Origin of the sequence: Shewanella sp. SM20 (genome assembly GCF_025654545.1) — a bacterium.
Lineage (GTDB): Bacteria > Pseudomonadota > Gammaproteobacteria > Enterobacterales > Shewanellaceae > Shewanella > Shewanella oncorhynchi.
Map to the genome: position 1 here is coordinate 1 of NZ_JAKKRK010000027.1, position 57,671 is coordinate 57,671.

Annotated in this window: 55 protein-coding genes and 1 pseudogene (1 of these 56 running past the window's edge); 39 read left to right on the forward strand and 17 right to left on the reverse strand. The window is 47.5% G+C overall.

Annotated features, from left to right (window positions below):
- The 3 genes and pseudogenes from L5M18_RS12540 to rph all read right to left on the reverse strand — a co-directional run.
- A pseudogene (locus tag L5M18_RS12540) lies at positions 1–156 on the reverse strand (IS982 family transposase); the annotation flags it as partial.
- 176 nt (positions 157–332) lie between these two features.
- Positions 333–974: an orotate phosphoribosyltransferase gene (gene pyrE / locus L5M18_RS12545; protein WP_006079863.1), complete on the reverse strand. Its 642-nt coding sequence runs from the start codon at positions 972–974 to the stop codon at positions 333–335.
- Positions 975–1,150: 176 nt separating this feature from the next.
- Positions 1,151–1,864: a ribonuclease PH gene (gene rph, locus L5M18_RS12550; RefSeq protein ID WP_006079862.1), complete on the reverse strand. Its 714-nt coding sequence runs from the start codon at positions 1,862–1,864 to the stop codon at positions 1,151–1,153.
- A gap of 211 nt (positions 1,865–2,075) precedes the next feature.
- Here rph and L5M18_RS12555 point away from each other — a divergent pair, with 211 nt between their 5' ends.
- Positions 2,076–2,939 carry a YicC/YloC family endoribonuclease gene (locus L5M18_RS12555; RefSeq protein WP_006086670.1) on the forward strand — a complete coding sequence of 288 codons (864 nt, stop codon included), beginning with the start codon at positions 2,076–2,078 and terminating at the stop codon, positions 2,937–2,939.
- 146 nt (positions 2,940–3,085) lie between these two features.
- Positions 3,086–3,226, forward strand: coding sequence for a hypothetical protein (locus tag L5M18_RS12560; RefSeq protein ID WP_258547664.1), 141 nt, complete (start codon positions 3,086–3,088; stop codon positions 3,224–3,226).
- 456 nt (positions 3,227–3,682) lie between these two features.
- Here L5M18_RS12560 and L5M18_RS12565 read toward each other — a convergent pair whose 3' ends face one another.
- From L5M18_RS12565 to yjjG, 3 genes are all read right to left on the reverse strand, one after another.
- Entirely contained in the window at positions 3,683–4,990 is a 1,308-nt protein-coding gene (locus L5M18_RS12565) for a type II toxin-antitoxin system HipA family toxin (RefSeq protein WP_263197147.1), read from the reverse strand.
- Positions 4,990–5,271: a helix-turn-helix domain-containing protein gene (locus tag L5M18_RS12570; RefSeq protein ID WP_006079858.1), complete on the reverse strand. Its 282-nt coding sequence runs from the start codon at positions 5,269–5,271 to the stop codon at positions 4,990–4,992. The genes L5M18_RS12565 and L5M18_RS12570 overlap by 1 nt, the downstream gene beginning before the upstream one ends.
- Positions 5,272–5,775: 504 nt before the next feature.
- The gene (yjjG, locus tag L5M18_RS12575; protein ID WP_131523988.1) at positions 5,776–6,456 is read right to left on the reverse strand and encodes a pyrimidine 5'-nucleotidase; all 681 of its coding nucleotides are present in this window, start codon (positions 6,454–6,456) and stop codon (positions 5,776–5,778) included.
- A 295-nt stretch (positions 6,457–6,751) separates the two neighbouring features.
- On the opposite strand from yjjG, the gene L5M18_RS12580 reads away from it, so the two are divergent.
- Positions 6,752–7,648 carry a LysR family transcriptional regulator gene (locus L5M18_RS12580; protein WP_263197149.1) on the forward strand — a complete coding sequence of 299 codons (897 nt, stop codon included), beginning with the start codon at positions 6,752–6,754 and terminating at the stop codon, positions 7,646–7,648.
- A 3-nt stretch (positions 7,649–7,651) separates the two neighbouring features.
- On the opposite strand, the gene L5M18_RS12585 is transcribed toward L5M18_RS12580, so the two are convergent.
- Together L5M18_RS12585 and L5M18_RS12590 are read right to left on the reverse strand one after the other, a co-directional pair.
- On the reverse strand, positions 7,652–10,819 hold the full coding sequence (locus L5M18_RS12585) for a DUF3427 domain-containing protein (RefSeq protein ID WP_263197151.1): 3,168 nt from the start codon (positions 10,817–10,819) through the stop codon (positions 7,652–7,654).
- Positions 10,820–11,042: 223 nt separating this feature from the next.
- Positions 11,043–12,158, reverse strand: coding sequence for a Fic family protein (locus L5M18_RS12590; RefSeq protein ID WP_263197153.1), 1,116 nt, complete (start codon positions 12,156–12,158; stop codon positions 11,043–11,045).
- A gap of 393 nt (positions 12,159–12,551) precedes the next feature.
- On the opposite strand from L5M18_RS12590, the gene L5M18_RS12595 reads away from it, so the two are divergent.
- Positions 12,552–13,385 carry a sulfotransferase gene (locus L5M18_RS12595; protein WP_263197155.1) on the forward strand — a complete coding sequence of 278 codons (834 nt, stop codon included), beginning with the start codon at positions 12,552–12,554 and terminating at the stop codon, positions 13,383–13,385.
- 48 nt (positions 13,386–13,433) lie between these two features.
- Here the strand turns inward: L5M18_RS12595 and L5M18_RS12600 are convergent, their stop codons facing one another.
- From L5M18_RS12600 to L5M18_RS12610, 3 genes are all read right to left on the reverse strand, one after another.
- A complete protein-coding gene (locus L5M18_RS12600) occupies positions 13,434–14,498 on the reverse strand; it encodes a phosphotransferase enzyme family protein (RefSeq protein WP_168826533.1) in 1,065 nt (354 codons plus the stop codon).
- On the reverse strand, positions 14,491–15,363 hold the full coding sequence (locus L5M18_RS12605; protein ID WP_263197156.1) for an NTP transferase domain-containing protein: 873 nt from the start codon (positions 15,361–15,363) through the stop codon (positions 14,491–14,493). The genes L5M18_RS12600 and L5M18_RS12605 overlap by 8 nt, the downstream gene beginning before the upstream one ends.
- Before the next feature lie 165 nt (positions 15,364–15,528).
- A complete protein-coding gene (locus L5M18_RS12610) occupies positions 15,529–17,241 on the reverse strand; it encodes a hypothetical protein (RefSeq protein WP_263197158.1) in 1,713 nt (570 codons plus the stop codon).
- A 252-nt stretch (positions 17,242–17,493) separates the two neighbouring features.
- On the opposite strand from L5M18_RS12610, the gene gmk reads away from it, so the two are divergent.
- The 32 genes from gmk to L5M18_RS12770 all read left to right on the forward strand — a co-directional run bounded on the left by gmk (position 17,494) and on the right by L5M18_RS12770 (position 51,712).
- Positions 17,494–18,117 (forward strand): guanylate kinase, encoded by a 624-nt coding sequence (gene gmk, locus L5M18_RS12615; RefSeq protein WP_105251162.1) that lies wholly within the window; start codon positions 17,494–17,496, stop codon positions 18,115–18,117.
- Between the two features lie 58 nt (positions 18,118–18,175).
- Positions 18,176–18,454 carry a DNA-directed RNA polymerase subunit omega gene (gene rpoZ, locus L5M18_RS12620; protein ID WP_007651394.1) on the forward strand — a complete coding sequence of 93 codons (279 nt, stop codon included), beginning with the start codon at positions 18,176–18,178 and terminating at the stop codon, positions 18,452–18,454.
- 42 nt (positions 18,455–18,496) lie between these two features.
- Positions 18,497–20,602 carry a bifunctional GTP diphosphokinase/guanosine-3',5'-bis pyrophosphate 3'-pyrophosphohydrolase gene (gene spoT, locus L5M18_RS12625; RefSeq protein WP_105251161.1) on the forward strand — a complete coding sequence of 702 codons (2,106 nt, stop codon included), beginning with the start codon at positions 18,497–18,499 and terminating at the stop codon, positions 20,600–20,602.
- 25 nt (positions 20,603–20,627) lie between these two features.
- Positions 20,628–21,011 (forward strand): RidA family protein, encoded by a 384-nt coding sequence (locus L5M18_RS12630; RefSeq protein WP_006079838.1) that lies wholly within the window; start codon positions 20,628–20,630, stop codon positions 21,009–21,011.
- A 507-nt stretch (positions 21,012–21,518) separates the two neighbouring features.
- Positions 21,519–23,183 carry an AMP-binding protein gene (locus tag L5M18_RS12635; protein WP_212600293.1) on the forward strand — a complete coding sequence of 555 codons (1,665 nt, stop codon included), beginning with the start codon at positions 21,519–21,521 and terminating at the stop codon, positions 23,181–23,183.
- 181 nt (positions 23,184–23,364) lie between these two features.
- Positions 23,365–24,309, forward strand: a complete 945-nt coding sequence (locus L5M18_RS12640) for a calcium/sodium antiporter (protein WP_105251158.1) — start codon at positions 23,365–23,367, stop codon at positions 24,307–24,309.
- A 248-nt stretch (positions 24,310–24,557) separates the two neighbouring features.
- Complete coding sequence (locus tag L5M18_RS12645; protein ID WP_263197159.1) at positions 24,558–25,262, forward strand: tetratricopeptide repeat protein; 705 nt, start codon at positions 24,558–24,560, stop codon at positions 25,260–25,262.
- A 118-nt stretch (positions 25,263–25,380) separates the two neighbouring features.
- A complete protein-coding gene (locus L5M18_RS12650) occupies positions 25,381–26,460 on the forward strand; it encodes a sensor histidine kinase (RefSeq protein WP_263197161.1) in 1,080 nt (359 codons plus the stop codon).
- Positions 26,460–27,056, forward strand: a complete 597-nt coding sequence (locus L5M18_RS12655) for a DNA-binding response regulator (protein WP_113941110.1) — start codon at positions 26,460–26,462, stop codon at positions 27,054–27,056. The genes L5M18_RS12650 and L5M18_RS12655 overlap by 1 nt, the downstream gene beginning before the upstream one ends.
- Positions 27,057–27,247: 191 nt before the next feature.
- Positions 27,248–29,323 (forward strand): ATP-dependent DNA helicase RecG, encoded by a 2,076-nt coding sequence (gene recG / locus L5M18_RS12660; RefSeq protein WP_263197163.1) that lies wholly within the window; start codon positions 27,248–27,250, stop codon positions 29,321–29,323.
- 203 nt (positions 29,324–29,526) lie between these two features.
- Positions 29,527–30,423, forward strand: a complete 897-nt coding sequence (locus tag L5M18_RS12665; RefSeq protein ID WP_263197164.1) for a DUF3014 domain-containing protein — start codon at positions 29,527–29,529, stop codon at positions 30,421–30,423.
- A 337-nt stretch (positions 30,424–30,760) separates the two neighbouring features.
- Positions 30,761–31,498, forward strand: coding sequence for a beta-ketoacyl synthase chain length factor (locus L5M18_RS12670; protein WP_263197166.1), 738 nt, complete (start codon positions 30,761–30,763; stop codon positions 31,496–31,498).
- A complete protein-coding gene (locus tag L5M18_RS12675) occupies positions 31,491–32,366 on the forward strand; it encodes a lysophospholipid acyltransferase family protein (RefSeq protein ID WP_263197167.1) in 876 nt (291 codons plus the stop codon). Before L5M18_RS12670 ends, L5M18_RS12675 begins: the two co-directional genes overlap by 8 nt.
- Entirely contained in the window at positions 32,350–32,604 is a 255-nt protein-coding gene (locus L5M18_RS12680; RefSeq protein ID WP_011787697.1) for a phosphopantetheine-binding protein, read from the forward strand. Before L5M18_RS12675 ends, L5M18_RS12680 begins: the two co-directional genes overlap by 17 nt.
- Before the next feature lie 9 nt (positions 32,605–32,613).
- The gene (locus tag L5M18_RS12685) at positions 32,614–32,862 is read left to right on the forward strand and encodes an acyl carrier protein (protein ID WP_011787696.1); all 249 of its coding nucleotides are present in this window, start codon (positions 32,614–32,616) and stop codon (positions 32,860–32,862) included.
- Positions 32,862–33,410, forward strand: coding sequence for a hypothetical protein (locus tag L5M18_RS12690; RefSeq protein ID WP_219251361.1), 549 nt, complete (start codon positions 32,862–32,864; stop codon positions 33,408–33,410). Before L5M18_RS12685 ends, L5M18_RS12690 begins: the two co-directional genes overlap by 1 nt.
- Entirely contained in the window at positions 33,407–34,771 is a 1,365-nt protein-coding gene (locus L5M18_RS12695; protein ID WP_263197169.1) for an AMP-binding protein, read from the forward strand. Before L5M18_RS12690 ends, L5M18_RS12695 begins: the two co-directional genes overlap by 4 nt.
- Positions 34,764–35,171 (forward strand): thioester dehydrase, encoded by a 408-nt coding sequence (locus tag L5M18_RS12700; protein WP_263197171.1) that lies wholly within the window; start codon positions 34,764–34,766, stop codon positions 35,169–35,171. Before L5M18_RS12695 ends, L5M18_RS12700 begins: the two co-directional genes overlap by 8 nt.
- The gene (locus L5M18_RS12705) at positions 35,165–37,042 is read left to right on the forward strand and encodes a glycosyltransferase family 2 protein (RefSeq protein WP_263197172.1); all 1,878 of its coding nucleotides are present in this window, start codon (positions 35,165–35,167) and stop codon (positions 37,040–37,042) included. The genes L5M18_RS12700 and L5M18_RS12705 overlap by 7 nt, the downstream gene beginning before the upstream one ends.
- Positions 37,039–38,613, forward strand: coding sequence for a histidine ammonia-lyase (gene hutH, locus L5M18_RS12710; protein ID WP_263197173.1), 1,575 nt, complete (start codon positions 37,039–37,041; stop codon positions 38,611–38,613). The genes L5M18_RS12705 and hutH overlap by 4 nt, the downstream gene beginning before the upstream one ends.
- Positions 38,610–39,041 (forward strand): acyl-CoA thioesterase, encoded by a 432-nt coding sequence (locus tag L5M18_RS12715; protein ID WP_263197175.1) that lies wholly within the window; start codon positions 38,610–38,612, stop codon positions 39,039–39,041. Before hutH ends, L5M18_RS12715 begins: the two co-directional genes overlap by 4 nt.
- On the forward strand, positions 39,041–39,826 hold the full coding sequence (locus L5M18_RS12720; protein ID WP_263197177.1) for a LolA family protein: 786 nt from the start codon (positions 39,041–39,043) through the stop codon (positions 39,824–39,826). Before L5M18_RS12715 ends, L5M18_RS12720 begins: the two co-directional genes overlap by 1 nt.
- A gap of 2 nt (positions 39,827–39,828) precedes the next feature.
- Positions 39,829–42,267 (forward strand): MMPL family transporter, encoded by a 2,439-nt coding sequence (locus L5M18_RS12725; protein WP_263197179.1) that lies wholly within the window; start codon positions 39,829–39,831, stop codon positions 42,265–42,267.
- Positions 42,268–42,290: 23 nt separating this feature from the next.
- On the forward strand, positions 42,291–43,580 hold the full coding sequence (locus tag L5M18_RS12730; RefSeq protein WP_263197181.1) for an NAD(P)/FAD-dependent oxidoreductase: 1,290 nt from the start codon (positions 42,291–42,293) through the stop codon (positions 43,578–43,580).
- 4 nt (positions 43,581–43,584) lie between these two features.
- Positions 43,585–44,349, forward strand: a complete 765-nt coding sequence (locus L5M18_RS12735) for a DUF3261 domain-containing protein (protein ID WP_263197183.1) — start codon at positions 43,585–43,587, stop codon at positions 44,347–44,349.
- 46 nt (positions 44,350–44,395) lie between these two features.
- Entirely contained in the window at positions 44,396–45,595 is a 1,200-nt protein-coding gene (locus tag L5M18_RS12740) for a beta-ketoacyl-[acyl-carrier-protein] synthase family protein (protein ID WP_263197184.1), read from the forward strand.
- Positions 45,596–45,599: 4 nt separating this feature from the next.
- On the forward strand, positions 45,600–46,133 hold the full coding sequence (locus L5M18_RS12745) for a hotdog family protein (RefSeq protein ID WP_263197186.1): 534 nt from the start codon (positions 45,600–45,602) through the stop codon (positions 46,131–46,133).
- A gap of 112 nt (positions 46,134–46,245) precedes the next feature.
- Positions 46,246–46,971, forward strand: coding sequence for a 3-ketoacyl-ACP reductase FabG2 (locus L5M18_RS12750; protein ID WP_263197187.1), 726 nt, complete (start codon positions 46,246–46,248; stop codon positions 46,969–46,971).
- Positions 46,972–48,231, forward strand: a complete 1,260-nt coding sequence (locus tag L5M18_RS12755; protein ID WP_263197188.1) for a beta-ketoacyl-ACP synthase — start codon at positions 46,972–46,974, stop codon at positions 48,229–48,231.
- 31 nt (positions 48,232–48,262) lie between these two features.
- Positions 48,263–49,006 carry a hypothetical protein gene (locus L5M18_RS12760; protein ID WP_263197189.1) on the forward strand — a complete coding sequence of 248 codons (744 nt, stop codon included), beginning with the start codon at positions 48,263–48,265 and terminating at the stop codon, positions 49,004–49,006.
- Between the two features lie 613 nt (positions 49,007–49,619).
- Positions 49,620–50,783 (forward strand): HNH endonuclease, encoded by a 1,164-nt coding sequence (locus tag L5M18_RS12765; RefSeq protein ID WP_011787678.1) that lies wholly within the window; start codon positions 49,620–49,622, stop codon positions 50,781–50,783.
- Positions 50,784–51,235: 452 nt separating this feature from the next.
- Positions 51,236–51,712, forward strand: a complete 477-nt coding sequence (locus tag L5M18_RS12770; RefSeq protein ID WP_173497429.1) for a GNAT family N-acetyltransferase — start codon at positions 51,236–51,238, stop codon at positions 51,710–51,712.
- Positions 51,713–51,763: 51 nt separating this feature from the next.
- Here L5M18_RS12770 and L5M18_RS12775 read toward each other — a convergent pair whose 3' ends face one another.
- A complete protein-coding gene (locus L5M18_RS12775; protein WP_263179394.1) occupies positions 51,764–52,951 on the reverse strand; it encodes a benzoate/H(+) symporter BenE family transporter in 1,188 nt (395 codons plus the stop codon).
- Between the two features lie 163 nt (positions 52,952–53,114).
- Here L5M18_RS12775 and L5M18_RS12780 point away from each other — a divergent pair, with 163 nt between their 5' ends.
- From L5M18_RS12780 to L5M18_RS12790, 3 genes are all read left to right on the forward strand, one after another.
- On the forward strand, positions 53,115–53,690 hold the full coding sequence (locus L5M18_RS12780) for a helix-turn-helix domain-containing protein (protein ID WP_263197190.1): 576 nt from the start codon (positions 53,115–53,117) through the stop codon (positions 53,688–53,690).
- A 146-nt stretch (positions 53,691–53,836) separates the two neighbouring features.
- Entirely contained in the window at positions 53,837–54,160 is a 324-nt protein-coding gene (locus L5M18_RS12785; RefSeq protein ID WP_263197191.1) for a rhodanese-like domain-containing protein, read from the forward strand.
- A gap of 75 nt (positions 54,161–54,235) precedes the next feature.
- Positions 54,236–54,421 carry a hypothetical protein gene (locus L5M18_RS12790; protein ID WP_263197192.1) on the forward strand — a complete coding sequence of 62 codons (186 nt, stop codon included), beginning with the start codon at positions 54,236–54,238 and terminating at the stop codon, positions 54,419–54,421.
- A 167-nt stretch (positions 54,422–54,588) separates the two neighbouring features.
- On the opposite strand, the gene azoR is transcribed toward L5M18_RS12790, so the two are convergent.
- From azoR to L5M18_RS12815, 5 genes are all read right to left on the reverse strand, one after another.
- Positions 54,589–55,185, reverse strand: a complete 597-nt coding sequence (gene azoR, locus L5M18_RS12795; RefSeq protein ID WP_263197193.1) for an FMN-dependent NADH-azoreductase — start codon at positions 55,183–55,185, stop codon at positions 54,589–54,591.
- A 181-nt stretch (positions 55,186–55,366) separates the two neighbouring features.
- Positions 55,367–55,804: a thioesterase domain-containing protein gene (locus L5M18_RS12800; protein ID WP_263197194.1), complete on the reverse strand. Its 438-nt coding sequence runs from the start codon at positions 55,802–55,804 to the stop codon at positions 55,367–55,369.
- Between the two features lie 95 nt (positions 55,805–55,899).
- Positions 55,900–56,337 (reverse strand): D-aminoacyl-tRNA deacylase, encoded by a 438-nt coding sequence (dtd, locus tag L5M18_RS12805; protein WP_263197195.1) that lies wholly within the window; start codon positions 56,335–56,337, stop codon positions 55,900–55,902.
- 16 nt (positions 56,338–56,353) lie between these two features.
- On the reverse strand, positions 56,354–56,959 hold the full coding sequence (locus L5M18_RS12810; protein WP_263197196.1) for a hypothetical protein: 606 nt from the start codon (positions 56,957–56,959) through the stop codon (positions 56,354–56,356).
- Positions 56,956–57,671, reverse strand: partial view of an alpha/beta fold hydrolase gene (locus tag L5M18_RS12815; RefSeq protein WP_263197197.1) — the 3' portion only. It continues 238 nt past the right edge of the window; 716 of the gene's 954 nt are visible here — the last part of the coding sequence; its start codon lies off the right edge, out of view; it ends in the stop codon at positions 56,956–56,958. The genes L5M18_RS12810 and L5M18_RS12815 overlap by 4 nt, the downstream gene beginning before the upstream one ends.

Sequence of the window (57,671 nt, forward strand, 5' to 3'; positions counted from 1 at the left end):
AAAAAGTATGATGATGGTCATCACTTCGCTCATCGTCATACGGCCAGGGCGTTGACGCTTGCGTGTACCATCGGTTAACAGCGTTTTTTCCCATTCTGGAATGAAAACAGCGCAAAAATCATCGACATCGCAAAACACTTCCACTAATTTATGCATAGGCCCTCCGGTGTGATGGGGTTTCTCTTGGTCGAAAGATCCGATCACTTGGAGGGCTATTAGTTCAACATTTCTTATCCCGAGTTCAGGTTAGCTAAGATCAATGCTGGCTGATTAACTGATTTCACCAAGCCTGCGATAGCCGCTTGCTCAATACAAGCTGCCAAACACTAGACTTAAATCCCGTATTGCTCGCGGTACTGGCTCACGGCGGCAAGTTGCACTTCCATCCCTGGTTTTTCAGACAAATAACTGATTAGGTCGGCGAGTTTAATAATTGCTACTATTCCGCAGCCAAAATCACGCTCAACTTCTTGGATGGCCGATAACTCACCCTTGCCTTTCTCTTGCCTGTCTAAAGCAATCAACACACCCGCTAATTGTGCCTTATGGGCTTCGATGATTTCCATCGACTCACGAATCGCAGTACCCGCAGTGATCACGTCATCGACGAGCATCACGCGGCCTTTCAGCTCGCTACCGACTAAGCTGCCACCTTCACCGTGATCTTTTTTCTCTTTGCGATTAAAGCAGTAAGGAATGTCAATATCGTGATGCTCACACAGGGCAACGGCCGTAGTCGTAGCAATCGGAATACCTTTGTAAGCAGGGCCAAACAGCAAGTCGTAATCAATGCCAGAGTCCACTAACGCAGCGGCATAAAAACGGCCCAGACGCGCTAAATCACGGCCAGTATTGAACAAACCCGCATTGAAGAAATAAGGACTGATACGGCCCGATTTAAGGGTAAATTCGCCAAATCGCAACACCTGACGTTCTAGGGCAAATTCAATAAACTCACGTTGATAAGCTTTCACAATATCTCCTTACGACTTTGTATTTTATTGGTTTTTATTAGGTAATGTTTTATTGGGTAACATTTAATTCGGTACAGGGCTTGTCTAACACTAGCATCTTGCTGCAAATAAAAAGTTGCAGTTAATAAAAAGCCCCGCACTCTATAACATGACGGGGCTTTTTCATCACCACAATATTAGTTCAGTGCGGCTTTCTGCACATCGACGATTTCACGAATGCTGTTCTTCGCCAATGCCAACAGTTCGAGTAATTCTTCGTGGCTGAATGGCTCGCCTTCGGCGGTGCCTTGAATTTCGATGATCTTACCCGTTTCTGTCATCACGACGTTCATGTCAGTTTCAGCGGCGCTGTCTTCGATATATTCTAGATCGCTTATCGCTTCACCCTTGTAAATACCTACGCTGACAGCAGCGATAAGGAATTTCAGCGGGTTAGATTTAATGATGCCTTTACCACGCGCCCAGTTCAACGCATCCACTAAGGCCACACAGGCGCCAGTGATAGAGGCAGTGCGTGTGCCACCGTCAGCTTGGATCACATCACAGTCGATCACGATAGTGTTTTCGCCTAGGGCTTTCATATCCACACAGGCGCGTAGGGCACGACCGATAAGACGTTGAATTTCTTGCGTACGGCCAGATTGCTTACCGCGAGCGGCTTCACGATCCATACGGCTATGGGTCGAACGTGGCAACATGCCGTATTCCGCCGTCACCCAGCCTTGACCCTGACCTTTAAGGAAACGTGGCACACCTTCAGTAAAACTGGCGGTACAAAGCACTTTGGTTTCGCCAAATTCCACTAACACAGAACCTTCGGCATGGGCCGTAAACTGGCGAGTGATAGTGATGGGACGAGTTTGTGCTGGCGTTCTGTTACTTGGACGCATGCGAGATTCCTGTATTCTGAGTCATTGACCGATTTTGGCTGCATATTATAAGGGCTTGAGCCTTAGGATGCCATGCTTAGGGTGATTCTCTGGCAAACTCATCACACTCAAACACCTAATCCCGGTCGCTATTGGCGGTATGCCTTTAATCCTAAAGCCATTGACTCTATAATCGCCTCTCATTATGACGATTACACCATTAGGACAACCCATGATCCAAAGCATGACAGCCTACGCTCGCATCGAGCACAAAGCACAATGGGGCACTGCCTCCTGGGAAATTCGCTCAGTCAATCAACGTTATCTCGAAACTTACCTACGTTTACCCGAGCAATTCCGCAGCTTCGAACCCGTACTGCGCGACCGCCTTCGTAAACGTTTAAGCCGCGGCAAAGTGGAAGTCAATTTGCGTTACGAATTGGCAGATAACAGCAATAACGAGCTACAGTTGAATCAAGCGCTAGCAAAACAGCTATTAGGCGCCGCCACTTGGCTCAAGCAAGAAGCGGGACAAGGCGATGTCAATCTGACCGACATCCTGCGCTGGCCGGGCGTGCTAGCGAGCGGTGAACAAGATATGGATGCCATCGGCGCCGATCTGATGACAGCCTTCGACTCAGCCATAGATCAATTCATCGAAGCCCGTGGCCGTGAAGGCGAAGCCATCAAAGACATGCTGTTAAGCCGCTTAGACGGAGTCAGCGAGCAAATCGCGGTCGTACGCGAGCACATGCCAACGGTGATGCTGTATCAACGCGAAAAGCTCACCAACCGCCTTGCAGAAATCAAAGGTGAACTCGACCCAGCCCGCATCGAGCAAGAAATGGTGCTTCTGGCTCAGAAACAAGATGTCGCCGAAGAAATGGACAGACTCGAAGCCCATGTGGCCGAAGCTCGCCGCATCCTCAAAAAAGGCGGCAGCGAAGGTCGCCGTTTAGATTTTATGATGCAAGAATTCAACCGCGAATCGAACACACTCGCCTCTAAATCCATCAGCACTGAAATCACCTCAGCCGCAGTTGAACTTAAAGTGCTCATCGAGCAAATGCGCGAGCAGATCCAAAACGTTGAGTAATGATAGTTAACGCGTTTTAGATACCAAAAAGCCCTTAATTTAAGGGCTTTTTGTATTTTATGGCACTGAGAAAAAACCTGTTAAAAGTGCTTTTGAAATGCTCAAAATCGGACGCTATGCAGTGCATTAATACACAAGGATTTGTAATGGAACTAAATACCATACCTACGATTGAATCGCTTTTAGAGCAAAATGCCATCCACTTTATCGGCAATCCTGAATGGACTTACCGTTTTATTGGTTTAGTCATCCCTAACAATGTCGAGTCACTTTTTTGCTATGGTTGACCGCATGTCCCGAGATTCAAACCTTTTGGCTTATTGGACTCTGTAGATCTATGTGCGAATACGCCACTCATCGAGTTGGTGACTGAAAAAACGATTTTTAACACCTGAAGAGCTCAAACAGTATCAATCAGTGAAGAAAATCCATACATTGCAAAAAATGAAGAATATTGGCCACATGTTTAATAGCGATACATGCCATACCTGTGCATCCAACTTATATGGTGTCGTGTATTAATTTAACACCTAGTCCAAGCCACTGTGTTTGCCTCAACAAGATGAAAATGGGTACAGAAAATTAGCATAATTAAGTTGTGGCTGATGTCGATTCAATCGACATGTATTGCAAACATGTTTACAAAGCAGCAATTAATCGACACATACAACTGATTTAAAACTAGAGTAAAAATTGAAACAGCTTGACTCAATACGATTAATGTCACCTAACCATTACCGTTTCTAAGCTATGCGCTTAATTCTGTCAGTTAAACCGTTCAATATTGAATCCTGTATGTGTGGTGGAAAATCATCTGGCAGCTGCGCTTTAACCTTAACAACCACAGCCTCTACCTTGTCAGCAATGTCGCGCATCATCTCCATCATAATCCCAGTATCAAAGCCCACAGCTTTAGCAGTTTGGATAAAGTGCCGTGGAAAAATTTGATTGATTTGATACTTCTTACCCTTAGCCGCCTTGAGGCCCATAGCGAGCTTGGCATCACGAATATTTAAGCCTTTACCACCAATAACAGGGTACATGGATAAAATATCGTAAAAAGGCGTTAGTCGATATCCGCCATCGACCTCAATGAAGAGTGAGAAGTTTTTAGCATGACCATCGGTTGCGGCTAAAAGCCAAAACAAAACCTGAGACTTGATGAAGTTATATCTGTCGCGCTCCGAGTTCATCGAACCCAATAGATAAGGCATAATTTGTTCAATACCCGGGCCACCATGGCTCTCATATTTCTTCGCTGGTGGAATATTTAATGTCTGACAAAAGTCCTCTTGGGGCAGCCGCATAATCCATGTGCCATCTGAAGAGAGCCTGCGATCGAATCGCTCCACAGCAAGCGCTTTAATATCACCCACTTTGATTATTGAGCACCGGGGTGCATCTAAGCCAAACTCTCTGACTATCATCATGCACAGGTATTCATTCTCGACGCTGTCAGACATATCTATACTGTGAGAGTGGCTGTTTATTTCACCTATAGGTAGCTTAATGATATGGGTAGTGGGTGTCGATTTGATAGGTAATCGCCACTCTCCATTGAGTTTAAGTAATGCCGTCTTTTCTTGGGCACCGGCAATAGAAATCCTAAAGTCATCGTCATCGGCTAGCATGCCTAAGGGGATATTGGACTGATAACCCTTGAGTACATTTTCCAACTGCTTATCGGATAGCGGTTTAGACTCAATCTTTTTGGTATCAAAGGGGGGCTGACCATGGGGGACAAGCTGTAATGCACCCACACTGTCTTGACCAATTTTAGCGAGTAAGTCAAACGCTTGTGTCGAATCAGCATTATGACGAGCAACGACCCTGTTTCTCACTTCGAGATTATCAGGTAGCAAATTATCGAAGAAGTTATAAACTTCATCACCTTTATAGGCTTGCTTGCGTAGCGGCATAGACAAAGAAATTGGGCGACTACCGGGTATCGCTAGCCACTGCTGGGCATACGCAAACTGATGAGAGCCTGTGGATGATTTGGTCAATTCACCCACAAGGTAGCCATTCATATAAACATCAAGCACTGCCATTACCACTCCTCCTTCCATTCTTGCTCAGGCACGGTGGCGTTATCATGGCGGCGCTCATCCACCAGCTGTGGATTCCGAACCTTTATATCTAGCTCTAGGTTTAATGCAGAAAGGATCTTAAACAGCGTTTCTAATTTGGTCGAATCCGGGTTCAACTCAAAGCTTGAAACGGTATCCTGGCGAATACCTACCTTGCTAGCCACCTTGCTTTGCGAGAGCTGTGCGTTCAGTCGCGCATCTTTTAGATACGTACTCAACTGTTTTGCGTTGGTCACCTTCATGATAGCTTTACCTTTAAACTGTTCTTAACTCTTACTGTACACGCTAAAGCAGGTAAATCAAGGTTTACACGCTTAAGCCGTTAAAAAACACATTCACACGCTATAGGCGTTAAATATAGTTCAACCCGCTATGGCGGGTAGCCTGACCATAAAAGACAAAAGAAATGGGGGAGTCATTGCCAAGGAGTGCTGAATTTAATTGAAATGCAGAACCGACACAACTAACCACTTCACACTTAACAAAGTGGGACTAAAGTGGTGACTAATATCACTTAAAAATAAAGAAATTAAATTCAACACATTGATTTATATAGCAACAATAAGAAACCAACATTCAGTTCCAAAACGTTGAGTAATGATAGTTAACGCGTTTTAGATACCAAAAAGCCCTTAATGTAAGGGCTGTTTGTATTTTATGGCACTGAGGAAATATCAGTTAAAGCACTCACTCTTAGCCAAAAATATCGAGTGCGAAGTGCTGAGCTAGGCTCAGTGAACAATTATTTACGGTAACAGGATTTTTTGCAGCTCTTGGTGCGAGCTCACTTGATAGTGTGGGGCGATACCGGCGGGTACATCGTGGCCGTGGACGTTATACCAACAAGTATGAATACCTGCGTTGATACCGCCTTGGATATCTGAATGCGGGTTATCACCGACCATGAGCACAGCATCGCGCTCAGGATGACCCATGAGTTCGAAGGCATGTTCGAAGATGCCCACATCAGGTTTGGCTATGCCGACTTTTTCTGAAATCACTAAAATATCAAAATGATGCTGTAAGCCTGTACGCTCTAATCGCACGGTTTGTAGCTCAGTGAAACCGTTAGTGATGATGCCTAATTTTGCCTTACCTTGGAGCGCGGCTAATAACTCGCGGGCACCGGGTAGCGGCGAACAAATTTCGGCCATTGCCGATAAAAAGGCACTATTAAGCGTCATCGCCGTGACAGATAATTTGGCTGCCCAAGGCTCGAAACGTATGGTCTGCAACTCAGCAGCAGTTATCTTGCCATCTTGATAATCGACCCAAAGTGGTTTGTTAACTAACTGATACTCATCAAAATCGGCTTGGGTAAAATCGACCCCAAACTCACTAAACATCAATTTAAGCCCTTTTAAGGCATCGAAATAAAATAGGGTTTCATCGGCATCGAACAAAATCCATTGGTAAGGCAAGGACATAGGAACTCTCTTTCTGACAAAATAGCTAAGACCCATCCTATGCCGTTCAGTGGCATAGAGAATGGTACATCGGCGATTGCGGCAACACTGTGGCTAACTACCTAGCAGTAATCAAGATAAGCGATAAACATGAGCGATGAGAGTGAAAATAACTAGGCTTCACAGTCGACACCCGCAATCAGCAAGTGCATTAGTCTACCTTGCATCAAGGGCGATGATAACCACGATAATAAAAACTGACTGTTGAGGTATCATCAACAATAATGGCAGGGGAACGCGATAATCTAAGGACACCATGGAGCACTTTTCAGCACTACCTATCTTTGTCACTGTAGTGGAATGCGGTAGCTTTTCGCTGGCCAGTCAAAAGCTTGGACTAAGTAAATCGGCTGTGAGTAAACGCATTACCCTATTAGAACAAAGTCTGGGTATTCAACTTTTGCACCGTACCACTCGCAGCTTAAGTCTTACCGAAGCGGGCGCCCGCTATTTTGACTATGTTCGTCCTGCCGTTAAACTCGCAGAGGAAGGGTTAGACGCCATTTCTGAGCTACAACAAGCGCCTCAGGGCAATTTACGCATCGCCGTCCCTATGGTATTTGGTCGCTTGCATATCGCCCCTTTGATCCCCGAGTTTCTGCGCCTTTACCCGAAAATACAGCTGCAAATGCAGATGGATGATAAGACAACCGATTTAATTGCTGGCGGATTTGATCTGGCGATTCGTATCGGTGATCTACCAGATTCAAGCCTTATTGCCCGTAAAATCACCCCTTGTTTAAGTGTCATATGCGCCTCACCCGAGTATCTTGCTCGCCACGCTGCGCCACAAACGCCGCAGCAACTCAGCCAACATAACTGTTTGTTCTACTCATATTTTCGTGATGGTGTTGAATGGACCTTCTTAAGCCCGCAGGGCACTACGCGCATCCAGCCAAACGGTAACTACCAAGTCAACAATAGTGATGCTATCCACCAAGCCACACTCGATGGTCTAGGCATAGCCAACCTGCCCCGCTTCATGGTCGACGCCGACTTACAAGCAGGCCGCCTACAAGCTTTGCTCACAGACCATCCCCTCCCCGAACATGGCATCTACGCGGTTTATCCGCAGCGGAAATATTTGCCGACTAAGGTGAGTGTATTGATCGAGTTTTTGATGGAGAAGTTGGCAGAAAGACTGGGGAAGTAGTACTTAGCCCACAGCCAGTTTAGCCGCGTCATGCCACATTACATCAGGGATTGGTTGTTCTAATCGCCATGTGACATTCATGGGTTGTGAACCGTTATGGCTGACATAATGCACTTTTCCAAAATTCACGAATCCCATAGTGCGGCCATTTTCATTTTTTGATTGCTCTCGAACAAACAACAGCACAGTTTTCCCCAGCTTTTGTTGCTCAATATAACTAAGACCCCTACCTCGTTCTGGCCGTGCGCTATTTTGCGATTGCCAGTGGAATAGATGCTCGCTAATGGCATAGTCGTGATACATGGTTGTCGGTGAAAACTGCTTCTCTGATTTATTTAACGTCACAAATAAACACTCGAGGTTTTGCTCATTAATCGCAAGCACACCTTCCCTTGAGGGCGATTTAGCCACAAATGTACTTGCACCAATTGCCGCTAAAATTTGCTCACGAGTATAACGAGAATGCACTTTCAATGCGCTGGGCTGCGCTAATTCCAAATCCATTTCTTGATGGTGTATCCGGTTAATCAGTATCGCCAATACTGCCAATAACTCTTCCTGCAACGGCTTATTACGTAGCATCAGCAAGCTAGCCGCTAAACTGTTAACGTTTAGAGCTGTACCTGACTTATCCCAAAAGTTGTAATGACACATCAAAGCAAACTGATTTTGAATAGGATCCAACCCATTAAAGACAAAATCATTTTGGCATAACTGTTTGATAAAGATTAAATAGGATAATGAAGTACAGCCGAGCAAGTGAAAGTTAATCGCGCGATAATAGGCTTTGGCTAAATCGGACTGCGCAGTAGGTTCAGCAATTTGATTACCCTGAACAGCCTCGACTAATAAGGTCCATCCACATTGGCCATTAATCCTGATGCGATAAATGTCTTCCAAGGTTACTTGCGGATTAAGACGTAAGAAGTTGCCTAGCGTGAGCGGCAAGTCAGTTTGATATTTAAAGTTTGCCATTAGACTGGTTAATCGATTGGCATTGAGCGTTGCGCGGCTAATATTGCGCAAAATCATCGACTGCGCTTTTTCCTCAAGCTCAATTCGACACCCTAGCGGTAGATGCGGAAAGTCATTCAGAATTTCATCTTTTATCGACTGATTGGTTTTACCGACTAACGCTCTAAATTTCTGTGAAAAATCATATTCATCGCGTGAATTTCCGACAAAATCTAATATTGTGCAGCACTGCTTATCATCGGTGAGACGCAAGCCACGGCCAAGTTGCTGCAGGAATATGGTCAAGCTTTCCGTTGGCCGTAAAAACAACAAGGTGTCCACTTCTGGAATGTCGACACCTTCGTTAAAAATATCCACCACACACAAAATGGATAATTTGCCACTGACCAAGCTCTGCCGCTTTTGTTGTCGTTCAGAGCTATTATCACTGGTCAGCACATCAGCGCTGATCCCCGCCAAATTGAACTTCTTCGCCATATACTCGGCGTGTTCCTTGGTTATACAAAAGGCTAACGCCTTAATATTGTCAATATCAGTTACGGTTTCAGCTAGGCTGCGAATAATGCGCGTCACGCGTTGTTCATTGTGAGTGTATAAATTGCTCAGCTCAGCGACGTCATAACGACCACGGCTCCAATTTAACTTGCGAAGATCTGTCGCATCATCGATCGCAAAATATTGAAATGGACATAAATGCCGTTGATTAATGGCTTCTGGTAAACGTATTTCAGCGGCAATGACACCGCAGAAGTCAGCCAAAATATCGACACCATCATGCCGTTCAGGGGTTGCCGTGAGCCCAAGTAAAATCGTCGGCTCAAAATGAGCTAATAGCCCACGGTAACTATTCGCAGCAACGTGATGGACTTCATCAATAACAATATAATCATAAAAATCAGCAGCTAATGGCAGGGTATCAAGTTGCAGATTCAAGCTTTGGATAGATGCGAATAAATGTTTGTAACTATTAGGTTTATGCTCTGCCACCCATAGCTCGCCAAATTGATTATTCTTTAACACACCGCGATAAGCACTGAGAGCTTGCTGTAAAATTTCTTGCCTGTGGGCAACAAATAGAAAATTGGCTTCTGGATGCAGCTTATAAAACCGCGCGAAATCGAATGCGGAAATAATAGTCTTACCCGTGCCTGTTGCCGCGACGATGAGATTTTTAAAACGGCCATGAACGCTTCGCTCTACTGCAAGCTGTTCGAGGATTTCTCGCTGATGCGCAAACGGCTTAATGTCAAAATGAAATGAGCTCGATTCAGTGCCACTGCTTTTCGCTTCTTTCAACGCATTGTTTAACTTTTCTTTACTACTCGCATCACCGCTAAAAAGCTCAAATTCGTTCGATTGCCAGTAAGTTTCAAATGTACTGAGTGATTTCTCAATGATGTGGGGAATTTCTTGGGTTGTGATCTTAAGGTTCCACTCAAGCCCGCTGGTCAATGCTGAATGCGATAAATTTGAAGAACCGATATAACCGGTATGAAAACCCGTATTTCGTAGAAATAAATAGGACTTTGCATGCAGCCTTTCACCCTTAGTGTTGTAACTTAATTTAACTTGGGTATTGGGTAAACTGGCTAGAAACTCGACGGCTTTAGCATCAGTCGCGCCCATATACGATGTAGTGATGATGCGTAACTCTTTACCACTGCGTGTAAACTCCTCAAGTTCATGCTTGAAGATGCGAATCCCCGCCCACTTGATAAATGACACCAGCCAATAGATTTTATCCGATGAGCGGATCTCACGCTTAAGCTCACTCTCAAGCGATAATCCCGCATTACTACCACAAAAAAGCTCACTCTGAGTGAGCCCCGTTAATGGAAATATGGCGGCCGTATATTTAGGTAAATCAGTTGCAATAGGATTTTGCTTGTTAAAGAGAGCAGTAAGTATCCTACCTTGGCTATCGATGAGATTTTCATCAATAAAATCATCATCGTTAATGTGCTCTTTGAGCCACATCACTAACCGATTAGCCAAACTGATTTGATTGATAACTTGGTTTTCATCTGCGGGAACTGAATTAATCACATATTCAATTACTTTAGTAAGAAAACGTGAAAGCCAAACACTTGCCTCAGCAACTTCTAGCTTCCTTTCTCCAATAAAAAATATGTCCTTATCTAAGCGCTGCTCAACGAGTTGAGTAATAAGCTTTTCGTAAATCCCGACCTGTTCCATAGCCAGATATGCCCCAAGACTAACAATCAAAGTTGTAGCGAATATATCACATAACAATTTGATTCAAATTGCGATTTGTGTGATGGCTTTATCCTTTGCGATAGTACGTTAATACAGCCTAGGCTTTAAACTAATCGATTACTTACGATAAAGGCCGTCATTACACACGGGAAAGATGTTCGGCAAGTGATCATTGAGCACCACCACAAAGGTAAACTTGCCTCTATTTTCCGCTCGGCAATAAGTATCTGGTACTTCGGCCGCCGGCGTCGGCTTTAACTAAAAACCGCTGTTCAACCATTTGCGCAAGATGACGAGTAGCAGTGGCGCGGCTCACCTTAGCGACCTTTTGATACTGGCTACTATTTATCCCTAACTCAAAATCGCCATCTAACATCCGATTGAGTACTTTGGCTTGCTCTTGACTCAATAAAGATTGGTCGACACTTTGCCAATACTGCGTTTTCGACAGCGTTCTGCCCACATCTGCCATCGCATTGAGTAAGCAATCATTGAGGGTTTCAAAAAACCAGACTAACCAAGGAGTAATATCGACATCGCCCCTTTGGGTAGACTCTAAAATGTCATAGTAAGCTTGGCGACGGGCAAGAATACTGACCGACATAGCGTAAAAACGAATCGAGCGTTTCTCCGCTTGCGCCAAAGCTAAATCAGTCAATAAACGCGTGATGCGCCCATTACCATCATCAAGCGGATGCAGAGTCACAAACCAAAGGTGAGTTATCGCCGCACGGATAAGCGGATCTAAAACCTGCGCTTGCCGTGAAGCATTAAACCATTCGATGAACTGCGAGAGTTCAGCATCCAATGCCGCTCTAGAGGGTGCCTCAAAATGTACCGTTGGTTTATCAATGCGGCCTGAGACAACTTGCATAGGCGTATCGCCACGTAGTGTTCCACCAATAACGGGGTTAAACAGTATATAACCCTGCGGAAATAACTGTTTATGCCAACCTAATATCCGCTCAAGGGTTAACTCTGTATCTAAATTTTTTAAGGCATCGAGCATAATGTCAGCCAAACCATCGGTTTGCGCTGTTGTCGGATACGGTTTATCTTCAGTCACGCCGAGTTTTTTAGCTAAGGATGAGCGCACCGAAGCCGCATTGAGCTTTTCACCTTCAATGGCACTGGAATGGATAATATTAGCGAGTAAAGTGTCGAGTGCAGCGTCTGAAGTTAATAAGCTATCGTCGTGACTTAGCAGTTGCTTGCCAAGCAACTGGCCCTGATTGAAATAGACCTGACGCAGCAAGGCATCAATGCTGCTGGTGTTCCAATGAAACTTAGGCCAATCGGCTTGCTGCCAAATCCACATATCTACCCCATGAGTCGAATAACAAGCCTATTCTACTCACATAATGAGGCGATTAACAAATATATTCGCCTCACATTATGAGTCGAATAGCACTAATAATCGCCTCATCAATACCAACATGGCTATCCAATGCAGGGAAATGAGCCTTGTTGGTAATCCGGGAGCTCGTTTCTAAGCCTTGCGGTCAGCCATTTTTATCGTACAGCGGCCATACAATACTGTGGCGCCTTTACTGTGGTGTATTGCCGCTACGCGTGACTTTTATGTATAGCCACCGACAAAGCCTTCGCGCTGAGATATAATACCGCCGCTGATTTGACACGCCAATGTGAAACGCCGAGGTGATAACTTACGGCTTTACCGCACCGCTGACACACATTCTGAGCCTAACCTATGCCTGATAACGCCAACAATTCACCAACCTCTACTCACGTACAATGTACTGCTAATGCACAGCGTATCGGCAATGTTCAACCTACTGGTAATTCACAGATTGCTACGCCAGATGCAATGCATCCAGTCCAGTCGAATGCGCTCAGTGACGAACAGATAAAGGTGAAAAAGCAGAAGGTCTTTATCATAGGTTTGCCACGCACGGGCACCACGAGTGTGAGTGTTGCGCTATTGGAGCAAGGGCTAAAAGTGGCGCACATGGCCTTTACTAAACAGGCATTTATGCTGGCCGATGCAGTGTCTGACACGCCTTGTTTCAGCGATTATCAGCAGTTGGATTTATTATTTCCCGAGGCTGTGTTTGTCTATCTCGACCGCGATATCAATACTTGGTTGCCTTCGATGCAGATGTTACTTGGTAAAATGTCGCCCCATTTGGATGAAAAAACAGGCCGCTTCCATCCAATATTAAAGCGCAGTTTTAGGCATACTTTCGCCATAGATAAAGTGGCGGAACCTGCCAGCAGTGAGCACTTAATTGCTTGTTATCAAAAGCATCAGCAAGAAGTGTTCGCTTACTTTAGTGGGCGGGAAGACTTTATTTCAATTGATGTTAGCCATGCAGGAAGCTTGAGTCAGTTACTGCAATTTTTGGGAATGGAAGCAAACGCGGAGAATAGCGATGTCGCATTAGGTTTAAGCGAGCCACTGAGTTTCCCTAAACTTAACGTGGGCCGCAACGTGGCAAGTTGGGGCGAATATAAACACCCCAACAAGGTCAACACCAATAGCGCAGGCCCACAAAGCCGTAAGTTTTTCGACTACACGCTTTAACATTGGATCAGTACACAGATACCAATGTACAGATATCCAAGCGCTGAATTAGAAATTAGCTTTAAGCACAGCCTCTTGGTCGAGCAAGCTTTGGTACAAGGTAAACTGGTTGGCGGCGCGGTCTAAATTATGGCCTTCGCGGTGGATGTGAAAATACACATCACCGTTAAGATAATCCGTTAAAAAACGCACACCTATCATCAAACAAATCACCCGAGCACCGAGCCACAGACTGCGCTTTTCGTCTTCCGTTAAAACGTCACCCAACTCGCTCAAGTAGCCACGGCAAATTGCGGCGAAGATGTCTTGGCGAACTTGGACTTTATCCAAGGCCGTAGAGTCCTCCTCCTCTGGCGAGCAGAAAGTGCGTACCATGTCGCCGAAGTCATACATAAGATGACCTTTCATACAGGTATCTAAATCGATAATCGCCATGCTGGACATGTCACGTTTATCAAAAAGCATGTTATTGATTTTAGTGTCGTTATGACAAATTCGTAGCGGCAGCTTTGGTGATATTTCTGCAAGTTCATCCAGCAAAGCCTGCTGAGATAACGCGTAATCGACCCAATGACGGCAGAGCGCTAAACGATGTTGACTATCGAGTTCAGCGGCCTGCTTTAGTAAGGCCATGCGTCCCGGTAAATGGTGAAATTGAGGGATCACATCTTCAAGCTCTGTCGCATCAAAATCACTCAAGGCAGAGGCAAAATGCCCAAAGGCCTTGGCCGCCATTTCCGCTTCTTGTTCCGACTTAACCACTTCAATGCTAAGACTATGGGGCAAGTAACTGATCGCACGCCAAAATCCTTGCTCGCCTAAATCGATAGCCAGCTCACCCTCTTGGGTTAAACATGGGCTAACGACTTTAAGGCCGTATTGTTGCTGCAATGACTTAGCGCATAAATGATGGCTAATTTTATCGGCATTGCAGACCAAAGCGTTGGGTGTTTTAAATACCTCAGTGTTAATTCGCTGCAATACCAATTCGCCCGCAGGCCAGCGCACTAAAAGGGTGTCATTAATGTGGCCATTACCGAGGGCAGAAATTTTCGCCTCGGCAGATTCAATACCAAAATGAGGCAACACTGACTGCCTGATGAGTTTAATCACTCAATAACTCCGTTAATTTTTGTTTTACCCAGACAGTGTCCTGCGGATAAGTCACGCCAAGCCATGGCTCACAGGCAACATCGACATACACAGGCAAACCTTGCTCAATTCCCGCTTGTACTATGGCGGGTAAATAGCATTCAGACTTAGGTTGTTGACCCTGTTGCCCGATAAATTCGGTTAATTCACGTTTAATAACATCAAATATGTTTGGGGAGAAGCCCCAGCATGTCATAGAGACCAAGGAGTGCGCCGGCAAATTAGCATGACCCTGCGGGCCATCACCCATTAAGTGGCCTGCTTGCTCGGCGATATTGAGCCATTCGGCGACCGATTTAAGCTGACCATTTTCAACCTGACACAAACCACGGTTAACGCCACCGTACTCCGACAACGTGAGTTCTATGGGATAGGCCACCATCATCCACTCAGTTGGCCTAGTGCTTAAGCCTTTGGCTAAGGAAGCAAAAGCACTATCACCATAAAAATCATCGGCATTGATAACGGCCATTGGCCCTTTAACGAGATGGCGCGCACTCCAGAGTGCATGGGCCGTGCCCCAAGGTTTAAGTCTGTGGCTAAGATCCGCCAACTGCGCCGCTTCGGGTAAATCCGTTAAGACTTGATAGCAAAAATGATATTCAAAATCGGCTGGCAAAAATCGTGTCAGGATCTCAGTTAATTCACTTTCTAACTCTGGACGGATCACCAGCACAGCACGCTGAAAACCACTGCGAATGGCCGACATGATTGATAGCACCAACATGGGTTCACCCGCGGGGCCGAGTGCCGCCAATTGCTTATCGCCGCCAAAACGACTACCTAGCCCCGCAGCCATAATGACTAAGGTCAATTCTGTATTCATGCTGGATTGATATATTCAGTTCAAATTTAAAGGTGTTTCCCCAAACCGCAGCGACCTAAACAACCTAAAGTACGGTTTGAGAAAAAGAGGAGCAAAAGTGTAATCTACCCCTCTAATTGTGACTAGCATTTAAGCAGAATTTTTATCGACTTAGCAGCAGACTTTTTAACGAGCAATATAATCGCCAAAGGTGCGATTTTGTTCCAATATCGCTTGGCTGCCCTTAAGACTGAACTTATAACCACACAGGCTAATATTACCTCGACGGGCGAGGTCAATAATGATGGCCTGAGTGTCGAGTGGTGAGAATCGTGCCTCTGAAGCGGAATCCGCTTTCAGATCCACAGTCACAGGGCGATAGTCAGTGCCATTGTTAAAGGATAAGACGCTGCAAGTTTTATCTCCCTTTGCCGTCGCTAAGGACCACAGGTTTTGTGCTTTACCTTTCTCACCGAGCCAACGCATGATCAAGATATCATCCTCCAGCGCCACAGAAAAACCGTCCGGTAACGCAAGCGTCACCCGCTCACCCGCATAGGGAGCAATCGCGTTAACTGTGACAACTTCTGCACCATCACCCGTTTCTGCGTCGCCATTTGGCCAAAGGCCCCACACCAAGGCAATCAAGAGCACCACACCACAGCCAATTCCTGCTGGGCGCCAATAACGGCGTTCCACTTTCGGCAGTTTAATCTTAGGCAACACAAAGAAACGCTTCAGTGGCGCCAAAAACTCAAATAAACCACGAAATAGCTCGGTCATCGAACCAGAATCTTTTGCTTCGGCGCGGCGCTGACGCACTTCTTCGGCATGATCTCTATCGTTAAAGCTGTCAGGCTCGTCATCTTCTTCGACGGTAAAACGCCAACCGGGTTCAGTACTACGCTCGGCAGGATCTAATTGCGCCGCAGTAAAGTCGACATGTTTCAAATCAACATTGTCCACATCGACATCGACCAACTCAATGTGGGTCTGTTCAACGCGGCTAGTATTAGCAGGACGGAAATCCGCATGGCTGTCTGGTATCACAAAATCGGCAGGATTCTGCGTCATTCGAGTTAACGCATCAAAGCGCAGCTCATCTTGACGCAACACCTCTCGCTCTGCCTCCGCCGCGCTAACACTCGGCCCAATCCTCGGCGATGTTAAAACAGATTCAACATGGGTCGATAAATCGACCTCTGGCTCAGACACAGTCTCAGCGCTAATGGTTTGGGCATGAAGCTGCTCAACATGTGGTTCATGCCTTTCAGCTTGAGGTTGTGCTTGAATATGAGAGGTAGATTTTGCCGATTGTCTTACGGCAACGTCTTGAGCAACAATAGGTTTAGGGTCAATGATGTTAGGATCTATGGCAGTTTTAGATGCCATGGCTTTAGGGTCTATAGTTTTAGGATCTACGATTTTAGGATCTATGGTTTTAGGTGCGATGGTTTTAGGAACGATAGTCGGTTCCACACGGCGCCTAGGCATTGCCTGTGATGTTGGTGCATCCAGCTCAGGACCGAAATAACCGTAGCGATAATCCACTATCGTTGGTGCAGGAAAGCGCCAGCCCCAAAATGTCAGTCCCGCGGCTAACACTAAACTCAATCCAATTAAGGCAATATGCACACCGGCCGCTAACAGGCCGATAAAAATTATTAACGGCAATAGAAATACGCCAATCAAGCCTTTTGACTTATCGGCATCGGCCAAACGACGCAAACTGGTGAGCCCTAATAAAGGTAGACCCAACAATGCCAGCAAATACATCAGAAAATTAGCCCCAAAAGCAGCGGCTGCAAATGCAATACAGACATAAACGCCAACACTGATTGCAACAAAACGGGGACGAGAATCACGCCCGTGAAGGCAGAAAAGAGATTTTAACAGCACGACCCTTCCTTTATTGTTGTAAAAACGAGATACAAAAAGACACTCATTGCCTTATTCGCACGAGCGTAACCAATTTACCCGCAATTGTCAGTGCCTACGACCCAAGTCGGATAAAAATGCACATAATATCGAAGTAAATCTAAAATAGGCTTAAATTGCCAGCCAACAAGCCCTAGTATTTCTATGGTCAAAATCGGTATAATACTCGGCTTTCTGGGCCCTTCTTGCGTTAACCCATTGGATATTTAGCTCATGACCGCACGCGGAAATTTATTTATTGTGTCGGCGCCAAGTGGCGCAGGTAAATCCTCGTTGATTTCAGCCTTGCTTAAAGACAAGCCAGCCGACATGCAGGTTTCGGTATCTCATACCACCCGCGCACCACGCCCAGGTGAAGTTGATGGTCAACACTATCACTTCGTTAATGTTGAGCAATTCAAAGCCTTAATTGCTGAAAATGCCTTTTTTGAATGGGCAGAAGTGTTCGGCAATTACTATGGTACCTCGCGCCATGTGATCGAGCATACGCTCACCCAAGGTATCGATGTTTTCCTCGATATCGACTGGCAAGGTGCCGAACAAGTTAAAGCCGTGATGCCAGAAGCCGTTGGTGTGTTTATTCTACCACCCTCTAAAGCCGAGCTAGAGCGCCGCCTCACTGGTCGCGGACAAGACAGTAGCGATGTTATCGCCAGCCGTATGGCACAAGCCGTATCGGAAATGTCCCACTATAAAGAATATGATTTTATTATCGTCAACGACGATTTTGACACTGCCTTAGCCGATTTGCGTGCCATCATTCGCAGTCAGCGCTTAACAGGTGCTAGTCAGATCCACGCGCAAAATGATATGCTTCACGATCTGTTGGCAGGATAGCTGTCATAGTGTACAATTTTGCGTCATTTTTTCCCTAGATAAACTGGAGTTTCAACACATGGCTCGCGTAACTGTAGAAGACGCCGTAGAACAAATCGGCAACCGTTTTGATATGATCTTGGTTGCGGCGCGTCGTGCTCGCCAAATCGCCGTGCAGGGTAAAGACCCTATGGTTGAAGAGATGAACGACAAACCCACGGTTATCGCCCTGCGTGAAATCGAACTAGGTTTAGTTAATGCTCACACCTTAGATGCCGATGAGCGTCAAACGGTACGTGAACGTGAAGCCGCTGAAATTGCAGCGGTTGCAGCCATTGCTGAAGGTCGTTCATTATAGTTTTTGAGTAAAAACCTATTTAGGTAAAAGGAGAGCTGCCACTTGTATCTGTTTGAAGGTCTAAAGGAGTCTGCTTCCGGTTACTTAGAACCTGAACAGGTAGAATTGCTCAAGCAGGCGTACCAGATTGCGCGCGATGCCCACGAAGGGCAAATGCGCACGAGTGGCGAACCTTATATTACTCATCCGGTTGCGGTTGCCCGCATCCTTGCTGACATGCGTCTTGATCATGAGACGCTGATGGCAGCACTGCTCCATGACACCATCGAAGATACCCATGTCACCAAAGACGATTTAGCCGAACTATTCGGTGTCGCGGTGGCCGAACTCGTCGAAGGCGTGTCAAAACTCGATAAGCTTAAATTTCGCGACAAGAAAGAAGCTCAGGCTGAAAACTTCCGTAAAATGATGATGGCGATGACGCAGGATATCCGCGTTATCCTCATCAAGCTTGCCGATAGAACCCACAACATGCGTACCTTAGGCGCACTGCGTCCCGACAAACGTCGCCGTATCGCCCGCGAAACCTTAGAAATCTACGCGCCCATCGCTAACCGTCTCGGTATCCATAACATCAAGACAGAGTTAGAAGACTTAGGTTTCCAAGCTTATTATCCCATGCGATATCGGGTGCTTAAAGAAGTCGTTAAAGCCGCCCGTGGCAATCGCAAAGAATTGATCCAAGGCATTGAAGCCGCTGTGTATACGCGCTTAAACGATGCAGGTATTCCAGGGAAAGTTAAAGGTCGCGAGAAAAACCTCTACTCCATCTATAACAAGATGCAGAGTAAAGAACTGCAATTCCAAGAAGTGATGGATATCTACGCCTTTAGGGTGATAGTCGATTCCATCGACACTTGTTATCGCGTACTCGGCGCCATGCATGGACTGTACAAGCCTCGTCCCGGTCGTTTCAAAGATTATATTGCTATCCCTAAAGCCAACGGCTATCAGTCACTCCATACCTCTTTGTTTGGTCCACACGGCGTGCCCGTTGAGATCCAAATTCGTACCGAAGATATGGATCAGATGGCCGACAAAGGGGTTGCCGCACACTGGGCCTACAAAGGCGGTGCACAAACAGGCCAAGGCACGACGACTCAAGTGCGTGCCCGTAAGTGGATGCAAAGCTTGTTGGAGCTACAACAAAGCGCTAGCACCTCATTCGAATTCGTTGAAAACGTGAAGACGGAACTCTTCCCTGAAGAGATTTATGTGTTCACCCCTGAAGGTCGCATTCTGGAATTACCCGTCAATGCCACTGCGGTAGACTTTGCCTACGAAGTGCATACGGACGTAGGTAATACTTGTGTCGGCGCCCGTGTTAACCGCCAAGCGTATCCGCTTAGCCAGCCGTTAATTTCAGGCCAAACCGTTGAAATCATTACCGCTAAAGGCGCCCGTCCTAATGCCGCTTGGCTGAACTTTGTGGTAACCGGTAAAGCTCGCGCTAAAATCCGCCAAGTGCTGAAAAGCCTTAAAGGTGATGATGCGATTGCACTCGGTCGCCGCCTGCTCAACCATGCGCTAGGCAAAACTAAACTCGACAGCATTGCGCCTGAGCAGATTGAAAAAGTGATCCGCGATACTAAACATACGACGCTCGATTCGCTGCTCGCCGACATCGGCCTTGGCAATGCCATGAGCATCGTTATCGCCCAGCGTTTGATTGGCGATAATCTTGAGAATCAAGAAAGCCGCGACGGCCACATGATGCCAATTCGTGGCGCTGAAGGCATGCTCGTTACCTTCGCGAACTGTTGCCGCCCAATCCCTGGCGATGCCGTGATTGCCCACGTGAGCCAAGGTAAGGGCTTAGTGGTACACATGGAAAACTGCGCCAATATTCGTGGTTATCAAGGCGAGCCAGACAAGTATATTCCCGTACAATGGGATAATGTTGAAGGCGTTGATTACCAAGCTAATCTGCGGGTCGAAATTGTTAACCACCAAGGTGCACTGGCGAAGATCACCTCGATCATTGCCGCCGAAGGTTCAAACATTCACAACCTCAGCACTGAAGAACGTGATGGTCGCGTGTATTTGATCAACCTGCGGATTTCGGTGAAAGACAGGATCCATTTAGCCAACGTGATGCGCCGAATTAGGGTACTGCCCGAAGTACTGCGCACATCCCGTAATCGTTAATTAACTCAACACTAGAGAGAGCGTCATGGCAGAAAAAATCATCATAGCGACCGAAAACGCCCCAGCGGCCATAGGCACTTATTCACAAGCGGTTAAAGTCGGCAGCACAGTGTATTTATCTGGCCAGATCCCGCTTGTGCCAAGCACAATGCAAATTGTCAGCGATGATTTTGAAGCGCAAGTCGTGCAAGTATTTGAAAACCTGACGGCAGTTTGTACTGCTGCGGGTGGTTCAATCAACGATATCGTTAAGCTCAACATCTTCCTGATTGATTTAAGCCACTTCGCTAAAGTGAATGAAATCATGAGCCGTTACTTCAGCCAGCCATACCCAGCCCGTGCTGCTATCGGCGTGAAGCAATTGCCGAAGGATTCTCAAGTTGAAATGGACGGCGTGATGGAGCTGTAAGCGCTAGCATTTCACCTTCTATAAACGAAAAGGCGCTACGGCGCCTTTTTGTTGCCAACACAATCCAATCCCCCGCTCGCCACTCTCTTCATCTTGCTTTCATACCAATCACATTAAATATCTAATCAGTTCAGAGCCTCACAGGCATTTCAATCCAAGGCGCATTGACGCAGAAATGGTTATTCCCTTTTAAGTCAATGCAACACCGGAGTGGGATGCCTGTGTGGCTCCCGAAGGGCGGCTGATGTTCACTACATGGCAACGTGCTTTATACTGCGTTTAAGGCTTTCGACAGAGCACCACTATGCCTTCAAGCCTTCGCCTTGTCTAAAGCGCGTTGAACTCCCGCTGAATGAACAGATATTTAATACGATTGGTATAACACTCAACTTGTAGGCTTTGCGCTCCATTCTCATATTTTACAATCTTGTAAACTATTTGCGCGAGCTCACAAAACTCGCCATACTGGGTACAGCCAAAAGAACAATAAATAACAGGGAATTGCCAATGGATACAGCGATTAAGACGCCAATTGAAATGCTGGCGCACTGGGCTAATACTCAGGGGGACCAAGTCTATTTACGCCAACCGATCAAGGGTCAATTCCTTGATTTTACTTGGGCTGAAGTTCAAGAAAAAGTTCAACAACTTGCCGGTGCCTTACATCACTTAGGCTTAGAGCGTGGTGATAAAATTGCCGTTCTCTCTAAAAACTGTGCCGAATGGTTTATCACCGACCTCGCGTTGATGCACGGCGGCTATGTCAGCGTACCTATTTATCCTACCGCCAACACAGATACTATTCGCTATGTGCTGCAACACAGTGGCGCAAAAGCCATTTTTCTCGGCAAGCTTGACCATTGGGCTGACCAAGAGGCTGGTGTCGGCGGCGAGCTACTACGCCTTGCCATGCCCTATGATACGATGCCAGCACAATATCAATGGGAACAATTGCTTAAACTAGGCTACCCCTTAGTTAACGCCCCGCTGCCTACTCCAGATCAAGTGATGACACTCATCTATACCTCTGGCTCGACTGGCCAACCTAAGGGCGCGATTCAAACCTTCGCCAGCTATGGCTGGACTTGCCAAGCGGTCGTCCGTGACCTGCGCACCGATGGCGACGATAGACTTTTATCCTATTTACCCTTAGCCCACATCACTGAGCGCGTTGCGATTGAAGGATCATCCTTCTACTCAGGTAGTGTGGTGGCTTTCGTTGAAAGTCTCGACTCCTTCGTTGTCGATGTTCAACGGGCAAAACCAACGGTATTCTTCTCGGTACCACGGTTATGGAGCCTGTTTCAGAAAAACATTATCGACAAAATTGGGGTCAGTAAACTTAATCTATTGCTGAAAATCCCACTGCTTAGCAGCTTTGTGAAATACAAAATCCATAAGGGTTTAGGCTTGAACCATTGTCGTCTACTCGGCTCTGGCTCGGCGCCAATTCCGCCATCACTGATCCACTGGTATCACAGTATTGGTCTTAATATCTGCGAAGCTTGGGGTATGACAGAAAACTGTGCCTATTCGATCATCAACTATCCTTTTGATGCGCGTAAAATTGGTACTGTTGGCCGCCCAGTTGAGGATTGCCAGATCCGCCAAGGCGAGGATGGTGAGCTACTGCTCAAGAGCCCGGGATTAATGACAGCTTATTATCTGCAGCCTGAAGCTACTGCAGCGGCATTCGATGCTGATGGTTTCTTCCACACAGGCGATTTGTGCTCAATTGATGCCGATGGTTGTGTCACTATTACTGGCCGTGTAAAAGACAACTTTAAAACCGCCAAGGGCAAATATGTAGCGCCCGTGCCTATCGAACGTAAATTGGCGCAGGATCCCCATGTTGAACTGATCTGCGTGATTGGTTCTGGTCTGCCGCATCCCGTCGCACTAGTGCAGTTATCCGAAGGGGCAAATCTACAAGCCCGTGAAGAAGTCCGCACCTCACTCAAAGCGACACTCGATAGCGTTAATCCGCACTTAGAGTCACACGAACATGTCGATGCGATTGTCGTGGTCAGTGATCCTTGGACGATTGAGAATGATGCGCTCACGCCTACCCTCAAAATCAAACGCCATGTGCTTGAAAAAGCCTTTAGCGAACGAGTTGACGGCATTCGTGGCGCCCAAGTCCGCTGGGAAGATGAATTAACTCAAAAATAACTAGGCCAAACAATCAGTTGGCGAGCATGGTCATCAGCTAAAACTAAGCACGCCTAGGGTGTGCTTTTTTATGACATATTCTGTCAAAATCCGATAAAACCACGTATCATGTGCGCCAGTCGGCCAAGGGGCAATTCCCTTGTACTTTTCCATTCAATATTAGGTTTAACAGAGTCTAACGATGCTAATTACACTATCGATTATTGGCGGTTTTATTATTTTAACCTTAGGCGCAGAAGCCCTAGTGCGTGGCGCGAGTTCAATCGCTCTACGTTTAGGTATTACGCCACTTATCATAGGCTTAACTATTGTAGCCTTTGGTACTAGCGCACCAGAACTGGCTGTGAGTGTAAAATCTGCTCTAGCAGGAAACAGCGGTATCGCCTTAGGTAACGTTATTGGCTCTAACATTGCTAACATAGGTTTGATTTTAGCCATCACGGCACTTATCCGCCCTATTCAAGTGCAATCTCAAGTCGTAAAGCGTGATATCCCTTTGATGATATTGGCTTCCATGTTGTTCTGGGCACTCTTGTTAGATGGCGAGCTCAGCCTAATTGACGGTGTGATATTGCTGTCACTACTGTTCGGTTATTTAGCCTTTAGTTACATCAGCTCGAAAAATGGTAATGAAGAGGAAGAGATTGAAGCAGGTCCAAATAATCCGCTACTTTCAGCCCTATTTATCTTAGTCGGTATTGGTATGTTAGTCGGTGGCGGTATTTTGTTTGTCAACGGCGCGGTAGATTTAGCCAAGACCTTCGGTATCAGTGAAGTCATTATCGGCTTAACGATCGTGGCGATTGGTACCAGTATGCCAGAGTTAGTAACTTCTGTTCTAGCGGCACTGAAAGGTCAGAGTGACATAGCCATAGGTAACGTTGTTGGTTCTAACATATTCAATATTTTGGGTATTTTAGGTATTACTGCAATAGTACAGCCGGTATCATCACTTGGCTTCCAACCCTTTGATTTCATAGTGATGTTGGCATTTGCCATCATGATTTTACCTTTCGCTTGGACAGGATTTCGTATTGGCCGCCGTGAAGGTTCAGTATTACTACTGTGCTACTTAGGTTACTTGGGCTACCTAATAAACCAAGCGAGCACTCAAGCTGTGGTATAACACTTAGCTGCTCATTTACGATAAAAAAACACCGGAGCCTCTCCGGTGTTTTGCTCTCTAGGTATTGTCCCCTTTATTAATCACGCACTTTCTTTAAAGCACACCTAATAAAGAATATAAGCAAATAACTCAACTGATGACATTTGTCATGCCAAAGCCATGACCTTTGTGTCTGCACTTCTTCTATCGAATTTCTGATAATGAGCCCGTACCCAAACATTGGGAAACTCACTCAATAAGGAAATACCATGAAAACATTACTCCTCGCCTCCAGCTTTATACTTATCAGTACTCACTCGTTTGCAGCAACGCCATCAAACACTAACATCACCAACGTAGATGCAGCCTCGAATGCGATTAATATAAATCAATTACAACAACTTAGCGGCAGCACTCAAGATTATGATAAAGCCTATGCGAACTATCGCTTAGCCATCAGTGCCAATGTAATGGGGCAGAAAACGCTCGCTAGCAGCGCACTGACTACAGCGCAAACCACATTAGAAGCACTCGAAACCAGCCAAGCGAATGCAGAATCCCTTGCGCTGTTATCGTCGGTTTATGGCATGCAAATCGCCTTAGATAATAGTAAAGGTGCAACGCTCGGCATGAAATCCGCCAAGGCGATTGCCAGTGCCGAACAATTAGAACCACAAAATCCACGGGTCGCATTGGTTAAAGCCATCGCCGCCTATAACACGCCAGCTATGTTTGGCGGCAGCATGCAAAATGCTAAGACCTTAGCCACTACGGCCATAGAAAGATTCGCCCAGCCTTGCGACAATATTTGCTGGGGTGAAGCCGAAGCTTACACGTGGCGCGGGCTCGCTAAACAGGAATTAGGCGATAGCCAAGGGGCGATTGAAGATTGGCAACAAGCGATCAAAGTACAAGCAGATTACGGTTGGGCAAAATTTTTGCTTCAACAAAATCAGCAATTAAGTGCAAAATAGACAAAGTTGTTAACGGGGATCTATGGCGCTGACGATAGCGCCAATCCCTAAAAAGAATAAATTAAAACAGATGCCATCGGTGGGCATTGAACAACCAACTCAGTGACACAGAGGCATCATGATAAGCACTCCCCTTCAGCTCGAACGAAAACTTGCTTGGGTGTATTTGATAAACTTAGTGTTTTATCTGATCCCACTTGCCATAAATCCCTATCCAAGCTGGAAAATCGCCCTCAGTTTTGCCGTGTTAATCCCTTTTATTGCCAGTTATTTTTGGACCTATAAGTGCAATAGCCGTAGCGCCTATCTGCCCATTCTCATTATGGTGGCCATAGCAATAGCGATCACACCAATCAACCCAGGCTCTATCTCGCTATTTACCTTTGCCGCCTTCTTCATTGGCTTTTTTTATCCCCTCCGGACCTGTCTGTTGGCTATTGCAGCCCTCATCGGCCTGTTGTTTGCCCTCAATGAGATTTACCACTTTAACAGTTACTACTTTCCGCTTTACGGCTCGGGATTAGTGCTCGGCGTGGGCATGTTTGGTGTCGCCGAACGCAGACGTTATCGACATAAATTGAAAGAACAGCAAAGTGCCCAAGAAATTACCACCTTGGCCACTATGCTTGAGCGTGAACGTATCGCGCGGGATCTACACGACATTATGGGGCATAGCCTATCTTCCATCGCCCTTAAGGCTGAGCTAGCCGAAAAGCTTATCGCAAAACAAGAATATGAACTCGCATCAACCCAATTGACTGAGCTAGGACAAATTGCGAGGGAAAGTTTAAGCCAGATCCGCCACACAGTGTCAGACTACAAACACAAGGGCCTAGAGAGTTGCGTGACGCAGCTTTGTAAATCCTTAAGGGATAAAGGCTTAAGTGTCGAGCTCAGTGGTGAGCTACCCAAGCTAGGTGCAACCACAGAAAGCCAACTGAGTTTGATCCTCACCGAACTCATTAATAATATTCTTCGCCATAGCGGTGCAAGTGAATGCTCTATCCACTTTTCTAAGCAATCAGATCGCCTGCTGCTCGAAGTCAAAGACAATGCCGTGGCCAAACCTTTTATAGAGGGTAATGGCCTCACTGGTATACGCGAGCGTCTCGACAGTTTAGGCGGCAGCTTGAGCTATAATCTCGAACAGGGATATACATTTACCGTCAGTTTACCTTTGCAGGGAGCAACACATTAATGAAGATTTTATTGGCGGAAGATCAAGCTATGGTGCGAGGAGCACTCGCCGCACTCCTCACGCTTGCAGGGGGTTTTAGTATCACCCAAGCGAGTGACGGCGACGAAGCTCTAAGCTTACTCAAACAGCAAAGCTTTGATCTCTTGCTAACGGATATCGAAATGCCCGGCCGCACAGGCTTAGAGCTGGCCACATGGTTAAAGGAGCAACATAGCCAAACCAAGATAGTGGTCATTACCACCTTCGGCCGTGCGGGCTATATTAAACGTGCCATCGAAGCGGGTGTGGGCGGCTTTCTGCTTAAAGATGCGCCCTCGGAAACCTTAGTCAACGCGATTCAACAAGTAATGGCTGGAAAACGAGTGATAGATCCTGAACTTGCCATGATGGCGATTGGCGATGTCGACCCGCTCAACGACAAAGAACGCCGCGCTCTTCGCCTCGCTAGCGAAGGCAAATCCACCTCCGACATCGCCGAAACTCTTTTTATCGCTGAAGGGACTGTTCGCAACTACCTCTCTGAAGCCATAGCCAAACTCAATGCCAGTAATCGAATCGATGCAGCCCGCATTGCCAAGCAAAAAGGCTGGTTGTAATAACACTCACAGTTAACCACGCTTTCAGCCTAATGATATCTTATCAACAATTTTGTGGTCTTAAGGCCACAGAAGGATATTAGCTATGCTTCCAAACAAAATTTGATAACACCCTAATTCCCCTTGAGATTGCCTTACGCTTATTCTCTGTTAATATATGTATAAATTCACAGTGATTGAGTGCTAACGACTTGCAGCAATTGGATCTTGTTCCGATCACCGACCTCAAAGGCGTCGCCAAAAAGGTCGCGGAGAAACTCGCAAAGCTCGGCATCACAACAGTACAAGATCTGCTGTTTCACTTACCCCTGCGCTACGAAGATAGAACCCAAATCTATCCCATTGCCGCCCTCAGCCTAGGCGGTTATGGCACTATAGAAGCTGAAATCCAATCGACACAAATCATCCAAGGCCGCAAGCGCATGCTGGTCTGCAATGTGCGCGACGATACGGGCAGCTTAAGCCTGCGCTTCTTTAACTTTTCCGTTGCTCAGCGTAATGCCATGCAAAATGGTTTGATGATCCGCGCCTATGGTGAAGTGCGCCGTGGTAGTCATCAAGCTGAGATAGTGCATCCAGAATATAAAGTGGTGTATCCCGGTGAAGATGTTCACCTGAGTGATACCCTAACGCCGATTTATCCCACGACTGAGGGCTTAAAACAGGCGAGTTGGCTAAAGCTGACGGAGCAAGCCTTGGTATTGCTGGAAGAGGGTGGCTTAACTGAACTTCTGCCACCACAATTGCAACCTAACAACATCAGCCTTAAACAAGCGCTGCAGACGCTACATCGCCCTCCTGCGGGGATCTCTCAGTTCGATTTAGAGCTAGGTCAACACCCAGCCCAGCAACGACTCGTGCAGGAAGAATTACTCGCCCACAATCTCAGCATGTTACGCCTAAGGCAGCGCAGTAATTTAGATGCCGCTGTCACCATGCAGGCCACGGGGCAGTTGCTCAATCCCTTCCTCGCGGCTTTGCCCTTTAAGCCGACTGGCGCCCAGCAAAGAGTCGTGGCTGATATAGGCAAAGATTTAGAAAAACCGCACCCTATGATGCGCTTAGTGCAAGGGGATGTTGGCTCGGGCAAAACCTTAGTCGCGGCGATGGCGGCATTACAAGCGATTGAAAACGGTTATCAAGTTGCCATGATGGCACCGACCGAGTTATTGGCCGAGCAACATGCAACTAACTTTGCCGCTTGGTTTGAGCCACTCGGACTTAAGGTAGGTTGGCTGGCGGGAAAACTTAAAGGCAAGGCCAGAACCCAATCCCTTGCGGATATTGAATCTGGCGCAGCCCAGATGGTGATTGGTACCCATGCCATCTTCCAGCAGCATGTAGTCTTTAGCAAACTCGCGTTAATTATTATCGATGAGCAACACAGATTCGGCGTACACCAACGCTTAGGCCTGCGGGAAAAGGGCGTGAACCAAGGTTTCCACCCGCATCAATTGATCATGACAGCCACACCTATTCCCCGCACGCTGGCGATGACGGCCTATGCAGATCTCGACACGTCCATTATCGATGAACTGCCGCCGGGACGAACTCCAGTGACCACAGTGGCGATTGCTGATTTACGCCGTAACGAAGTGCTTGAACGGGTGCGTAACGCCGTCATCACCGACCAACGTCAGGCCTATTGGGTGTGTACTCTGATTGAAGAATCCGAAGTGCTCGAATGCCAAGCCGCCGAAGACACAGCCGAAGAACTGCGCCTCGCCCTGCCCGAGCTCAATATTGGCCTAGTGCATGGCAGATTAAAGAGCGCCGAGAAACAGCAAATCATGGCCGACTTTAAGGCTGGTATTATTCATCTACTGGTAGCGACAACCGTGATTGAAGTGGGCGTCGACGTGCCTAATGCCAGCCTGATGATCATTGAAAACCCTGAACGTTTAGGTCTAGCACAACTACATCAACTGCGCGGACGAGTCGGTCGAGGCGCCATCGCAAGCCATTGTGTGTTACTCTACAAGGCGCCGTTGAGCCATACCGCCACCCAAAGACTGAGTGTACTCAGACAAAGCAATGATGGTTTCATCATAGCGCAGAAAGATTTAGAAATTCGTGGCCCAGGTGAAGTGCTTGGCACTAAGCAGACGGGACTGGCTGAGCTCAAAATTGCCGATCTGGTGCGCGATCAAGCTTTGATCCCACACATTCAGAAATTAGCGAGCCATGTAATGGCGCAAGCTCCCGAAAAAGTCGATGCAATTATTTTACGTTGGCTCGGGCACAGACAGCACTATGTGCAGGCTTAGGCCGTAAATATTAAAGGGTAAAGAACGAGGCGTAACATCTGCCTTTACTCGAAATAAATTGTTTATGTTCAGCTAAGCGCTATAGACAAGCGCATGGAAACTTGCAAAATGAACCTGCGGCCTTCAAATAGCCCGCTCTTGCACTTTAATGTTAGCTGCATGTATTCACCAAGTTACCTTGACACTCAAGCGAAGGATATAAAATGCAAGTTAATCAAGATGATAGAATAACACCTCAAGAGACTTCTTCTAGCAGCAATCGCTTTGCGCTTTTTGCGATAGTGCTCGTCGTGCTACTTTCTGCCGGAGGATATTATTACTACAGCGGTGATTCTGACTCACCTAAACTCATCCCTAACGCCCCTATTGTATTGCCTGAAACACCGCCATCTGAACCTATGACGCTCGAAAGTGCGCCAGAGTCTGAAACCACTGAGACGACGCCTGCCGTTACAGAAACGAACACCAATAGCACTCAAACCACTGCAGTGGCAGAGCCTGAAGTTGTCGTAGAACCTGTGCCTGTGCTGGCTGAAAGTGATGCATTTGTGCAACAAAAAGCCCTCGCCATGATCAATAACAATGTGCTGAGTTCTTCGTTAGTGCAGCAAGATCTCGTCCGCCAATTTGTGGTATTCGTGGATAACCTAGCTCAGGGTGAATTAACCCGTAAAGTTAGCCCACTTAAAGGACCAGAGAAGCTGTTCTCAGTCTCAGAAATCACCAACAAAGTGTATTTAAATCCTGAGGGTTTCCACAGATACGATGCCTATGTTGACTCGATTGCCAAAATGGACGAACAGAGCTTAATCACAACTTACAAGCAACTGACGCCGCTCCTAGAGGAAGCCTTTACCGAACTCGGCTACAGCAACGCCAAATTTAACGACAGAATGCTGCAAGCGATTAAAATGTTACTCGCAGCACCTATTATTGAAGATCCGATTGAGCTGAATTCAATTAGCGTTAACTATCAATTCGTTGACCCTAACTTAGAGGCACTACCCAGTGCCCAAAAACTGTTGATCCGTATGGGTCCAGAAAATACTCGCAAGTTGAAAGTAGCGCTGCGTAAAATCGAGAATCAATTGTCGCAATAGGTTATCAAGCTCATGCCAAAAGGCGCTCAGTGCGCCTTTTTTCATTTTAACCTGTAAGTTAAAGCGTCTGCGAAATCAGATAGCCACTGCGATGTTTGTTACTCAATGTCGAATAAGTGCTGTAAATCACAGCACTTGATCCCATTCCGTTAACCCGCACAATGCAAATGGCTTCATAAAAAGAAGGGGCATAGTGTAGAATGACCACGCTGTAGAGGGCATTTCGAGCGTCATTCTTCTAACGCGTATACTCCTCACTATGGTATGACAATCCATTAATGTTCTAACTTAGTTAGGGATAACTAAGACAGCTTAAATTTAGTGTCGAGGCAAAGTAGTGCAACTAACATTCAGCATTCTCTCTTGGGGCGCTTGGGCCCCCCAATATCAGCACCATCAAAGTTGGCAAACTTGGTGCGAGAGTTCGGCTGAGCTCAATCTCGATACGCCACCACAGTCGGATACCACCGCTCCCGCACTCAAACAAATTCCCGCCATGCAGCGCCGCCGTTTTAGTCGCTTGACTAAGATGATGTTAGAGGTGAGTTTTCAGTGCGAAATGCCTGCAAATTGTCGCTCTATTTTTGCCTCGCGCCATGGAGAGTTACAGCGCACCATTGGCCTGCTCGAAGACATTATCGCCAAACAGCCCTTATCGCCCTTAGGTTTTAGTCAGTCGGTGCACAACACCGCCAGCGGCATTTTTGGCATAATGGCGGCCAATACCGCGCCTTCAACCTCAGTTGCGGCGGGCACCGAAACCCTGTCCCAAGCTATGGTCGAAGCCTTCGCCCAATTACATCAATCGCCAGAGCCATTGTTATTAGTCTTCGGTGATGATCCAGTGCCACCAGTGTACGATGAGTTTACCCAAGAATTTGAATTACCTTTAGCCCTAGGCCTACAGCTCGCGCCCTTCGATACACCCGCTTCGGCCAAGCTCACGGTGAGCCGCATTTCTAAGGCAACAGCTTTAAATCCGCTGACCTATGGTGCATTTATCCACGCCCTAGCGACGGCGCAAAATATTTCAGGCTGCTTATCCCAATGGCATTGGAGACTTGAGCATGTTTGATGCAGCCCACAGCCATCATGCCGCTAAGGGCCATGAAGATTCAATGCTCAATGCCGCTTATACCCTGCCGGAAACTCGCCGCAAAGGGCTGAATTATGTGCCACGTTGGCTAGGTGGCGTGAGTTGTTATATCGCCTTTGGCTTAGGCGGCTTATTAAGCTCCTTGACCATTCTGCCGCTACTGCGTTTTTGGCCAGGCACACCAGAGGCGCGGATTATTCGGGTACAAAAGGCCGTGCATTTAATGTTCAAAGGCTTTGTCGCTATGCTCACTTGGGCTGGTGTGATTAAGGTCAGCAGCCACGATGCCCAAAAATTACATGATGCCAAAGGCGTTATCGTCATTGCCAACCACCCCAGTTTAGTCGATGTGGTGGTATTGATAAGTCTCATGCCCAATGCGGGCTGCATAGTCAAACAAGCTTTGTGGCGTAATCCATTTTTGCGTGGTGTGGTGTCCTGCGCGGGTTATATTCCCAATCGCGGCGCCAAACTCATGCTAGAGGATTGCCGCGAAGTGCTCGCAAGAGGCACCAATTTAATCATCTTCCCCGAGGGCACGCGTACGGTGGTCGGTGCGACCATTAACCACTTTGCCCGCGGCGCTGCCAATATAGCCTTAAGGGCTGAAGCGGATATTTTACCTGTGGTGCTACGTACCAATGTGCGTGGTTTGACAAAGGAGCAACCTTGGTATGAAATCCCAAGGCAAACCATGGGAATGGCCGTTGAAATCGGCACAATCGTTTCTTACCAGAAGTACCAAGCGGCTTTAGGTGAGCATGCAAAAATGGCCCGGCAGCTGACGCGGGATCTTGAACATTACTATAAACAACAACTCGAAAATAATTATGAACTTAAACAATGAAATAAAGCAGTTAATCATCGACTGTCTCGATCTAGAAGACGTCAGCATTGATGATATTGAAACCGATGCGCCGCTATTTGGCGAAGGTTTAGGCTTAGATTCTATCGACGCCCTCGAGCTCGGCTTAGCCATCAAGAAAAAATTTGATGTCAAAATCGAAGCCAATTCGGATGCCACTAAGGCCCATTTCCACAGTGTTGCCAGCTTAGCTCGCTTTATCGAATCACAGCGTCCATAGGAGAGGAATATGCAAAATCGTGAACAAATCCTCGCTATGCTGACCACTATTTTAGTGGACGAATTCGAAATTGATGCCGAGGCGATTACGCCTGAGGCTAACCTGTATGAAGAGCTCGATCTCGACAGCATTGATGCAGTCGACTTAGTGATAAAACTGCAGCAACTGACAGGTAAAAAGATCCAACCCGATGAATTTAAATCAGTTCGCACAATCAATGATGTGATTAATGCTATCGAAGGTTTAGTTAAAACCTAATGCGAGCCTTGCTACAGGTCTTAACCGCCCTAACTTTGCTGGCCTACCCCGTTGCCGTGTATTTAGGGCTCAATTACTTACCTGCTGGCACCATAGCGCTCGTGCTGTGTTTATTGCTGATAATGCGGCTAATGCTACAAAAGCAAAAGGTTAAGACATTAGTTTTACCACTATTGGTGGGGATTATGCTCACGGCAGGCAGTTATCTTGCCAAGCGCAGTGATTGGCTGCTGTATTACCCAGTAGTGATAAATCTCACTATGCTGGCGCTGTTCAGTTATTCACTGCACACTGGCCCTAGCATGATCGAACGTTTAGCCCGTTTGAAAGAACCCGATTTACCGGATGAAGCCACTGGGTATCTTAAAAAAGTCACTCTACTTTGGTGCGGCTTATTTATCTTCAATGGCACTATGGCGGCTTACACCGCTGGCTTTACTAGCTTAGCAACCTGGACCTTGTATAACGGTTTGATTGCATACGTACTCATGGGACTGCTCCTCGGTGGGGAGTGGTTATATCGCAGCTTTTGGTTGAAGAAAACATGACACAGCTACTCAAAAACTGGTTAACCCAAGGGCCCTTTGCCCAACAACTGATCAGCTTTAATCACCACGACATAGTCACAGGTGCATTATTTACCAATCAGGTGGCGTATTTTTATGAGCAACTGCTGGCCGCGCCAGAGAAAAAATGGCTGCTCGCGAGTGATACCAGCGATCTGTTTGCTGTCGGTTTATGTGCGGCGCTGTTAGCAGGCAAGGAAATTATCTTACCAGCCAACACCCAAACGGGCACGCTGAGCGAGTTAACCCACCAGTTTGAAGGCATATTGTCGGACAAGCCATTGTGTGAAAGTCAGGCCTTTATTCTACTGAGAAAAGAGCTGAGCCTGCCGAGCAAGCCTTGGCCGGCGAGCGAGGCTATCGGTGAACTTGTGCTATTTACCTCCGGCAGCAGTGGCGAACCTAAGGCGATCCGTAAAACACTTCAGCAATTAGACGTTGAAGTCTCAGTGCTCGAACATACCTTTGCCGAACATTTACCCCATTGCAGTGTGGTTTCAACGGTTTCCCACCAGCATATCTATGGCCTGTTATTCAAAATTTTGTGGCCACTCGCCGCCAGTCGGCCGTTTTTAAGTGAGCAGATTGAATACCCAGAAACCTTAAGCTATTACACAGCCTTACTGCCAAACCTATGTTTGATCAGTAGCCCAGCCCAGTTATCGCGTTTACCTAAGGCCTTAGAGCACGAGCGGCAGCTGCGCTCACCTAGCTTAGTGTTTAGCTCTGGCGGGCCCTTAAGTTTTGCGGCGGCTCAGGGGATCAGCCAATGCTATGGCCATCTGCCCATCGAAATTTTTGGTAGCACAGAAACGGGCGGCATCGCCTATCGCCGTCAGCATGAGGCCGATGAACCTTGGCAAGTGTTTGACAGAATATCGATAGATCAAGATCCTAACGACGGAGCCTTGCTACTTAAATCACCCTATTTGGCCGACGATGAATGGTTGCGCTGCGAAGATAAAATCGAACCAACCGAAAATGGCCAGTTTAGACTCAAGGGCCGACTCGATCGCATCGTTAAGATTGAAGAGAAACGCCTATCACTGGCACAAATGGAAACGCTGCTCTGCAGTCACGCCTATGTTGAGCAAGCCGTACTTGTCGTATTGCCGCAGTTTAAATCCCAACTGGGCGCGGTAGTGACCCTCTCCGCACTTGGCCGCAGCGTGCATCAAGAGCAGGGAAAACTCAGTATCAACAATGCGTTAAAAGCACATTTACTGACACAATTTGAGCGAGTCACCCTGCCACGCCGCTGGCGTTATCCCGATATTTTGCCGCTGAACACTCAGGGTAAGCGTGTCACTGCCCAGTTAGTCGAGTTATTTGATCATGATTAAATCGAGTTTACCGCCGATCCTGCATTCCAATATCGGCATGGATAACATTGAATTACGTCTGTTAGTGGCGGCCGACCTTGAATCTTTTAAGGGACATTTTCCCGAGCAAGCCGTACTGCCAGGCGTGACGCAATTAGATTGGGCGGTGCGTTTAGGCTGCCAATATTTCGGCTATTGCGAAGCCGTAGCCAACTTAGAAGTGCTTAAGTTTCAGCAACTCATACTGCCGGGGCAAGAAGTCACCTTAAGCATTAGCAACAATGCAGCTAAGGGAAAACTCACCTTCGCCTATAGCGATGGTGAAAACCGCTACGCGTCAGGTCGTATCGCCTTCGATATCTCGCCAGTTAACTGCAAGCCTTCTGATACCAACAGCAGCGATGGGGCGAGCCAGTGCTAACACCTCCCAGCGACTTAGTAAAGTCGGCGCCCATCAAGCTCGCCTTAGTGATCCCCAATTACAATCACAGTGCCGCAATTGCCCAGACCTTGGCCGAACTCGCCCAATTTAATCTGCCCTGTTATTTGATTGATGATGGCAGCAATGACGAAACCCGTTATCTACTGCAATCCTTAGCCCAAACCTATCCTTGGGTGACTTTGCTGCTGCATCCTTACAACCGTGGTAAAGGCGCTGCTGTGATGACGGGCCTACGCCGAGCCTACCGCGATGGCTTTAGTCATGCACTGCAGGTCGATGCCGATGGTCAACACAATCTAGCCGATATTCCAGCTATGGTAGCAAGGGCGCAGGCTAAACCCGATGAACTGATTTCAGGCAAACCCGAGTACGATGAATCCGTGCCTAAGGGCAGGCTCTATGGCCGTTATATCACCCATTTTTGGGTGTGGGTCGAAACCTTAAGCTTTGATATTCAAGATTCTATGTGTGGCTTTCGCGTTTATCCGCTGGCCGCTACTGAGCGATTACTGCGCCAGCAAGCCTTAACGGAGCGAATGGATTTTGATATTGAAATCCTCGTAAAACTCTACTGGCAAGGGATGGAAATTTTATTCCAGCCGACTAAGGTGATTTATCCCGAAGGTGGTGTTAGTCACTTTCAAGGTGTGGCCGACAATGTGCGCATCACTAAACTGCATACCAAGTTATTTTTCGGCATGCTCAAACGCCTGCCTTGGCTATTGAAGCGTAAATCACAGCAACAAGCCGCGCAAAACTCCCATTGCTCGTCAGCAACACAATCGACTTCAGCAACATCATCAACTTCAGCCACCCATTGGTCGGGCATGAAGGAGCGCGGCAGTTACTGGGGCATCAAACTGTTAGCCGAGAGCTATCGTATTGGCGGCCATTGGTTGTGCCGCGCCATTATGTATCCTGTGATTTGCTATTTCTTTCTCACGGGCAAAGTCACCCGTAACGCCTCGTTAGACTTCCTGCGCCGCGTACAAGTACTTGAGCCGCAACATCCTAAGCTCAATCAGCCCATAGGCTGGCGCGATAGCCTGAATCACTTTTTAGCCTTTGGCAATGCCGCACTCGATAGAATCGATGCCTGGTGCGATCGCATCCAATTGAGCCAAGTGGATTTCCCCGATCGCCAAGTGCTGGCCGACCAACTCGAAAGCGGTAAAGGCGCCGTGTTATTGGTGTCTCACCTTGGCAATTTAGAACTTTGCCGCGCCATTTCAATCCACCAGCGCAAAGTCAAAGTGAATGTCATGGTGTTAACGAGCCATGCGGAAAATTTCAATAAGGTACTCAAACAGTTAAATCCAGATAGCACGCTTAATCTTATTCAAGTGACCGAGCTTAACCCCGCGACGTCTATGCTGTTGCAACAAAAGATAGAAGACGGTGAACTGGTGGTGATCGCGGGCGATAGAACCTCGCCGAATACCCAAGGTCGCGTCATGTACGCGCCGTTTATGGGGCAAGACGCAGCGTTTCCCCAAGGGCCGTTTATTTTGGCAGGTTTACTCGATTGCCCTGTTTTTTTAATGTTTTGTCTGCGGGAACAAGGTCGTTATCGGGTGCATTTAGAGCACTTCGCCGAAACACTTAAAGGCCCAAGGGCGGGCAGAATGGACAGATTACAGCAGGCCGTGAACCGCTACAGCGAACGTTTAGAATACTTTGCCAGACGCGAGCCTTTGCAATGGTTTAACTTCTTCGATTTCTGGCGTAAAGACAGCGAGTTAGAACGCGCATCAGCCAATTCAGTACAAGCCGATGCTGTAACAACAGAATCAGCATCATCGCAGATCCCAGAGCAGGATCATAAGACAGACAGGACAAGTCATTCATGAGCCACACCCAAGCCGCCGACTCAAAGAATCAATCAGACTTAAAAACTGTTGAGTTCGGCCGTCAATTTATCACCTTAGAACAAGTGGTTGCCATCGCCAAAGGCGCGCCAGTCAAGCTCTGTGATGATGCGGATTATCAAGAATATATCCAAAAAGGTGCGCGCTTTATCGATAGCCTGCTGCACGAAGAAGGCGTGGTCTATGGCGTAACCACAGGTTATGGCGACTCTTGCACAGTCAATGTGAGCTTAGATCTGGTCCACGAATTACCGCTGCATTTAACCCGCTTCCACGGCTGCGGTCTAGGCGAGACCTTAAGCATAATGCAGGCACGCGCTGTGATGGCTTGCCGTTTAAATTCCTTAGCCATTGGCAAATCTGGCGTGACCTATGAGCTATTAAAGCGCATCGAAACCTTGCTCAATCTCAACATAGTGCCAGTGATCCCAGAGGAAGGTTCGGTCGGCGCCAGCGGGGATTTAACGCCGTTGTCGTATTTAGCCGCTGTATTAGTCGGTGAGCGCGAAGTGATTTACCAAGGTGAGCGCCAAGCGACTCAAGCTGTGTACGCTAAGCTCAACATCATCCCACATATCCTGCGTCCAAAAGAAGGCTTAGCCCTGATGAACGGCACGGCTGTGATGACAGCTTTAGCCTGCTTAGCCTTTGATCGCGCACAATATCTTGCTCGCTTGAGTAGTCGCATTACCGCCATGGCCTCGTTAACGCTAAAAGGCAACTCGAACCATTTTGATGAAATCTTATTTGCCGCCAAACCGCATCCGGGCCAAAACCAAATCGCCACTTGGATCCGTGAAGATTTAAATCACCACGAACATCCACGTAATTCTGATCGTCTGCAGGACAGATATTCCATCCGCTGCGCACCGCACATTATCGGCGTGTTGCAGGATGCCCTGCCGTTTATGCGTCAGTTTATCGAAACCGAAGTCAACAGCGCCAACGACAACCCGATTGTCGACGGCGAAGGCGAGCATATTCTCCACGGTGGCCATTTTTACGGCGGCCATATCGCCTTTGCGATGGATTCGCTGAAAAATACTGTGGCTAACTTAGCAGACCTTATCGATCGCCAAATGGCACTGGTAATGGACCCTAAGTTTAATAATGGCTTACCCGCTAACTTATCCGGCTCAACCGGCCTGCGCCGCGCGATTAATCATGGCTTTAAAGCGGTGCAAATTGGGGTATCGGCGTGGACAGCAGAAGCGCTCAAGCACACTATGCCAGCCAGCGTGTTCTCGCGCTCGACCGAATGCCACAACCAAGACAAGGTGAGCATGGGCACTATTGCCGCCCGCGACTGTATGCGCGTGCTGCAATTGACCGAACAAGTCGCAGCGGCTGCATTACTTGCCATGACCCAAGGTATTGGCCTGCGTATCGCACAGAATGAACTGGACGAAGCCTCGCTCACCCCTTCATTAGCGAAAACACTCGCCCAAGTGCGCGGTGATTTTGAGACCTTAATCGAAGACCGACCGCTTGAAGCCGTGCTGCGCCAAACCATAGCTAAAATCCAAGCGGGTGAATGGGAAGTGTGCCGATGAAATCATTGATCACTATCGATATGGAAATGCAAATCCCCTTCCACGATGTGGATTCCATGGGGATCACTTGGCATGGTAATTACCTGCGTTATTTCGAGATTGCTCGCTGCAAACTGCTCGATGAGTTGGGCTACAACTACCGCCAAATGCAAGCATCTAACTATGCGTGGCCAATTATCGATTTGCAGATTAAATACGTCAAAGCCAGCACCTTCGAGCAAAAAATCACAGTCCGCGCCGAGTTAGTCGAGTGGGAAAACCGCTTAAAAATCAATTATCAAATCCGCGACGTTGAAACGGGTGCGCGCATCACTAAGGGTTATACCATTCAAGCGGCGGTCGATATGTGCACCCAAGAATTGTGTTTTGTCACCCCAGAGGTGTTCCGTGACAAAATCGCCACCCTGCTCGCTAAGGTTGAAGACTAATGAACTCAGTACTAGCCAAGAGCTCTGCGTTGACGAAGAATCCTGTGCTGGCGAAGTGTGCATTACTCCTCTGCCTTGCTTGCGGCTTGGCTTGTACTTTGATAACCCTGCCACTCAAAGCAGAAACCTTAGCTGAGCCCGGTGTTTATCAAGCGCTCTTTAGCCAAAATGCGGATACCGCGCAGCTTGTCGCCTTAAGCCAAAAGCTTAACTTGGGCGAAACGGTTCGTGGCAACTTTGTGCAATCTCGGCAGTTGAAGGTGCTCAAAAAGCCGTTAATCAGCCAAGGTCAGTTTATCTTCGATCAGACCCAAGGGCTGATATGGCAGCAGATAAAGCCCTTCGAATCCCTGCTGATTTTAAAAGATAAGCAGCTTATTCAGCGCGATAGCCAAGGTCGAGTCCAAGTCAGCAAGGCCGATGCCTCGGCGAGCACCGCCGCTATGGGCGATTTATTACCCAGCCTAGTGCGCGCTATGCTCGGCGGTGATATTTCCGGTTTAAGTGAAAACTTTGAACTGCACTTCCTCATAACAGAAAGCTTGAACACAGACGGCCAATGGCAATTAGGCCTAACGCCCAAAGATCCCTTAATGAAAAAAGCCATCGCCAATATGGTGTTAGAGGGTGGCGATACCTTGCAATCCTTAGTGCTGCTGAGCGCAGCGCCGAGTGTGAGCCCACAGGATATGACCCGCATCGACTTTAGTGCGCTTTCCCAAGGTAAACTCAGCGAAACCGAATTGACGCAGTATGCTGTGGCGATAGAGGCGAATAAACCTTAACCATGGCCGCCAATTTCACCGCGCGCGCCAATCAAGCGCTAATACAATCATCCCCTAAATGGCGCCTCGCCATTTGGTTGCTATTGATGCTGTCTGCTAGTCTATGGACGTTGCAACTTTGGCAAAACGGCGCAAGGGTGCAGAGCGATATTCTCGCCATGCTGCCCCATTTACAGCAGGACAAACTCACAGAACGCGCCCTTAACCAAGTTGAAGCGACGCTCGCCGATCAAGTCTATATTGCGCTCGTCGCCAAGGATGAAACCACGGCAATCGCTGCGGCTAAGCTGTTGATGCAAAAGCTTGAAACTGACCTTGTTTCTACTGGCAAAAATGCTGCACTTACAGATATTCGCAGCGCCAATATGCAGCTCGGTGAAACCTTGGGGCAATACTATTTCCCCCACAGATTTAAATTACTGACAGTGCCACAAGCTGAGGCGTTAGCAACGAAAGACATTGGAAATCTGATTGAAGCGGCCACCGCACAGCTTTACAACGCCTTTAGTTACGCCAATAGCAACTTGCTTGCCCAAGATCCGCTGCTGTTATTCCCCGCCAATTTACTCGCCCTCGCGCCGAGTTCAAAAGTCAGAGCCAGCCAAGGTATTCTGCTGGCTAATCAAGGCGATAATGTTGCCGCGGTTGTTATGGCAAAGGGCCAAGAAAGTGCTTTTAATCCCAATGCGCAATTAGCGCAGATGACGGCATTAACAGTAACTTTGGATGCCGTTGAAAAAAACTATCCCGATATTACCGTGCTTAAGGCTGGCGCCCTGTTTCACGCGATTGCGGCGACACAAACGGCTAAGAGTGAAATCTCGATTCTTGGTCTTGCATCCTTACTTGGGGTAATAGCTTTAGTCTGGCTGGCGTTTCGTTCTGTGATGCCGCTACTTTTGGCAATCGTTACCATTTCCAGCGGGCTGTTGCTGGCCGTAACTTTTACCTTAAGCGTGTTTGGCGAGCTGCATTTACTCACCTTAGTGTTTGGTACTAGTTTGATTGGCATTGCCATCGACTACAGCTTTCATTTTTACTGCGAGCGCTTAAGCGATACCGAACGCAACGCAAAGGCGACGGTCGCGTATATATTCCCAACGGTGACGCTTGCCTTTATCACCAGTGCCTTAGCTTATGTGGGCATAGGTTTAGCGCCGTTTCCTGGGATGCAGCAAGTGGCGATTTTCTGCGCCGCGGGACTGCTCGGGGCCTATCTCACCCTCATTCTCGCCTACCCACTGTTAGCGGGAAGTCGTTTGCCATCGGGCTCCCGCCCATTAGCGTTAGCGGGGAAGTACCTTGCCAACCTCACTCAGTTATCCAACAGATTGACCACGCCGTTAGGCATGGGCATGTTTGCTTTAGTGATAGTAATGTGGTGTCTGGTTGGCGTAACCAAGTTAACCGTCGATGACGATATTCGCCATTTACAGCAAAGCCCCGCGAGCGTGACTGAACCTGAAAATAAGCTCAGGCAGCTACTCAGCGGCGGCACAGATAATCAATTCTTACTGGTACGCGCCGCGAATGAAGAAGCACTACTACAACAGCTTGAGCGAGTGTCGCCACTACTCGATGCCGCTATTGCGAATCAAGAGTTAGGCAACTACGTCAGCCTCAGCCGATATCTTCCCAGCCATCAAAGGCAAGACACGGCTTATCGCTTACAGGGTGAAATCTATCAAACTCAGATAGATACTGTGCTCACAAGCCTTGGGTTGGATGAGAACTTAAAGCCAGAGCTGCAAGCAAGCTACTTAGCAGCTAAAGAGCAATATATCAGTCCAGCAGATTTCTTTACGCAAGAGGCAGGCAAGCAACTCGCACCGCTGTGGCTAGCACCAAATGGCAAGGCCACCGACTATGACGTTCTAAATGATGGGGCGAGCGCTGAGTATGGTGCAATTGTCTTGCTTGGCGGCATTAAACAGATCTACGCGATCAAGGCGCGCTTTGCCAATGATCAAAGCGTACAACTTATCGATAAAGTCGCGGATATCTCCGCCGTCATGGGCCATTACCGACTGTTAACCCTAAAGCTGTTAGCGCTAGCACTTGGTATCGCACTCTTGTTGTTTAGCCTGAATTTTGGCATTAAAAAAGCCACGGTTGTGGTTGCCGTTCCAGCCCTTGCGGCCTTGCTAACGCTTGCAACCTTAGGCTTAACAGGCTCGCCGCTGAGTCTGTTCCATGCACTCGCGCTCATTTTAGTTTTCGGGATTGGGATAGACTACAGCTTGTTCTTTGCCTCTGCTCAAAACCACGGCAAGGCAGTGATGATGGCGGTATTTATGTCCGCCTGCTCGACCCTATTAGCCTTTGGTTTACTCGCCTTTAGCCAGACCCAAGCGATTCATTATTTTGGTTTAACCCTGTCACTAGGTATAGGTTTAACCTTTTTACTTTCGCCACTGATTTTAACGACTAAAAAGTCCTGATAACGACAAGGAACGTACTTTACATGACTACACCCGCTCACGATTTATCAGCTATGCCAAATTCACTTGCCGTCAATGTGGCTATTATCGGCGCAGGACCTTCAGGCGCCATTGCCGCCAGCTTGCTACACCAACAAGGCAAGCGCGTGCTGGTGTTAGAAAAACAACATTTCCCCCGTTTTTCCATCGGTGAAAGTTTACTGCCCTGCTGCATGCAATTCATCGAAGAAGCCGGCATGTTAGACGCACTCAATGCCGCTGGATTCCAGCATAAAAATGGCGCCGCCTTTCGTCGCAATGGCACTTACACTACCTTCGATTTTACCGATAAATTTACCCCAGGGCTGGGCACCACATTCCAAGTGCAGCGCGCCAGTTTTGATAAACTGTTAGCCGATACCGCCCAAAGCCAAGGGGTCGACATCCGCTATGGCGAAACCGTCGAGGCGATAGATTTAACCGAGAATCCATGCTTAATGGTGCGCAATGAACAGGGCGAGCTTTATCAAATCAGCGCCCAATATGTGCTTGATGCCAGTGGTTTTGGCCGTGTGTTGCCACGCTTGCTCGACTTAGAAAGTCCATCTTGCCTACCACAGCGCAGCGCCATCTTTACCCATGTGGAAGACAACATCAGCGATCCTCACTTTGATCGAAATAAGATTTTAATCAGTGTCCACCCTGAGCATAAAGACATTTGGTATTGGCTCATTCCCTTTAGCAATGGCCGTTGCTCACTCGGCGTGGTTGCCGAACCGCAATTACTTGCGCGTTTACAAGGTTCGCTTGAGCAACAATTGATGAACATAGTCAATGAAGAACCAGGACTAAAAGCCCTACTGGCAAACGCTAAGGTGGTGCAAGAATGCGCCACACTCAAGGGTTATTCAGCCAATGTGTCACGGCTTGCGACCGACAAGTTCGCCCTACTGGGTAATGCCGGCGAGTTCCTTGATCCGGTATTTTCCTCCGGCGTCACTATCGCCATGCAATCGGCATCGATGGCAGCAAAATGTGTGACTAAACAACTCAATGGTGAAACGGTTGACTGGCAAGCCGATTACTCAGCGCCTTTAATGCAGGGGGTGAATACCTTCCGCACCTATGTGCAAGCTTGGTATGATGGCCGCTTTCAGGATGTGATCTTCTATGAAGAACCGAATCCACGCATCAAGCAAATGATTTGCTCGATTCTGGCGGGCTACGCTTGGGACCTCAATAATCCCTTCGTTAAAGACTCGGAGCGCCGCCTGAACATGGTGGTCGAATTGTGCCAAAACCAAGTTGCCATTCCTGAATTTGCAGAGGCGTAACCGCATGTCGCTTAACTTTGACGCGAAATGGCGAGTGTTCCCCGCGCTACTGATCATCAGTCTAGGGCTGACGGGATGTAGCGAACTGCTGTTCAGGCAAACCTGTGTCGGCCTCGCTAAAGACATGCGTTATTGCTTGGCGCCACTGCCCCATGATTTTGCCCCCGCAGCCGATAAGCCTCTGACTAAGCCGACGGCCAAACCTGCCGACATTAGCAGCCCGCAAACCGAGAGCAAAACGGGCGTATCCTCACCCCAGTCCTTTAGCCAAAAGGTCAGCATTAAAGTGGGTGATAAATCCCACGAGCTGCTCACTCAATTAGAGTTAGAGAATGAGCGCATGACGCTCGTTGGCTTAGCGCCACTCGGACAGGCTTTGTTTACCTTAGTTTATGATGGTAATACACTCAGCAGTGAACAAAGCATGCTGCTAGGGGACAGTTTTAAAGCTGAGTATTTAATGGCGATGATGCAACTGATCTATTGGCCTGAGCAGAGTATTCGCGCCCATTTAGAAGGTGGTCATTTAGTCACAGGCCTTTGCGATACGGTTGGGGGAAATCAGGGCGATACGCTTATAGGCACCCGAGAGAATACAATCCTCTGTCGCCAGATCTATAGTCAAGACACCTTGATCAGTAAAAGCGGCCAGCAAACCCATGTGGTGCAAATCCGTTATCAACAAAATATCGGCGATGCTCTTTGGCAAGCCCACATCAGCTTAACTATGCCACAAGCTAAGTTTGAGCTAGAAATCGAACCTATTTAATCTGTTAGCATCCGCACTTAACTGTGCCATGGTAAAAAGACACACAATGATGAACAGAGTAGCTATTACACAGATTGGATTGTGTACCCCGCTAGGGCAAGATCCCCAGCAAGTTTTAGACCGCCTGATCGCCGGTGATACCAGTGCGATGCTGCGCAGTGACACTCTCCTGTTCGAGCACCCAACCTTAGTTGCCCCCGTGACGACAGCGCTACCAACCATTCCCGAAAAACTCATTCAGTTCGATTGCCGTAACAACCAATTACTGCTGTGCGCCGCACTGCAAATTGCGACCACAGTTGAACAAGCGAAACGGGATTTTGGTCATGCCCGTATTGGTGTTGTGCTAGGCACAAGCACTTCAGGGATTTCAAAAGGTGAAGCCGCGCTGAGCTACCGCAATCAACACGGATACTTTCCCGCGGATTACCACTATTTCCAGCAAGAGCTCGGCAGCACCAGCGACTTTTTACGCCAATATTTTGAGCTAGATGGCCCTTGCTACACAATTTCAACCGCCTGCTCATCCAGCGCCAAAGTGTTTGCCAGTGCCAAACGCCTATTAAAGGCTAACCTCTGCGATATGGTGATTGTCGGCGGTGTCGACAGTTTATGCCAACTCACAGTCAATGGTTTTCACGCCTTAGAGTCTGTCTCGAAAGGCCACTGCAATCCTTTTAGTATCAACCGTGATGGCATCAATATCGGCGAAGGCGCGGCGTTATTCACCCTCACTTTGGGCGAGTCAGAGGTCATGCTAGCGGGTATTGGCGAGTCGAGCGATGCGCACCATATGTCGGCGCCACACCCCGAAGGCGCAGGCGCGATCAAAGCCATGCAAGCGGCGTTGCAAGATGCACACATTGCAACAAAAGACATTGGTTACATAAATTTACACGGTACAGCCACGCCTAAAAATGATGCGATGGAAAGCCGCGCCGTGGTTGAGGTGTTTGGCGTGAACACGCCCCCTTGTAGCTCGACCAAGCCCTTAGTCGGCCATACCTTAGGTGCCGCTGGCGCCATTGAAGCCGCCTTCTGTTATTTATTACTTTCAGCACATAATCACGGCAAAGCCCTGCCGCCCCACCAATGGGACGGACAAGTCGATCCACAGGATCCGTCCATTGCCTTAGTCGAGCGCCATCAAGTCGCCGCTAAGGGCGCGCTTAATTATGTGATGAGCAATTCCTTCGCCTTTGGCGGCAGTAATGCCAGCCTGATTTTCTGCCGTAACGAGGCCTAGTACCATGCAGTTACTTAAGATTAACCAACCCTTTGCCGAACAGGATATTGCCGATTTTATTCCCCATAGGGCACCGATGATTTTGCTCGATAAAATCATTGGCTATCGGCGTGATAACCTAGAGACCGAAGTCACTATCACGGCGCAAAGCCCTTATTTCGATGATAAATATCAAGCCGTACCCAATTATGTGGGTATCGAATATATGGCCCAAAGTATTGCCGCCCTTGCTGGGGTTGAGGCAAAGCTTCGCAATGATAAAATCCGCGTGGGCTTTCTATTGGGATCGCGCAAATTAACCTTGTATGCCAAGCAATATGAGCTCGGGCGCACCTATCGCACCCAAGTCAGCCGCCTCTATCAAGAGGAATCGGGATTAGCGGTATTCGATTGCCAAATTTATCTGCTGCCCGAAGCCGGCACTGAGCTAGAAAAGAGCTTAGTGGCCCAAGCCAATGTGAATGTGTTCCAGCCTCAGGACACACAAGCCTACCTTGCAGGCAATCAAGACGCGGCAAATAGAAGCCTTGGGCACTAAAGCAATAATGTAGATAAAAAAGCCTTAAAGCGCCTTAACAAGCAACCTTTTTACCATAAATACATGAAACCCCATACCGACACATAACGATAAAATGGGGTGGAGAAAAAAGATGAATAACAGAGTATTAGTTACCGGTTCGAGCCGCGGCATTGGTAAAGCCATCGCCCTAAAACTCGCCGCGACGGGTTTCGATATCGCCCTGCATTACCACAGTAACCAAGCGGCTGCCGATGACACTGCCGCGCAAATCCGCGCGCTTGGGGTGAATGTGAGCCTGCTGAAATTTGATGTCGCCGACCGCGCCAGCGTCAGAGCCGCCATTGAAACCGACATCGAGGCCAATGGTGCCTATTATGGCGTGATCCTCAATGCTGGTATCAACCGCGATACCGCCTTTCCTGCTATGACAGAAAGCGAGTGGGACAGCGTCATCCACACTAACTTAGACGGCTTTTATAATGTCATCCATCCCTGTGTGATGCCTATGGTACAAGGCCGCAAGGGCGGGCGCATCATCACCTTAGCCTCAGTTTCTGGGATTACGGGCAACCGTGGCCAAGTCAATTACAGCGCCTCAAAAGCGGGTATTATCGGCGCGACTAAGGCATTGTCATTAGAACTGGCAAAACGCAAAATCACCGTCAACTGTATCGCCCCCGGCTTGATTGAAACCGACATGGTGGCCGATATTCCTAAGGATATGGTCGAACAATTAGTGCCGATGCGCCGCATGGGCAAACCCAGTGAAATCGCCGCCTTAGCCGCATTTTTAATGTCTGGCGATGCCGCCTATATCACTCGCCAAGTGATATCGGTCAATGGAGGCATGATCTAAATGAGCGAAGCGACAAATCAAACCCGCTTAGGGAAACGAGTGGTCGTCACTGGCATTGGCGGCATTACCGCCCTAGGCCATGATTGGGAGGCGATAGCGGCGAGCCTTAAGGCGCAGAAAAACTGTGTCGTTACTATGGGTGACTGGGATAAATACGATGGCCTCAATACCCGCTTAGCTGCGCCCATTAGCGACTTTGAAGTGCCAAGCCATTATTCGCGTAAGAAAATTCGTTCTATGGGTCGGGTTTCCATCATGGCGACCCGCGCCAGTGAACTTGCATTAATCGATGCGGGATTGTTGGACGATCCTATCGTGTCCTCGGGTGAAATGGGTATCGCCTATGGCTCGTCCACTGGCAGTACCGATGCCATCATCGCCTTTGGCGATATGTTGAAAACCGGTGATATGTCGGGCGTCACCGCCACGAGTTATATCCGCATGATGGCACACACCACAGCGGTGAATGTGGGGGTATTTTTCGGCTTAAAAGGCCGAATTCACACCACTAGCAGCGCCTGTACCTCGGGGAGCCAAGGCATAGGTTACGCCTATGAAGCCATCAAATACGGTCATCAAACCTTAATGTTGGCGGGCGGCGGTGAAGAACTCTGCCCCACAGAGGCTGTCGTGTTCGATACCTTATTTGCCACCAGCACTAAAAACAGCACTCCCGAACTCACGCCACGCCCCTTCGATGCGAGCCGTGATGGCCTCGTGATTGGCGAAGGTGCTTGTACGCTGGTACTCGAAGAGCTCGAACACGCCAAGGCGCGCGGTGCCAAGATTTACGCTGAGTTAGTCGGTTTTGGCACGAATTCAGATGGCCAACACGTCACCCAACCAAACGCGCAGACCATGGAAATCGCCATCAGGTTGGCGCTCAAAGACGCACAGCTTGAGCCTAGCGCCATAGGTTATGTGAACGCCCACGGCACGGCAACGGATCGCGGTGACATCGCCGAAAGCCACGCGACCCATGCAGTTTTTGGTGCTGGTATGCCGATTTCATCCCTTAAAAGCTACACGGGCCACACCTTAGGAGCATGCGGCGCGTTAGAGGCTTGGGTGAGTATTGAGATGATGAATGCGGGCTGGTTTGCGCCGACACTTAATCTTGAAAGTATCGACCCACAATGTGCCGATTTGGACTATATCCGCAACGAACTGCGCCCAATCGACACAGATTATGTGATGAGTAATAATTTCGCCTTTGGCGGCATTAATACCTCGCTGATTTTTAAACGCTGGACCCAATAACAACATATAAAAAACCCATAAGGACATCACCATGAAACCACTCTTTGCAGCTATGCTGCTTAGCATCAGTTTATTAAGCTCGCCTTTATTGGCTCAGGAATATACGGTTGAAACCTATCAAGAAATCTTTAAGGGTGATAACCAATTCAAGCAAAAAGAAGCCATTGAATCACTCACCATCGCTGGTTTATCCGATCCTGTCATTTTTGATGCGCTCGAAGCAAAGCTACTCGCATCTTTGCCCCAAGCCACTGAAAAAAATGCCATTGACTACAGTGCTTGGTTAGTCAAAGGCTTAGCTTATTCAGGCAATGATAGGTACAGCGAAACCATCAACAAGATTGTTAATGGTGATTATCCTAAAAAACTCAAAAAATACGCAGGTCAAGCTTTAGAAAACATAACGATATATAAAAAATGGAATGCGATTCTTGCGGATAAAAACCAATATACTGCCGATCAAAGTCAGCAAAATAATGCCTTTGCCAATGCCCTACGCAGCAATGATTTAGAATTAATGCGTCTCGCAGCTAAACGCATCATGGATGACCGCCAGTACGATGATTTTATCCTAGCCGTACTCAGTAACGAATTGAAAACACCACGCTTAATGGCCAATGACAAACTCGCCATCGATACCTATGCCAACATGGCAAAAGCGCTAGCTAGTTCAGGGAATACCGCTTACCGCGATGTGATTGAAAATATGGCAACCACGAGCTCAAACAAAAAACTCAAAAACTACGCCGAGAGTTATTTGAAGAAATACTACTAAACCTACCCGTTTTACGCTTAATCGAACAAATCATGGCCGAGCTTATCCTCGGCCATTTTTATATTCGCCTATACAGGCTTGCCATGGTAATCACTCACTACACTGTGAAAGAACCTAGAGGCTCTAAGTTGATAAACGAGAGTTACCGAAGGCGAAGAGGCAGTTAAACATAGATATTGCTCAGAGTGAGGCCAACCATGGTACTGGCTCGACGACCCGCAGCCAGTCCATCCTTGGATGCTCGACCGCCCCGTCCATGGGGCGGACGGTCGTCTCGCCAATCACCATGGTTTGCCTTTCGAGCATTAGTGCCATCTGTTGGTTTATATGACTAGTGTCACAGTAACACTGTAAAAAAATAAGTAGTTATAGCTGATAGCTAACATAATCAATGGTGAACAGCTTAGTTAATTCTCAATAAAATTCAATTTTTTATAAATAGTACGTAACATAGAACGATCTTAAATCATGCGCACTTTCTACCCAGAATGATTTTTGCTATCGTAGAAATCAAATTCTAAATCAGTGGGTTGCGACTTATGCTGTCAAGCGATCGGTGGTGAGATTTTGCGAACGATACAAATGTTAGAACAAAAGTGGAATTAGAGAATAAATGATGGATCAGAAATTAAATAAGCGAAGGATTCCGTCGGTTGCAATGCGGGCAAAACTAATTGCAAAGCACAATAATCAATGTGCAATGTGCACCATTTCTGGAGAGGAAATCCCTCTAGAGCTAGCTTCGATTACCCCTTTTAATGAAGGTGGTAGTATGACGGAAGAGAACTTCCTTCTGCTATGCCCGAATTGTCATAGATATATGACTATGGGTCCAAAAGAAATTGAATTTGTGAACTTCCTTTATCAGGTTATTAAGGAAACAAGCCCAGATCAAAAAATCCAACTGGAAGCGATAATTGGAGAGTCACAAAGAGCTAGAGCAGACATTCTCATAGAAGATAGTCGGAACGCGAAGATTCTTATTGAGTGTAAATCCAATAAAGCAATTACAAGAAGTCACAGCTCTAAAATAGTCGAACAGATTTTGGAATATGGCAAGCTAATAGGTGAATGTAAGAAGGTCCTAGCCATACCTGGTAGATTACCGAACGAGATAAAGCAAAACATAGAATCTAATGATATAGAAGTGTGGGACGCAGACTATCTCATTAAGAATTTTAAAGCGGGAATACAAAAGGCAGACAGTAGCTACTTTAAAATGCTTCTAACTGCCATTACTGGGGGAAAAGAAGGCAGTAGAGGTCAAGATTTGCTTAGCAAGTTAAAGTCATGTAATCCGGGCCGTAAAGATTGCTACATATATCAGCGCCTCATTGGTGAAATCATAGAAGAACTATTTTGTCCTCCACTTGATAAGCCGATTCAAGAAGTTAATGATTTTACCAAGTCAAATCGAAGGGATTTCATTGTCCCAAATTATGCAACTGATGGTTTTTGGTCATTTTTGCGCGAAAAATACTCTGCAGACTATGTAGTGATTGATGCCAAAAATTACTCTAGAAAAGTTAAGAAGAGTGATGTCCTTCAAATTGCGAATTATCTAAAACCTCATGGGGCGGGTCTGTTTGGCATTATCTTTTCTAGAAAAGGAGGTGATTTTGCAGGTTGTTTACACACTATTCGAGAACAGTGGATGGTGCATCAAAAATTGATCCTCGTACTTGATGATACTGATGTAGAAAATATGCTCTTATCTTCTGGCGGTGCGGCAGATTTAATCGGAGCAAAAATTGAAGAATTCAGGCTATCTATGTAAATAAATCTGGCCATCCATTTCAAATCAAGAAAAGATCCGACAGGCATAACTTTTATTCCTTAAAAATTTACCAATAACACTTGAACCAAAGGAGTACACCATCCCCTCGGAGTTGCCGCAGGGCATTAGCGTTCGTTGCGTGATCGAGGCATGGATGCCGAGATAGCGTCAGTCGAATCAGGGACGAGCGTCTGACGCGATAGCATAAGGACGCTTAATGCCCAAGAGGCTTTCAACTCCGTTGGGGACGCCGAGGGATATCCAAAAGGGGAACAGGCGCTTTTCCCCTTTTGGTCGGGTGTGGGGTGAAACCCCACGACTTTGATTTTTGCTTTGATAAAAAGTTTGTGGCCTAGCATTTGCTTATCCACCACGGCGCATTGGCAAACAGACGACAAAGCGCGATGACGCCATTATGGATAAGCCAAAATAATAGGAGCACCCGATCTGCTATGAAATCCACCATAAGAGCCATGAAAATAACCTTAGATGACCTTAAAGGGCCTGAGATTGCGGCTTTACTGCAGGAACACCTCAACGATATGCGGGCAACCTCACCGCCTGAAAGCGTTCACGCATTAGATCTTGACCGCCTGCGCCAGCCCAATATTCGTTTTTGGACCCTGTGGGATGGTAATAATCTCGCGGGCTGCGGTGCACTAAAATGGTTAGATACCGAGCACGCGGAGATCAAATCCATGCGCACCGCCGCGCCCTATAAGCAGCAAGGTATAGCGTCTAAAATATTGCAGCACTTAATTAACGATGCTAAAGCCACAGGCATTAAACACCTGAGTCTAGAGACAGGTTCGATGGACTTCTTTAACCCCGCCCGAATGCTCTACACCAAATTTGGCTTCGAAAGCTGCGGCCCCTTCGACACCTATCAACTCGATCCCAATAGTGTGTTTATGACAAAGAAAATCTAAAAAACATGCGCCTTAGTCTTTGAAATTCATCTCTAAGGCGCTTTGCTGCAGTTAAGTATTCGCTCGCTTAACTACTGATGCAGTTCTGTGCCCGTTCCACCAATGGATAATAAACCCAAGCAACAGCCCCCAAAATGCGCTGCCGATGCCCAGCACACTAAAACCTGATGCCGTGACCAAAAAAGTGATCACTGCCACTTCGCGATCTTCGGTTTTAGCTAATGCGGCGGTCAGGCTATTGGCGATAGTGCCGAGCAGGGCTAATCCGGCGATGGCCAGTACTAATTCCTTCGGGAAAGCGGAAAACAGACCAACCACAGTGGCACCGAGTAACCCAGTGATAAAGTAAAATACGCCGCCCCACACCGCCGCCCAGTAACGGGTCGCGGGATTCGGGTCAGCTTCTTTACCCATACAAATCGCCGCTGTGATGGCGGATAAGTTAAAAGCAAAACCGCCAAAGGGCGCGAGGATAACCCCGATGAATCCTGTAGTCGTGATCAAAGGTGAAATGGGTGGCCTGTAACCATTACCGTGCAGCGCAGCAACGCCCGGCATATTTTGCGAGGCCATAGTCACCACAAACAGCGGCAGCGCCACGCCAATCACACTCGCCAACGAAAACTCAGGTGTAGTCCACACCGGCATCGCCAGTTGCAACTGAACGGCATCTAGCTTGAGTAAATCTAATTGAAAACTCATGCCTATACCCACCAACAAGGTCAGCAAGATGATGTAACGCGGCGCAAAAGGCTTAACGACGACAAACACCAACAACATGATCAAAATTAGACTCAGCTGGGTTTGCATCGCCTGAAATAGCCCTAGGCCAAATTGCAGCAGAATCCCCGCCAACATGGCTGAAGCGACTGACTGCGGCATGATACGAATAAGTTTATCCATCCAGCCCGCCACCCCGCAAAGAGTGATTAAAATCGAACTCACCAGAAAAGCGCCTATGGCTTGGTTTACGCTCAACCCCGCTAGGCTAGTCACCATCAGCGCCGCGCCCGGTGTAGACCAAGCCGTTAGAATAGGATTCTTGTAGTAAAGCGATAACCCTATGCTGGTCACGCCCATGCCCACACCTAAAGCCCACAGCCATGAACTGATCTGTGCAGGTGTCGCCCCCACAGCCTCCGCCGCTTGAAAGATGATCACAGCCGAGCTGCTATAACCCACTAATACCGCAATAAATCCCGCTGATATTTTTGATAAACTCCCTGCATCTCGCCACATATCCACTCCCTTTCTCTGCAATTGATGTCGCCATTACTTTGTGCGCTATAACTTATAAAATGAACAAGATAGCTTTTGTGCGCTATAACGTACGAGATGGACAAGATAGCACCTGTGCGTTATAACGTACAAACTAAATTTTCATAAAAATGATGGGGCCATTGTGCAGACGATAAACAGCTATCTCGCCACCACGCTTAAAGCACTTCGCAACCAAAAGGGATGGAGTTTAGATAAAGCCGCCCAAGAGACGGGCGTTAGTAAGGCCATGATAGGACAAATCGAGCGCGGTGAATCAAGCCCAACTATTGCGACGCTGTGGAAAATTGCCAGTGGATTCAATATCTCGCTGTCGACCTTTCTCGAACCCACACCCCAGAGCCAAGGCGCAGTATTCCGTAAGCCCGACGAGTTACGCCAACAACCCGCCACCGACGGCATGCTAGTCGCCTCACTCTTCCCCTTTGAAGAGCGCTTCGGTTTCGAGATGTTTGAACTGACCCTGCTGCCAAACTATGAGCGGCTTTCTGAGCCCCATGAAACGGGTGTCACTGAGCATGTCATTGTCTTGAGCGGTACTATGGAAGTGCTAGTCGATGGTGAGTGGCAACCACTCAAGCAAGGTGAAGCGGTACGATTTGCGGCCGACAAACCCCATGGCTATCGCAATCTAAACGAGCAAGCCGTGGTATTCCACGACATCATTCACTACCAACGAGGCAGTGAATACAGCTTGTAGCAGCTTATCTAACGCCAGTAATGCAGAGGTTCGAGTACCAACAACGCCAAAGACCAAACCATTACTACCGATAATCTGCAGCGCTTGCACTCGCCAATTCATTAGAATAAACTTATTGAAAATTTTCTAATGGTAGGGGCAATGCTATGTTTCAATCTTTACTGGCTAAGTTATCCGGCAGCCACTCAGGCGAAAAATGTTGGCAATTGATTGAGCAAGGCGCACGGGTGATTGATGTGCGTTCACCAGAGGAATTTGCCTCCGGTCACTTGCCCCAAGCCATTAATGTGCCATTGCCAACGCTCGATCAATGGTTACACCAAGTCGACAATAAGCAACATCCCTTCGTGCTCTACTGTGGCGCGGGTATTCGAGCGCAGAAAGGCTGCGATATCCTCAAGGCCAATGGTTTTAGTTGCGTGATGAATGGCGGTTCGCTTAAAGATTTAGTCTGCTGCCAGCCGAGCTAATTTAAGCCTTGGTTGTGCGGCGCTAATCAGGCCAGTCTGTACATTGTGATGACTTAAATATCTGCGAGGTGATGTATGCATAAAACGAATTATGCCAAAGCGTTACAGCTTGAAGCCACACAGGTTAACCCTGCTGAAAAGCCGCTTGAAACTGAACGCCCTGCACGCTTTAGCATCAGTCGTACTCGCGACCAAGCCTGCACTAAAGTGCGTTATGTTGAGACTAGCACCCTCGCCAATGGCTGCAGCCTTTGCGAATAAACAGCTAAGCGTGCCACTTAAAACTAGCCACTCGAGTCTAACCGCTCAAACCTAGCCACTTAAGCCAAGCGTGCTTAGCTGAAATGCACATACAAAAATGCCAGCCTATTAAGGGCTGGCATTATTTATTCAGCTAAATCAAATGACTCAGCTAATCAACGGAACAATTAAGCTTTCAGCTGATCTATGCTATGTTTCGCTTCGCCCATGCCTTTATCGTGTGCTTCAGGGCCCATATTCAGTGCTTCGGCGTAAACCACTTCAACATTGGTGATACCCATAAAGCCTAAAACCGTTTTCAAGTAAGGTACAACATGATCCGTTGGGCCATCTTTGTGAGCGCCGCCACGGGTCGTCACCAACACGGCGCGTTTACCTTCCACTAATCCTTTTGGACCCGTTTCAGTATAAGTAAAAGTCACACCGGCACGGGCGACAAAATCGATCCAGTTTTTAAGTTGAACCGGAATCGTAAAGTTGTACATAGGTGCAGCGATAACAATCGTATCGTTCGCTTTTAATTCAGCGACTAAGGTATCTGATAAGGCGAGCATTTCTTGCTGACGTGTCGATAATTCTGCACCACCGCGTAACCCAGAAGCGATTTCACCGTCTACCATAGGCAGTACGTCTTTACCGCCTAAATCACGCACTGTAATAGCGGCGCCTTGGGTTTCCCAGTGGCTCGCTAAGTGATCAATTAACACGGCAGATTGTGAATAACCGCCAAGAATGCTTGATTTTAAAATTAAGACTTTAGACATAATCTGCTCCGAAAATAGGTAAATGACTCAGAGTCAGATGGAATATCTCAACTCTATGACGCTAGTGTATTAGCCCATAAAAAAGAAATAAAGCGGATAAAATCTGAGATTAGCTTCGATTTTTTAGAAAGGTTATACGTCATCTTCGACGTACAGATACACTAAGTTGTTTTCGACGCATTCATGCTTTCGACGTACTAACATACAGGCCTTCAAAAACCGCACACAGTGAATCCATACAATACAATTGCACTTCCAGCTTCACCTTAACTCTACGCCCCCTTTGTAACGGGCTGAGATCCATATCTGGCCATTGCACTTTTACCACAGGCTCACAAGTCACAGGAGCAAGATAACGAATATGGGCATCGGCGAGCACAATATCACCCGCCACGCCCACCAACTGTTGATTTAGCCACACTGCACCCCAGCCCGTTAAGGTCATCAAGGTATAAATGCTGCCCGCAAACATGGTCTGATGCAGATTAATATTGGGCGTCATCGGCGCTGTGACTCGAAATTCTCCCTCGCTGTAATCGAGTGGCACTATCTGCATAAACTCGCTAACGGGGATCGTACTGTGCCAAGTCTGGCGTAATTTAATGAGTAATTGATCCATGTGCATTTCCCTTGATACTCCCTTTTGGTACAAGCGACATTGATTATGTCTAGCATCCCATCACCTAGACCCCTAGATAAACATCACGATAGAAGCTACACCTGCAGATTAAAGGTCACAGGGCCATCATTGACTAAGGACACTTGCATATCGGCGCCGAACTGTCCGGTTTCTGTGTGAACGCCCTTAGCGCGGCAGAATGCGACAAACTCTTCATACAAGCCTAAGGCTTGATCCGGCGTACCCGCCCCTGAAAAACTCGGCCTCAAGCCTCGGCCTGTATCAGCGGCTAAGGTAAATTGTGACACTACTAATAAAGACCCACCGACTTGTTCTAGATTGAGATTCATCTTGCCATTTTCATCGGAAAAAACGCGATAATTCATGACTTTAGTCGCCAATTTTTCCATCTTCTCGCGGGTATCTTCTTGCTCGACACCGAGCAGAACCAACAAGCCTTTATTGATTTCACCTAGGGTTTGGTTATCAACCACTACACTGGCGCGACTCACTCTTTGAATTAACGCAATCACAACTTTTCCTTTTAGATTAAGGCTTAACGGGAACCATTTGCGGCATTAGCGGGAGCGGGCGGATATATTGCTCTACGCCATCAGGCAAAGATTGTACGACCTGCGCTAAGCCGCCATTCGTCCACAGCATAAAGCGACGTAATTCTTCTATTTCAATACGGTCAGCAAAGGTCACTGTACCTTGCACTTGGATCACTGCGCCTTGGTCCAGCAACACAAACTTGGCAAAATTAAGCTTCTGATTCAAGGTGCCAATCACGGCAGGCAACTCTTGGCTGGCCTGCAATTGCGGATGCACTGCATAGAAGCGATTCATTAAAATACGGTCAATGCCTGCAGAATTAATGCTCGGCTCAAGCAAAAACTGGTTATCGCCAAACTGCACCGCGACTTTCGTCGGCGCAACTTGGGTGGCCAGATAATTTGCGTCAATCAACGCTTGATACAAGCGCTCAGCGGCAGTTTCATTGGTCAACCCACCGAGTTCAACAACTTTGGGCGCGACAGGGGCACTCACGACCTCCTGAGTCGCCACTTGATCAATAGCGCTTGTTTGAGAAGGGGCCGTGGTAGCACACGCGGTTAATCCGAGTAAAGTGGCACTGATGAGCAATGTTTTCATTGTATTTCCCTTTGATGTATCCACGACCACATAGCATGGATTTCTGCTGTAACCGCCAAAAACAAAGACTCACTATTGAGCATATGTCCGCCATCGACAACAGATTGAATTGTAATAGCATGCTCCAACCCAGCCAAAAAATCGCGTAATAGCGTCGCTGGGCAAATCGCATCCTGCATTCCTTGCAATAACACACTACGCGCCTTCACTCTAGGCGTCACGCGCTGTAACACATTCATGGCGTTGAAGTAATTATGTCGAGCAAAGTGTAACTCGATATTGGCTAATGCTAATACGGATTCGGGTAACAGCCTTGGTAGCACTAACCTCGCCCCCGCAAGCTGCAACTCCCACTGTACCCAACGCCGCGCAAAATGGTATCGCACATTTTCGTCGGCTGATGCCAAACCTAGATGATATGAATCCAGCAGTTCATTCAGCGATAACTGAACCGGAAAAATGTCATTGAAGAGTCGATAAGCAGCAGGTTGCAATTTTGCCGCGCCATCAGCGCCATAGAGCCAGTCGAGACCTTCTTTGGATGGAATAAATAACGCCCACAGTACCTGTGCAATCACCCGCTCTGGGAATAATCCGCTGTAAATTAAGCCTAATGTGGCCCCAAAAGAGCCACCTGCTAAACACCAACGCTCAATACCCAATGCGAGGCGAATCGCCTCAATATCGCTAATCAAACCAGTGAGATGGTTGT

Bases quoted from the DNA above. Each gene is read 5' to 3' on its own strand.
- L5M18_RS12630 (WP_006079838.1), top strand. From the start codon at position 20,628: ATGGCAGAAAAAATCATCATAGCGACCGAAAACGCCCCAGCGGCCATA.
- L5M18_RS12775 (WP_263179394.1), bottom strand. From the start codon at position 52,951: ATGTGGCGAGATGCAGGGAGTTTATCAAAAATATCAGCGGGATTTATT.
- rph (WP_006079862.1), bottom strand. From the start codon at position 1,864: ATGCGTCCAAGTAACAGAACGCCAGCACAAACTCGTCCCATCACTATC.
- L5M18_RS12590 (WP_263197153.1), bottom strand. From the start codon at position 12,158: ATGTGGATTTGGCAGCAAGCCGATTGGCCTAAGTTTCATTGGAACACC.
- gmk (WP_105251162.1), top strand. From the start codon at position 17,494: ATGACCGCACGCGGAAATTTATTTATTGTGTCGGCGCCAAGTGGCGCA.
- L5M18_RS12695 (WP_263197169.1), top strand. From the start codon at position 33,407: ATGACACAGCTACTCAAAAACTGGTTAACCCAAGGGCCCTTTGCCCAA.
- L5M18_RS12715 (WP_263197175.1), top strand. From the start codon at position 38,610: ATGAAATCATTGATCACTATCGATATGGAAATGCAAATCCCCTTCCAC.
- L5M18_RS12635 (WP_212600293.1), top strand. From the start codon at position 21,519: ATGGATACAGCGATTAAGACGCCAATTGAAATGCTGGCGCACTGGGCT.
- L5M18_RS12790 (WP_263197192.1), top strand. From the start codon at position 54,236: ATGCATAAAACGAATTATGCCAAAGCGTTACAGCTTGAAGCCACACAG.
- L5M18_RS12605 (WP_263197156.1), bottom strand. From the start codon at position 15,363: ATGAATACAGAATTGACCTTAGTCATTATGGCTGCGGGGCTAGGTAGT.
- L5M18_RS12650 (WP_263197161.1), top strand. From the start codon at position 25,381: ATGATAAGCACTCCCCTTCAGCTCGAACGAAAACTTGCTTGGGTGTAT.
- L5M18_RS12655 (WP_113941110.1), top strand. From the start codon at position 26,460: ATGAAGATTTTATTGGCGGAAGATCAAGCTATGGTGCGAGGAGCACTC.
- azoR (WP_263197193.1), bottom strand. From the start codon at position 55,185: ATGTCTAAAGTCTTAATTTTAAAATCAAGCATTCTTGGCGGTTATTCA.
- L5M18_RS12580 (WP_263197149.1), top strand. From the start codon at position 6,752: ATGGAGCACTTTTCAGCACTACCTATCTTTGTCACTGTAGTGGAATGC.
- L5M18_RS12725 (WP_263197179.1), top strand. From the start codon at position 39,829: ATGGCCGCCAATTTCACCGCGCGCGCCAATCAAGCGCTAATACAATCA.
- L5M18_RS12745 (WP_263197186.1), top strand. From the start codon at position 45,600: ATGCAGTTACTTAAGATTAACCAACCCTTTGCCGAACAGGATATTGCC.
- L5M18_RS12765 (WP_011787678.1), top strand. From the start codon at position 49,620: ATGATGGATCAGAAATTAAATAAGCGAAGGATTCCGTCGGTTGCAATG.
- L5M18_RS12800 (WP_263197194.1), bottom strand. From the start codon at position 55,804: ATGGATCAATTACTCATTAAATTACGCCAGACTTGGCACAGTACGATC.
- L5M18_RS12770 (WP_173497429.1), top strand. From the start codon at position 51,236: ATGAAATCCACCATAAGAGCCATGAAAATAACCTTAGATGACCTTAAA.
- L5M18_RS12675 (WP_263197167.1), top strand. From the start codon at position 31,491: ATGTTTGATGCAGCCCACAGCCATCATGCCGCTAAGGGCCATGAAGAT.
- L5M18_RS12665 (WP_263197164.1), top strand. From the start codon at position 29,527: ATGCAAGTTAATCAAGATGATAGAATAACACCTCAAGAGACTTCTTCT.
- hutH (WP_263197173.1), top strand. From the start codon at position 37,039: ATGAGCCACACCCAAGCCGCCGACTCAAAGAATCAATCAGACTTAAAA.
- L5M18_RS12640 (WP_105251158.1), top strand. From the start codon at position 23,365: ATGCTAATTACACTATCGATTATTGGCGGTTTTATTATTTTAACCTTA.
- L5M18_RS12720 (WP_263197177.1), top strand. From the start codon at position 39,041: ATGAACTCAGTACTAGCCAAGAGCTCTGCGTTGACGAAGAATCCTGTG.
- L5M18_RS12560 (WP_258547664.1), top strand. From the start codon at position 3,086: ATGGAACTAAATACCATACCTACGATTGAATCGCTTTTAGAGCAAAAT.
- L5M18_RS12760 (WP_263197189.1), top strand. From the start codon at position 48,263: ATGAAACCACTCTTTGCAGCTATGCTGCTTAGCATCAGTTTATTAAGC.
- L5M18_RS12690 (WP_219251361.1), top strand. From the start codon at position 32,862: ATGCGAGCCTTGCTACAGGTCTTAACCGCCCTAACTTTGCTGGCCTAC.
- L5M18_RS12810 (WP_263197196.1), bottom strand. From the start codon at position 56,959: ATGAAAACATTGCTCATCAGTGCCACTTTACTCGGATTAACCGCGTGT.
- L5M18_RS12755 (WP_263197188.1), top strand. From the start codon at position 46,972: ATGAGCGAAGCGACAAATCAAACCCGCTTAGGGAAACGAGTGGTCGTC.
- L5M18_RS12595 (WP_263197155.1), top strand. From the start codon at position 12,552: ATGCCTGATAACGCCAACAATTCACCAACCTCTACTCACGTACAATGT.
- L5M18_RS12555 (WP_006086670.1), top strand. From the start codon at position 2,076: ATGATCCAAAGCATGACAGCCTACGCTCGCATCGAGCACAAAGCACAA.
- L5M18_RS12785 (WP_263197191.1), top strand. From the start codon at position 53,837: ATGTTTCAATCTTTACTGGCTAAGTTATCCGGCAGCCACTCAGGCGAA.
- L5M18_RS12685 (WP_011787696.1), top strand. From the start codon at position 32,614: ATGCAAAATCGTGAACAAATCCTCGCTATGCTGACCACTATTTTAGTG.
- L5M18_RS12740 (WP_263197184.1), top strand. From the start codon at position 44,396: ATGATGAACAGAGTAGCTATTACACAGATTGGATTGTGTACCCCGCTA.
- L5M18_RS12750 (WP_263197187.1), top strand. From the start codon at position 46,246: ATGAATAACAGAGTATTAGTTACCGGTTCGAGCCGCGGCATTGGTAAA.
- L5M18_RS12700 (WP_263197171.1), top strand. From the start codon at position 34,764: ATGATTAAATCGAGTTTACCGCCGATCCTGCATTCCAATATCGGCATG.
- rpoZ (WP_007651394.1), top strand. From the start codon at position 18,176: ATGGCTCGCGTAACTGTAGAAGACGCCGTAGAACAAATCGGCAACCGT.
- L5M18_RS12645 (WP_263197159.1), top strand. From the start codon at position 24,558: ATGAAAACATTACTCCTCGCCTCCAGCTTTATACTTATCAGTACTCAC.
- L5M18_RS12570 (WP_006079858.1), bottom strand. From the start codon at position 5,271: ATGAAGGTGACCAACGCAAAACAGTTGAGTACGTATCTAAAAGATGCG.
- L5M18_RS12565 (WP_263197147.1), bottom strand. From the start codon at position 4,990: ATGGCAGTGCTTGATGTTTATATGAATGGCTACCTTGTGGGTGAATTG.
- yjjG (WP_131523988.1), bottom strand. From the start codon at position 6,456: ATGTCCTTGCCTTACCAATGGATTTTGTTCGATGCCGATGAAACCCTA.
- L5M18_RS12680 (WP_011787697.1), top strand. From the start codon at position 32,350: ATGAACTTAAACAATGAAATAAAGCAGTTAATCATCGACTGTCTCGAT.
- L5M18_RS12730 (WP_263197181.1), top strand. From the start codon at position 42,291: ATGACTACACCCGCTCACGATTTATCAGCTATGCCAAATTCACTTGCC.
- L5M18_RS12735 (WP_263197183.1), top strand. From the start codon at position 43,585: ATGTCGCTTAACTTTGACGCGAAATGGCGAGTGTTCCCCGCGCTACTG.
- L5M18_RS12585 (WP_263197151.1), bottom strand. From the start codon at position 10,819: ATGGAACAGGTCGGGATTTACGAAAAGCTTATTACTCAACTCGTTGAG.